This is a genomic window from Pseudarthrobacter sp. RHLT3-21 (genome assembly GCF_059383495.1).
Genome location: NZ_JBWZCI010000002.1, coordinates 57672 through 114434 on the forward strand (window position 1 = coordinate 57672; position 56763 = coordinate 114434).

At 65.0% G+C, this 56763-nt stretch carries 52 protein-coding genes, 1 tRNA gene and 2 pseudogenes (2 of these 55 running past the window's edge); 25 read left to right on the forward strand and 30 right to left on the reverse strand.

Annotated elements, in window-relative coordinates:
- On the reverse strand, positions 1-98 hold the beginning of the coding sequence (locus tag AC50YA_RS02970) for a ZIP family metal transporter (RefSeq protein ID WP_494980885.1). 658 nt of this gene lie to the left of the window's left edge; only the first 98 of its 756 coding nucleotides appear in the window; its start codon is at positions 96-98; the stop codon falls past the left edge of the window.
- Positions 99-239: 141 nt separating this feature from the next.
- On the opposite strand from AC50YA_RS02970, the gene AC50YA_RS02975 reads away from it, so the two are divergent.
- Positions 240-860 (forward strand): L-threonylcarbamoyladenylate synthase, encoded by a 621-nt coding sequence (locus AC50YA_RS02975; RefSeq protein WP_494980886.1) that lies wholly within the window; start codon positions 240-242, stop codon positions 858-860.
- Positions 861-876: 16 nt separating this feature from the next.
- On the opposite strand, the gene ligD is transcribed toward AC50YA_RS02975, so the two are convergent.
- Positions 877-1899: a non-homologous end-joining DNA ligase gene (gene ligD / locus AC50YA_RS02980; protein WP_494980887.1), complete on the reverse strand. Its 1023-nt coding sequence runs from the start codon at positions 1897-1899 to the stop codon at positions 877-879.
- Positions 1900-1978: 79 nt separating this feature from the next.
- On the opposite strand from ligD, the gene AC50YA_RS02985 reads away from it, so the two are divergent.
- Positions 1979-2656 carry an alpha/beta hydrolase family protein gene (locus AC50YA_RS02985; protein WP_494980888.1) on the forward strand — a complete coding sequence of 226 codons (678 nt, stop codon included), beginning with the start codon at positions 1979-1981 and terminating at the stop codon, positions 2654-2656.
- A gap of 46 nt (positions 2657-2702) precedes the next feature.
- Here the strand turns inward: AC50YA_RS02985 and AC50YA_RS02990 are convergent, their stop codons facing one another.
- Together AC50YA_RS02990 and hrpB are read right to left on the reverse strand one after the other, a co-directional pair.
- Entirely contained in the window at positions 2703-2855 is a 153-nt protein-coding gene (locus AC50YA_RS02990; protein WP_494980889.1) for a hypothetical protein, read from the reverse strand.
- A gap of 170 nt (positions 2856-3025) precedes the next feature.
- Positions 3026-5791, reverse strand: coding sequence for an ATP-dependent helicase HrpB (gene hrpB / locus AC50YA_RS02995; protein WP_494980890.1), 2766 nt, complete (start codon positions 5789-5791; stop codon positions 3026-3028).
- 95 nt (positions 5792-5886) lie between these two features.
- Between hrpB and AC50YA_RS03000 the strand changes: the two genes are divergently transcribed.
- Positions 5887-6147, forward strand: coding sequence for a hypothetical protein (locus AC50YA_RS03000; RefSeq protein WP_494980891.1), 261 nt, complete (start codon positions 5887-5889; stop codon positions 6145-6147).
- Between the two features lie 111 nt (positions 6148-6258).
- On the opposite strand, the gene ggt is transcribed toward AC50YA_RS03000, so the two are convergent.
- From ggt to AC50YA_RS03015, 3 genes are all read right to left on the reverse strand, one after another.
- Positions 6259-8106 carry a gamma-glutamyltransferase gene (ggt, locus tag AC50YA_RS03005; RefSeq protein WP_494980892.1) on the reverse strand — a complete coding sequence of 616 codons (1848 nt, stop codon included), beginning with the start codon at positions 8104-8106 and terminating at the stop codon, positions 6259-6261.
- Positions 8107-8210: 104 nt separating this feature from the next.
- The gene (locus tag AC50YA_RS03010) at positions 8211-9497 is read right to left on the reverse strand and encodes an MFS transporter (RefSeq protein WP_494980893.1); all 1287 of its coding nucleotides are present in this window, start codon (positions 9495-9497) and stop codon (positions 8211-8213) included.
- 10 nt (positions 9498-9507) lie between these two features.
- A complete protein-coding gene (locus AC50YA_RS03015) occupies positions 9508-11667 on the reverse strand; it encodes an elongation factor G-like protein EF-G2 (protein WP_494980894.1) in 2160 nt (719 codons plus the stop codon).
- 164 nt (positions 11668-11831) lie between these two features.
- Between AC50YA_RS03015 and AC50YA_RS03020 the strand changes: the two genes are divergently transcribed.
- Both AC50YA_RS03020 and AC50YA_RS03025 read left to right on the forward strand, forming a co-directional pair.
- The gene (locus AC50YA_RS03020) at positions 11832-12413 is read left to right on the forward strand and encodes a hypothetical protein (protein WP_494980895.1); all 582 of its coding nucleotides are present in this window, start codon (positions 11832-11834) and stop codon (positions 12411-12413) included.
- A gap of 155 nt (positions 12414-12568) precedes the next feature.
- Positions 12569-14178, forward strand: a pseudogene (locus AC50YA_RS03025) (HNH endonuclease signature motif containing protein).
- Between the two features lie 66 nt (positions 14179-14244).
- On the opposite strand, the gene AC50YA_RS03030 reads toward AC50YA_RS03025, so the two are convergent.
- Positions 14245-15180 carry a 5'-3' exonuclease gene (locus tag AC50YA_RS03030; protein ID WP_494980896.1) on the reverse strand — a complete coding sequence of 312 codons (936 nt, stop codon included), beginning with the start codon at positions 15178-15180 and terminating at the stop codon, positions 14245-14247.
- Positions 15181-15551: 371 nt separating this feature from the next.
- Here AC50YA_RS03030 and AC50YA_RS03035 point away from each other — a divergent pair, with 371 nt between their 5' ends.
- A complete protein-coding gene (locus tag AC50YA_RS03035; RefSeq protein ID WP_494980897.1) occupies positions 15552-16136 on the forward strand; it encodes a histidine phosphatase family protein in 585 nt (194 codons plus the stop codon).
- Between the two features lie 5 nt (positions 16137-16141).
- On the opposite strand, the gene AC50YA_RS03040 is transcribed toward AC50YA_RS03035, so the two are convergent.
- Positions 16142-16411 carry a putative quinol monooxygenase gene (locus tag AC50YA_RS03040; protein WP_494980898.1) on the reverse strand — a complete coding sequence of 90 codons (270 nt, stop codon included), beginning with the start codon at positions 16409-16411 and terminating at the stop codon, positions 16142-16144.
- Between the two features lie 176 nt (positions 16412-16587).
- On the opposite strand from AC50YA_RS03040, the gene AC50YA_RS03045 reads away from it, so the two are divergent.
- Genes AC50YA_RS03045 through AC50YA_RS03070 form a run of 6 tightly spaced genes read left to right on the forward strand, consistent with a single transcriptional unit; the run spans position 16588 to position 23090 of the window.
- Positions 16588-18111, forward strand: a complete 1524-nt coding sequence (locus AC50YA_RS03045; protein WP_494980899.1) for a fumarylacetoacetate hydrolase family protein — start codon at positions 16588-16590, stop codon at positions 18109-18111.
- The gene (locus tag AC50YA_RS03050; RefSeq protein WP_494980900.1) at positions 18104-18811 is read left to right on the forward strand and encodes a GntR family transcriptional regulator; all 708 of its coding nucleotides are present in this window, start codon (positions 18104-18106) and stop codon (positions 18809-18811) included. Before AC50YA_RS03045 ends, AC50YA_RS03050 begins: the two co-directional genes overlap by 8 nt.
- Before the next feature lie 59 nt (positions 18812-18870).
- The gene (gene hpaE / locus AC50YA_RS03055) at positions 18871-20385 is read left to right on the forward strand and encodes a 5-carboxymethyl-2-hydroxymuconate semialdehyde dehydrogenase (protein ID WP_494980901.1); all 1515 of its coding nucleotides are present in this window, start codon (positions 18871-18873) and stop codon (positions 20383-20385) included.
- A gap of 37 nt (positions 20386-20422) precedes the next feature.
- Positions 20423-21508, forward strand: coding sequence for a 3,4-dihydroxyphenylacetate 2,3-dioxygenase (hpaD, locus tag AC50YA_RS03060; RefSeq protein ID WP_494980902.1), 1086 nt, complete (start codon positions 20423-20425; stop codon positions 21506-21508).
- Between the two features lie 2 nt (positions 21509-21510).
- Positions 21511-22296: a 2-oxo-hept-4-ene-1,7-dioate hydratase gene (gene hpaH, locus AC50YA_RS03065; protein ID WP_494980903.1), complete on the forward strand. Its 786-nt coding sequence runs from the start codon at positions 21511-21513 to the stop codon at positions 22294-22296.
- Complete coding sequence (locus AC50YA_RS03070; protein WP_494980904.1) at positions 22281-23090, forward strand: HpcH/HpaI aldolase family protein; 810 nt, start codon at positions 22281-22283, stop codon at positions 23088-23090. The genes hpaH and AC50YA_RS03070 overlap by 16 nt, the downstream gene beginning before the upstream one ends.
- Positions 23091-23186: 96 nt before the next feature.
- Here the strand turns inward: AC50YA_RS03070 and AC50YA_RS03075 are convergent, their stop codons facing one another.
- Together AC50YA_RS03075 and AC50YA_RS03080 are read right to left on the reverse strand one after the other, a co-directional pair.
- Complete coding sequence (locus AC50YA_RS03075; RefSeq protein WP_494980905.1) at positions 23187-23675, reverse strand: dihydrofolate reductase family protein; 489 nt, start codon at positions 23673-23675, stop codon at positions 23187-23189.
- 217 nt (positions 23676-23892) lie between these two features.
- Positions 23893-24477 (reverse strand): adenylate kinase, encoded by a 585-nt coding sequence (locus tag AC50YA_RS03080; RefSeq protein WP_494981088.1) that lies wholly within the window; start codon positions 24475-24477, stop codon positions 23893-23895.
- Positions 24478-24822: 345 nt separating this feature from the next.
- On the opposite strand from AC50YA_RS03080, the gene AC50YA_RS03085 reads away from it, so the two are divergent.
- Entirely contained in the window at positions 24823-25041 is a 219-nt protein-coding gene (locus tag AC50YA_RS03085; RefSeq protein WP_494980906.1) for a three-helix bundle dimerization domain-containing protein, read from the forward strand.
- Positions 25042-25754: 713 nt separating this feature from the next.
- Here AC50YA_RS03085 and AC50YA_RS03090 read toward each other — a convergent pair.
- The 3 genes from AC50YA_RS03090 to AC50YA_RS03100 are packed head-to-tail and all read right to left on the reverse strand — an operon-like array spanning position 25755 to position 27906.
- A complete protein-coding gene (locus AC50YA_RS03090) occupies positions 25755-26192 on the reverse strand; it encodes a hypothetical protein (protein WP_494980907.1) in 438 nt (145 codons plus the stop codon).
- A complete protein-coding gene (locus AC50YA_RS03095; protein ID WP_494980908.1) occupies positions 26123-26839 on the reverse strand; it encodes a class I SAM-dependent methyltransferase in 717 nt (238 codons plus the stop codon). Before AC50YA_RS03095 ends, AC50YA_RS03090 begins: the two co-directional genes overlap by 70 nt.
- Complete coding sequence (locus AC50YA_RS03100; protein ID WP_494980909.1) at positions 26836-27906, reverse strand: NAD(P)/FAD-dependent oxidoreductase; 1071 nt, start codon at positions 27904-27906, stop codon at positions 26836-26838. The genes AC50YA_RS03095 and AC50YA_RS03100 overlap by 4 nt, the downstream gene beginning before the upstream one ends.
- A gap of 123 nt (positions 27907-28029) precedes the next feature.
- Here AC50YA_RS03100 and AC50YA_RS03105 point away from each other — a divergent pair, with 123 nt between their 5' ends.
- Complete coding sequence (locus AC50YA_RS03105) at positions 28030-28614, forward strand: helix-turn-helix domain-containing protein (RefSeq protein ID WP_494980910.1); 585 nt, start codon at positions 28030-28032, stop codon at positions 28612-28614.
- Positions 28615-29997: 1383 nt separating this feature from the next.
- Here AC50YA_RS03105 and AC50YA_RS03110 read toward each other — a convergent pair.
- The 5 genes from AC50YA_RS03110 to AC50YA_RS03130 all read right to left on the reverse strand — a co-directional run bounded on the left by AC50YA_RS03110 (position 29998) and on the right by AC50YA_RS03130 (position 33595).
- Positions 29998-30303 carry a helix-turn-helix domain-containing protein gene (locus AC50YA_RS03110; protein WP_494980911.1) on the reverse strand — a complete coding sequence of 102 codons (306 nt, stop codon included), beginning with the start codon at positions 30301-30303 and terminating at the stop codon, positions 29998-30000.
- Positions 30303-30656, reverse strand: coding sequence for a type II toxin-antitoxin system RelE/ParE family toxin (locus AC50YA_RS03115; protein ID WP_494980912.1), 354 nt, complete (start codon positions 30654-30656; stop codon positions 30303-30305). The genes AC50YA_RS03110 and AC50YA_RS03115 overlap by 1 nt, the downstream gene beginning before the upstream one ends.
- A 175-nt stretch (positions 30657-30831) precedes the next feature.
- Positions 30832-31038, reverse strand: coding sequence for a hypothetical protein (locus tag AC50YA_RS03120; RefSeq protein ID WP_494980913.1), 207 nt, complete (start codon positions 31036-31038; stop codon positions 30832-30834).
- 137 nt (positions 31039-31175) lie between these two features.
- Positions 31176-32108 (reverse strand): DEAD/DEAH box helicase, encoded by a 933-nt coding sequence (locus AC50YA_RS03125; RefSeq protein ID WP_494980914.1) that lies wholly within the window; start codon positions 32106-32108, stop codon positions 31176-31178.
- Positions 32000-33595 carry a TOTE conflict system archaeo-eukaryotic primase domain-containing protein gene (locus AC50YA_RS03130; RefSeq protein WP_494980915.1) on the reverse strand — a complete coding sequence of 532 codons (1596 nt, stop codon included), beginning with the start codon at positions 33593-33595 and terminating at the stop codon, positions 32000-32002. The genes AC50YA_RS03125 and AC50YA_RS03130 overlap by 109 nt, the downstream gene beginning before the upstream one ends.
- A gap of 218 nt (positions 33596-33813) precedes the next feature.
- Between AC50YA_RS03130 and AC50YA_RS03135 the strand changes: the two genes are divergently transcribed.
- The 3 genes from AC50YA_RS03135 to AC50YA_RS03145 all read left to right on the forward strand — a co-directional run bounded on the left by AC50YA_RS03135 (position 33814) and on the right by AC50YA_RS03145 (position 35013).
- Positions 33814-34311, forward strand: a complete 498-nt coding sequence (locus AC50YA_RS03135; protein WP_494980916.1) for a hypothetical protein — start codon at positions 33814-33816, stop codon at positions 34309-34311.
- Positions 34290-34544, forward strand: coding sequence for a nucleotidyl transferase AbiEii/AbiGii toxin family protein (locus AC50YA_RS03140; RefSeq protein ID WP_494980917.1), 255 nt, complete (start codon positions 34290-34292; stop codon positions 34542-34544). The genes AC50YA_RS03135 and AC50YA_RS03140 overlap by 22 nt, the downstream gene beginning before the upstream one ends.
- A gap of 256 nt (positions 34545-34800) precedes the next feature.
- On the forward strand, positions 34801-35013 hold the full coding sequence (locus tag AC50YA_RS03145) for a hypothetical protein (protein WP_494980918.1): 213 nt from the start codon (positions 34801-34803) through the stop codon (positions 35011-35013).
- Between the two features lie 560 nt (positions 35014-35573).
- On the opposite strand, the gene AC50YA_RS03150 is transcribed toward AC50YA_RS03145, so the two are convergent.
- Complete coding sequence (locus tag AC50YA_RS03150) at positions 35574-36812, reverse strand: IS30 family transposase (RefSeq protein WP_494981089.1); 1239 nt, start codon at positions 36810-36812, stop codon at positions 35574-35576.
- Positions 36813-37969: 1157 nt separating this feature from the next.
- Here AC50YA_RS03150 and AC50YA_RS03155 point away from each other — a divergent pair.
- From AC50YA_RS03155 to AC50YA_RS03165, 3 genes are read left to right on the forward strand one after another with little or no spacing between them, the layout of a single operon-like run.
- Entirely contained in the window at positions 37970-38230 is a 261-nt protein-coding gene (locus AC50YA_RS03155; protein WP_494980919.1) for a helix-turn-helix transcriptional regulator, read from the forward strand.
- 54 nt (positions 38231-38284) lie between these two features.
- Positions 38285-38590 (forward strand): hypothetical protein, encoded by a 306-nt coding sequence (locus AC50YA_RS03160; protein WP_494980920.1) that lies wholly within the window; start codon positions 38285-38287, stop codon positions 38588-38590.
- Positions 38587-39195: a DUF6036 family nucleotidyltransferase gene (locus tag AC50YA_RS03165; RefSeq protein ID WP_494980921.1), complete on the forward strand. Its 609-nt coding sequence runs from the start codon at positions 38587-38589 to the stop codon at positions 39193-39195. The genes AC50YA_RS03160 and AC50YA_RS03165 overlap by 4 nt, the downstream gene beginning before the upstream one ends.
- A gap of 108 nt (positions 39196-39303) precedes the next feature.
- Here the strand turns inward: AC50YA_RS03165 and AC50YA_RS03170 are convergent, their stop codons facing one another.
- Both AC50YA_RS03170 and AC50YA_RS03175 read right to left on the reverse strand, forming a co-directional pair.
- Complete coding sequence (locus AC50YA_RS03170) at positions 39304-39699, reverse strand: carboxypeptidase-like regulatory domain-containing protein (protein ID WP_494980922.1); 396 nt, start codon at positions 39697-39699, stop codon at positions 39304-39306.
- 239 nt (positions 39700-39938) lie between these two features.
- Positions 39939-41039 carry a DNA polymerase IV gene (locus AC50YA_RS03175; protein ID WP_494980923.1) on the reverse strand — a complete coding sequence of 367 codons (1101 nt, stop codon included), beginning with the start codon at positions 41037-41039 and terminating at the stop codon, positions 39939-39941.
- 540 nt (positions 41040-41579) lie between these two features.
- Here AC50YA_RS03175 and AC50YA_RS03180 point away from each other — a divergent pair.
- Positions 41580-42392: an MBL fold metallo-hydrolase gene (locus AC50YA_RS03180; protein WP_494980924.1), complete on the forward strand. Its 813-nt coding sequence runs from the start codon at positions 41580-41582 to the stop codon at positions 42390-42392.
- 725 nt (positions 42393-43117) lie between these two features.
- Here AC50YA_RS03180 and AC50YA_RS03185 read toward each other — a convergent pair.
- Positions 43118-43330 carry a hypothetical protein gene (locus AC50YA_RS03185; protein WP_494980925.1) on the reverse strand — a complete coding sequence of 71 codons (213 nt, stop codon included), beginning with the start codon at positions 43328-43330 and terminating at the stop codon, positions 43118-43120.
- 213 nt (positions 43331-43543) lie between these two features.
- Between AC50YA_RS03185 and AC50YA_RS03190 the strand changes: the two genes are divergently transcribed.
- The 3 genes and pseudogenes from AC50YA_RS03190 to AC50YA_RS03200 form a co-directional block, all read left to right on the forward strand.
- On the forward strand, positions 43544-43975 hold the full coding sequence (locus AC50YA_RS03190; RefSeq protein ID WP_494980926.1) for a DUF309 domain-containing protein: 432 nt from the start codon (positions 43544-43546) through the stop codon (positions 43973-43975).
- A 173-nt stretch (positions 43976-44148) separates the two neighbouring features.
- Positions 44149-44967: a DUF1206 domain-containing protein gene (locus AC50YA_RS03195; protein WP_494980927.1), complete on the forward strand. Its 819-nt coding sequence runs from the start codon at positions 44149-44151 to the stop codon at positions 44965-44967.
- Positions 44968-45084: 117 nt separating this feature from the next.
- Positions 45085-45243: pseudogene (locus AC50YA_RS03200) on the forward strand (hypothetical protein); the annotation flags it as partial.
- Positions 45244-45900: 657 nt separating this feature from the next.
- Here the strand turns inward: AC50YA_RS03200 and AC50YA_RS03205 are convergent.
- Positions 45901-45982 (reverse strand) — tRNA-Leu (locus AC50YA_RS03205).
- Positions 45983-46186: 204 nt separating this feature from the next.
- Here AC50YA_RS03205 and AC50YA_RS03210 point away from each other — a divergent pair.
- Positions 46187-46792, forward strand: coding sequence for an ANTAR domain-containing response regulator (locus AC50YA_RS03210; RefSeq protein WP_056345656.1), 606 nt, complete (start codon positions 46187-46189; stop codon positions 46790-46792).
- A 62-nt stretch (positions 46793-46854) separates the two neighbouring features.
- Here AC50YA_RS03210 and pyk read toward each other — a convergent pair whose 3' ends face one another.
- From pyk to trpB, 6 genes are all read right to left on the reverse strand, one after another.
- Positions 46855-48339 carry a pyruvate kinase gene (pyk, locus tag AC50YA_RS03215; RefSeq protein ID WP_494980928.1) on the reverse strand — a complete coding sequence of 495 codons (1485 nt, stop codon included), beginning with the start codon at positions 48337-48339 and terminating at the stop codon, positions 46855-46857.
- Positions 48340-48410: 71 nt separating this feature from the next.
- Entirely contained in the window at positions 48411-49868 is a 1458-nt protein-coding gene (locus tag AC50YA_RS03220) for a glutamate synthase subunit beta (RefSeq protein WP_494980929.1), read from the reverse strand.
- Positions 49861-54474, reverse strand: a complete 4614-nt coding sequence (gene gltB, locus AC50YA_RS03225) for a glutamate synthase large subunit (protein WP_494980930.1) — start codon at positions 54472-54474, stop codon at positions 49861-49863. Before gltB ends, AC50YA_RS03220 begins: the two co-directional genes overlap by 8 nt.
- 264 nt (positions 54475-54738) lie before the next feature.
- Positions 54739-55893 (reverse strand): prolipoprotein diacylglyceryl transferase, encoded by a 1155-nt coding sequence (gene lgt, locus AC50YA_RS03230; protein WP_494980931.1) that lies wholly within the window; start codon positions 55891-55893, stop codon positions 54739-54741.
- Positions 55894-55898: 5 nt separating this feature from the next.
- A complete protein-coding gene (gene trpA / locus AC50YA_RS03235; protein WP_494980932.1) occupies positions 55899-56705 on the reverse strand; it encodes a tryptophan synthase subunit alpha in 807 nt (268 codons plus the stop codon).
- On the reverse strand, positions 56705-56763 hold the 3' portion of the coding sequence (gene trpB / locus AC50YA_RS03240; RefSeq protein WP_494980933.1) for a tryptophan synthase subunit beta. 1348 nt of this gene lie beyond the right edge of the window; only the last 59 of its 1407 coding nucleotides appear in the window; its start codon lies beyond the right edge, outside the window — the gene reads right to left on this strand; its stop codon occupies positions 56705-56707. Before trpB ends, trpA begins: the two co-directional genes overlap by 1 nt.

Here is a 56763-nt window from a genome sequence, read left to right on the forward strand (position 1 = left end):
TTGGACGGAATCGCCCACTTCCACGACGCGGCCGCCCCCAGCACCAGGGCGGCACCGGCCACGGTTCCCCACATCAACGCCTGAAGCCACACCGGCATGCTGCCACCTTTCGTTCGCCTGACCAGGACTCACCCGACTGACTGAACCTCTACGCCCTGAACCTATACGCCATCGGCGTTGTACGCACGGCGCCGTGCCTGTCTACATTCCGGGACGGCAATTGTCGTAGGCTCAGGAGCATGGCCAGATACTTTGATGTTCACCCCCAGGATCCCCAGCCCCGCGCCATCACGCAGGCCGTGAAGATCGTGCTCGACGGCGGGCTGATCGCCTATCCCACGGACTCCTGCTACGCCCTCGGGGCCCAGCTGGGCAACAAGGATGCGCTGGACCGGATCCGGAATATCCGCAAGCTCGACGACAAGCACCACTTCACGCTGGTGTGCAAGGACTTCGCCCAGCTGGGCCAGTTCGTGAACATCGGCAACGATGTCTTCCGCGCCATTAAGGCCGTCACGCCCGGAAGCTACACGTTTATCCTGCCTGCCACCAAGGAAGTTCCGCGCAGGCTGCTGCACCCGAAGAAAAAGACCGTGGGCGTGCGGATCCCGGACAACCGGGTGGTCCAGGCACTGCTGGGCGAGCTTGGCGAGCCGCTGCTCTCCAGCACTTTGCTGCTCCCCGATGAGGAAGACCCGCTGACCCAGGGCTGGGAAATCAAGGAACGCCTCGACCACGTGGTGGACGCCGTCATCGATTCCGGCGACTGCGGGTCAGAGCCCACCACGGTGATCGACTACTCCAGCGGAGTGGCCGAGGTGGTCCGGCGCGGCACCGGGGACCCGTCCCGGTTCGAGTAGGCCGGCTCGAACGGACTCAGTCCGGCTTGCGGGCCCGGCTCGGCTGAACCCGCGGGGGCTCACCGGGCATCTTCGGGTAGTCCGGAGGGAAGGGCAGCTCGCCGAGGCCGGCTTTCAGGTCCCGCTCCCACCAGCCCAACAGCACGTCGATAGTGCCCGGCTGCGCCGTCATGTCGGCCCAGGGATCGCCCACGGTACTGAGGCGCTCCGGGACCGTCAGGATGGTGAAGTTCTTGGGATCCGCGCTGCCCAGTTCGTCCCAGGTGATGGGGCAGGAGACAGGCGCATGGGCCAGCGCGCGGGGGCTGTACGCGCCGGCGATGGTGCGGTCCCGGTTGGCCTGGTTGAAGTCCAGGAACACCTTCACGCCCCGTTCCTCCTTCCACCAGGCCGTGGTCACCTTCTCCGGCATCCGCCGCTCAAGCTCGCGGGCCGCGGCGATCACGGCGTGGCGGACGTCCAGGAATTCGTAGGTGGGTTCGATGGGCGCATAGACGTGCAGGCCGCGGTTCCCCGATGTCTTGATGAACGTGTCCAGCCCGGCCTCCGCCAGCACGTCCTTCAGCGCCAGGGCAGCCGGGACGGCGTCGTCGAAGTCTGTTCCCGGCTGGGGGTCAAGATCGATGCGCAGCTGGTCCGGGTTATCGGTGTTTTCCGCATTGGAGGGCCACGGATGGAAGACCACCGTATTCATCTGGACCGCCCACACGGCCGCGGCGGGTTCGTCAAGGACCAGCATGGGGTGCGAGCGTGCGCTCGGAAAGACCACTTTCACCGACCGGATGAAGTCCGGGGTTCCCTTGGGCGGGTTCTTGGAGAAGAACTGGTCCCCCTCGACGCTTTCCGAGAACCGCTGCAGCGCCACCGGCCGGTCACCGTTCGCGGCAATGAACGCTTCCCCCACATCCACCATGTAGCGTGCGAGGTCCAGCTTGGTCAGTCCCAGCTCCGGCCAGAGCACCCTGCTGGGGCTGGAAACACGCATCTCGCGCTCGCCGTGCGGTCCCGGGACAGTGAGTGTGGTCTGTTCGCTCGCCATGGGGACAACCTACCCTGCACGGTCCGCCGCGTCAGCACCCCGGTGCGCCTGGCTGCCGGCGATCCGGCATCATGGACCTATGGCCGTAGCTGAATCCCCTGTCACCATCCCCGTCGGCGGCCTCGAGGTCTCCGGCGTTTACGCCCGCCCGGACAGCCCCTTCGCGACGCTGGTGGTGGCGCACGGGGCCGGAGCGGGCATGGAGCACCCCTTCCTGAGCGGGTTCACCCGGGCGTTGAACGACGACGGCGTCGCCACCTTGCGCTTCAACTTCCCCTACCGCGAGGCCGGCCGGAAATTCCCGGACCGGCCGCCGGCAGCCATCGCCGCCTGGCGCGCCGCCATGGATGAGGCCACGCGGCGAGGGGCGGAGCACGGTGATACCGGACCCGTGTGGGCCGCCGGCAAATCGTTCGGCGGCCGGATGGCGTCCATGGCCGTTGCCGAGGGAATGGATACTGCCGGACTCGTCTACCTCGGCTATCCCCTGCACCCGCCCGGCAAACCGGAAAAACTCCGCGACGAGCACCTCTACGGGCTCACGCTGCCCATGCTGTTCCTGCAGGGCACCCGCGACACCTTCGCCACGCCGGATCTGCTGGAGGGTGTGGTGTCGCGGATCGGCCCCGCTGCCGTGCTGGAGTGGATCGACGGCGGTGACCACTCCTTTGCCGTGGCCGGAAAGAAGCGCGACGCTGCTGAGATCGGAGCGTCGTTGGCGCCGAAGGTGGCGGAGTTCATGCGAAGCCGCGGCTGACCGGTCCGGCCAGACTAGGCGTCCGTCAGGCCAGGCGTCCGTCAGGCTACGCAGCGTCCTCGTGCCACCAGCCTTCCCAGGCGGTGGAGGTCAGCCGTCCGGTGGGGAAATCGGTCTTCCCGATCCCGCCGTTGTGCGGGCGGATGCCCTCTCCGCGGCCGGCGTCAAACAGGAGGTTCAGGCTACTCAAAAGCAACATTATTGTGTCCTTCGTGTGGTGGTCCGGACCACGTGTCCAAGTAGGAACGAGCCTAACTGCGCCATGTTTCAGCGCGTCGACGCAACGTTTCGGCCACGTATCGGACATCTCACCTGTGCAACCAACGAGTCACTGGACACGGCGAAAGAAGGCCCCAGGACGGGCCGTCGCTACATGCGGGCTTTGGTCCGCGCAGTCGGCAACGCCGTCCAGGGATCCTCCGGCCAGGGATGCCTGGGGTAACGGCCCCGCATCTCGGACCGCACCTGCGCGTACGGCCCGGACCAGAACGACGCCAGGTCATCCGTCACAGCGAGCGGCCGCCTCGCGGGTGACAGCAGGTGGAAGAGCACCGGTACCCTGCCGTCCACCAGCCGCGGCGTCTCAGCCCAGCCAAAGCACTCCTGGAGCTTGACCGCAACAACCGGCCGGCCGGCGTCGTCCGCACCTGCCTGCCCGGTTCCTGCCTGGTCCGGCACGGCACCACCTGACCCGGCACCATCTGACCAGGCTTTGTCCGAAACGTCGGGGTAGTCGATCCGCACCATCGATCCGCTCGGCACTTTCAGCGCCTCCGGTGCCAGCTCCGCCAGGCGAACCGCCTCGGGCCAGGGCAGCAGCCGCCGCAAGGGGTCGGTGAGGTCGATGCTGCTGGTGGCGGCGCCGCCGGCCAGCGCCTCGAGTTCCGGTCCCAGCCAGGAGTCCAGCCGCGCCAGCAGGGACGGTTCCGAAACATCGGGCCACGGCTCACCCAGTTCGCGGCGCAGCAAGGCGAGGCGGCGGCGTAACGTGTCAGCCGCCGTCGACCATCCGATGGTCGCCAGTCCCTCCTTGGCGAGGGCGCGGGCCACGGCGGCACGGCCCTCCTCGGCGGAGGGGCGGACGGGGGTGGAGGACAGGCTAATGGCACCCAGCCGGCGTTCCCGCCTGGCCTTCACCCGGCCCTGGCTGAACTGCGCTTCCACCGTGTCGGTCAGGAGCTGCCCGGCGGCCGCCTCGGCGGTATCGGCGCTCAGCGGCGCGGCGGACCGGATCACCGCGCCGGTACCGGCGGCGTCCCGGCCGGCGGCACGGGAAACTTCCGCCACGGCCAGCCACTCCTGCCCGGTCAGCGGACTGCCGGCCGGTAACCCTGCGCGAGTGCCGGACGACAGCAGGTACCGCGCCGGACCATCGCCCGGGACGCGCCGGGCCACGCGGTCCGGGAATGCCAGGGCTACGACGACGCCCACCGCCTCCGCTGCAGTCACCGGCGCGGTACTGACCAGGGAGGCGATGGCGGACGGGCCGACGGCGGCGCCTTCCTTTCGCGCGATCGTTTCCAGCCGGCGGACGTCCTCCGCCCAGCGCCGGGCGGCGGGGTCCTTTCCGGTGCGCAGTGCGGTCAGCAGCCGCGTGAGGTCAGCTCCCGGGGCCCGCTGGTCCCCCGCCACGAGTGCCACTGCTTCCGCTGCGGCGCGGTGACCTACGGCCGCTGCGCCGTCGAGCAGGGCGCGGGCCAGCCGGGGATCGGACGGGACCCTGGCCAGTGTCCGCCCCAGCTTGGTGGCGTGCCCGTCGCGGGCCACGGCTCCGAGTTCGCGCAGGACTTCAATAGCTTCGCCCATGGCTGCCGCGGGAGGTGCATCCGGAAGAGCCAGCCCGGCGCCGCCCGGTGATCCCCAGCAGGCCAGGACCAGCGCAGCACCGGTCAGGTCCGCGACCGCGATCTCCGGCGTCACATGCGCCGGCGCGGCACCATAGGTCCTCTGGTCGTAGCAGCGCACCACCCGGCCCGGACCCTGCCGCGCGGCCCGGCCGGCGCGCTGCTCCGCTGAGGCCCGGGAGCAGGAAACAGTTACCAGTCCGGACATGCCGCGGCTGGCATCGCGGCGGGGTTCGCGGGTCAGCCCGGAGTCGATGACCAGACGCACACCGGGGACGGTCAGGGAAGATTCGGCCAGGTCCGTGGACACGATGATCCGTGCAGGGCCGCCCGGCCGGCGCCCGGAGACGGCCTGGTCCTGCTCGGCTGGGCTGACCTGGCCGTGGAGTTCCAGCACGTCGGTCCCTGGCGCCGCCCGGCCGCGGAGCCGGGCCGCCACATAGGAGACTTCCCAGGCTCCCGGGACAAAGACCAGCGCATCGGTGCCGGCGTCCTGCGCCACCGCGGCGGTGTGGGCCTGCGCGGCAGTATCTGCCACGTGGTCCAGGAATCCGTGTGTCACCCCACGGTCGTCCATCCGCGGCAAAGCGGCGGGCACCCACTCCACCGCCAGGGGATAAAGGGCTGAGGGGCAGTCGACGACGGGAGCCGGCCCGCCGTCGTCGTCCGCGGTCTCTGAATTCGCGGCCGCGCCCCCGATCAGGGTGGCGAAGCGGGGCGCATCCAGCGTGGCGGACATGGCCACCAGGGTGAGGTCGCCGCGCAGCTGGCGCACTTCGGTGAGCATGCCCAGCAGCAGGTCGGTTTCGAGGCCGCGTTCGTGGACCTCGTCCAGGATGACGGCGCCGATGCTCTCCAGGCCGGGATGGTCGAGCAGGCGCCGCAGCAGGATCCCCGGCGTGACAAACTCCACCAGGGTGGCGGGCCCGGCCTGACGTTCACCGCGGACGGTGTACCCCACGCGGTCTCCGATCCGGCTGCCGTCCAGTGCGGCCAACCGGCGGGCGGCTGCGCGGGCGGCCACCCGCCGGGGCTGGGTGACCACCACGCGCCGCGGCGCCTTGGTGTGTCCCGTCAGGTTCGCGAGCAGCGGCGGGACAAGCGTTGTTTTGCCGGTGCCGGGCGGCGCCTGCACCACAGCCGTACCCGCCGCACCGCCGGCGCGCAGCACGGAGGACAACTCCCCGAGTGATTCAGCAAAGGCCAGACCGATGCCGATGGCCGCCAGATCAAAGGTGCCGGCGGCAGAGGTGCCAGGACGGGCGGCGGCGGAGTTGGTTCGCGATGTCACCCGTCCATTGTCGCCGCAATCCCGCACGGGCGTCAGCGCAGGTCCGGTGGGATAGGTCAGACTGGAGGTCATCGACCACGAAAGCAGGATCTCCCTTGATCAACCTCCAGCAGGATTCCGAAGGCTTCATCCGCATGAAGCGGCACTTCCCGGCCAGCGCCGCCGTGACTGTCACGTTCAGCGACGGTTCCCAGGAGGTCTTCTCCGGCGGCAGGCTCAACGAGATCTACGATGACGCCCTGGCGGTGTTCCGTGCCCGGAACCAGCTGGATGCCAAGGGCTTTTCCCGTGGTCCGCAGAAAAAAGTGCAGACCACCATTGAGTTTGTGGCCGTCCGTCCCGGAATGGGCCAGTAACCCGGCCCGCCGCCCACCCACCGCCGCCGCCCCGTGCGGCTCGCGGTTTGCGGTTTGCGGTTTGCGGTTTGCGGTTCGGGGCGGGGCGGGGCGGCACCCCGGCACACGGACTCACCGCGACGGCTGGACCACCATCGCCGAACCGCCGCCGCGGCGCAGGGGTTCGGCAACGGCGGTCATGCTCTTGCCGGGCCCAAACTCGATGGCTGTCGCCGCACCAATTTCGGCTGCCGACGTGAAGGCGTCCCCGGCGGGTACCAACTTGTGACCGTATGGTGCCAACGCGTCTCCATATGCCTTGATGAAGTCCGGCTCGGCCGTGACATTGGCGGTGTTGCGCTGGGATGCACGCGGTGCCGCCAGCGAGTCCAGAATGTTCATTTCCAGGTCCACCCTGTTGAAGATGGTCTGCAGGACGGTAGTGATAATGGTTGATCCGCCGGGGGAACCGAGCGCCAGGAACGGCTTTTCGTCCTTGAGGATGATGGTGGGCGACATCGAGGACCGTGGGCGTTTGCCGGGCTCGATCCGGTTCGGGTCTGTGGCGACATAGACCGTGGAGAAGTCGGTGAGCTCGTTGTTGAGCAGGAACCCGCGGCCGGGCACCACCATGCCGGAACCGCCGGTCTGCTCGATCGTGAGGGTGTATTCCACCACGTTGCCCCACTTGTCAGCGACAGTCAGGTTGGTCGTGGAGATGTTTTCGGTGTCCTTCTCGTCTGCGGCTGCCGCAGGTGTAACCGGGCACACGCCGTCGTACTCTGACACGTTCCCGGCCGGTACCGGCTTGGTTGCCGCCGTCCCGGGGTCAACGGCGCACGCCCGCTCCTTGCCAAACTGCGGATCGGTGAGGGCCTCGGTGGGGACGTCGACGAATGCCGGGTCGCCCACGTACTTGGCACGGTCCGCGAAAGCGAGTGCGCTGGCCTCGAGGTAGTGGTGCAACGCGTCCGGCGTGTTCATCTCACGGAGGTTGAATGGCGCCAGGATATTCAGCGCCTCGCCGACGGTCGTGCCACCGCTGCTGGATGGCGCCATGCCGTAGACGTCGTAGCCGCGGTACTCCACATGCGTGGGCTCCTGGTCCAGAGTCCGGTATGCGGCGAGATCCGCCGTCGTCAGGTAGCCGGCCGGAACAGGCAGCCTTGTTGTGTCGCTCTTGGGCGGTGACTGGACGGTGGCGGCGATCTCCGCTGCGAGCGGGCCGCCGTAGAAAGCGTCTGTTCCCTGCTTGGTGAGGAGCCGGTACGTCTTGGCGAGGTCCTGGTTGTGGAAAATACTGCCGACGGCGGGAGCGTCACCGCCGGGTAGGAAGAGACTCGCCGAGGCGGGGAAGGCCGAGAACCGGACCTTGTTATCGAGCGTCTGCTGGCGGAACGTTTCATCCACCACGAAGCCACGGTTGGCCACCTTGATGGCGGGCTTGAGGGCTTCGCCAAGGTCCAGCGTTCCCCACCGTTCCAAGGCCCGTTCCCACGTGGCCGGTGTTCCGGGGACGCCTACGGAGACGCCACTGGTGACCAATTCGGGGGTAAACCGGTATGGACTGCCGGCCGGGTTCGCAGGCGTGATGGTGGCGGGGTCGATGAACGCGTCCGTCGGCATCGTTGCCGGGGCCGTTTCGCGGCCGTCGATGGTTCCCACTTTGCCGGTCTTCGCGTCGTAGAACACGAAGTACCCGCCGCCGCCGATGCCGGCGCTGTAGGGCTCGGTCACACCCAGGGTCGCGGCCGCGGCGACGGCGGCATCCGCGGCGTTGCCGCCGTCGCGCAGGACCTCGATCGCCGCAGCGGACGCCTCCGGGTCAACGGTGCTCACCGCCCCGCCGTAGCCGGTGGCTGTCGGGGCTTTATCGGTCGCGCGGGGGTCTGCGAACGCGGGACTGGTCACCGCCCCACTCGTAACGCTCAAGGCCAGGACAGCCGTCACAGCCGCCAATCGACGTCGCACACTAGCCATGATCGCTCCCAAGTCAGGGTGTTGCGCAGGGTGGGTTTGCGCCACGATACTCCGCCGGGTTGGGACTCTCAAGGCTCAAATTCTTTTGTGCCGGGGCCACAGCCTCAGGCCGATGCGCCGGTTTCGGTAGTTGCTGTGTCGGTGGTTGCTGTGTCGGTGGTTGCTGTGTCGGCCGGCGAGCGCCGCCGGCGGCTCGCCAGCAGGAACGGCACGGCGAACAGTTCGATCACACCGCTGATGGCGAGCGAGAGGGGGTAGCCGTACACATCCGCTGCCCGGCCCATGAGCGGCTGCACCACAATGCCGCCGCTGGATCCCATCAGTGAATCGAAGCTGAGCACCGTTGCCCGCTGCTTTGAGGCGATCATGTCGTTCAGGTAGGCCTGCCGTACCGGAGTGCCCGCTGCTGAGACCAGGGCCCAGAGGACCAGCAGCAGCAGCGCCACCCAAAACACGCGCGTAATGCCGAGCGCCACCAGGATCAGTGCGCCCATGCTGCTGCTCACCACCAGGACCGTGGTGCGTTTGCGGACCAGGCGCCGGACCATCGGCGCCAGCCAGCCGCCCACCACCTGCGCCCCGGCCACAATGCCCGCGGCGAGTCCGGCCACCGAGTAGGCGTGCGGGTCGCCGAAGAGCTCCAGCAGGTAGGGCTGCAGCGCGTAGAACACATAGATCCCGACGCCGGCGCTGAACGGTGCGGCCAGCATGATGTACCGCACGGGCGGGTTTTTCAGGCCGTTGTCGATGGAGGCGGACAGCACTGCCCGGGTCGCCTCCAGCGGATGGGGAGAACGTTCCGGTGTGAAACCAACATCGTGCATCAGCCAAAAGGCCACCCCGAACATCGCCAGGAGCACGCCTACGCGCAACAGGAACGGCACGCCGAGGTCAGTGGCCTGGGCGATCACGCCGCCGGCCGTCGAGCCCACGAGCATCGCGACGCCGGCGACCATCTGCGCCCGTCCGAACACCGCCTCCAAAGCACCGTCGTAGCCGGAGAAGTGCAACGCGTCCACCAGCCAGGCCTCCACGGCGCCGGAGAAGAACGTAAAGCCCAGGCCCAGCAGGACCGACACCACCGCCCAGGCCCAGAAGGGCGCGGACAACTGCCAGAGCAGGTAGTACAGGTAGGTGGAGGCAGCCAGGGTCACCGTGCCGAGCAGGAATGAGACCCGGCGTCCCCAACCGTCTGCGATGACCCCGGTGGGCACTTCGAACAGGACCATGCCGGCCGTGAAGAAGGCGTTGGCCGCGAAGGCTTCCAGGTTGCTCAGCCCGGCATCCAGGAGAAAGAGCGTATTGATTCCCCAGATGAATGAGGCCGCCAGGGTATTGCCCAGGGTCAGGGTGAGGTAGATGCGCTGGATCTTCCGCGCGGCGGGGTTCATGACGCGGCGTTCATGAGCTGCCGGGCACCGGGTCGTGCCGGAGGTAGCGGCGCCGGAACCGGCCGGTCCCGGCAGTCAGCGCCCGCAGCTCCACGGCGTACTTCAGCAGTTCCTGGTCAGGGACTTCCGCGCTGATTTCGGTCAGTTCACTACCGGAGGTGGCCGTACCGGTGAGCCTGCCACGGCGTGCTGAGAGGTCACTCATCACGGCACCTACGTGTGCCTCGGACACGGTGATACTGACCGAGGAAACGGGCTCGAGCAGCTGGATGCGACCGGCCGCGGCGGCCTCCCGGAGCGCCAGGGCCCCTGCCGCCTGGAAGGCGGCGTCTGACGAGTCAACGCTGTGGGCCTTGCCGCCCACCAGTGTGACGCGCAGGTCCACCACGGGGAACCCGGCAGCCAAGCCTTTCTGCATCTGCGAGCGCACGCCTTTCTCGACGGAGGAGATGAACGTACCGGGGATCACCCCGCCTACCGTTTTGTCGACGAATTCGAAGCCGCCGTCTCGGTCCAGCGGCTCCACATCGATGTCGCAGACGGCATACTGCCCGTGTCCGCCGGACTGTTTGACGTGCCGGCCGTGGCCTGTGGCCGGGGCGGCGAACGTTTCCCGCAGCGGCGTCACCACGCCAACGGTGTGCAGCTTTACGCCCTGGTCGCGCAGCCTGTCCAGCACCACCTCGGCATGGGCCTCCCCCATGCACCACAGGATCAGCTGGTGTGTTTCCGCATTCCGCTCCACACGCAGCGTGGGATCGCCGGCGGCCACTTTGGCCATGCTCCGGGCCAGCGCGTCCTCGTCACTGCGCGAGTCCGCCTCGACGGCCACCGGCATCAGCGGCTCCGGCATCTCCCAGGTGGCCAGCAGCAGCGGCTGGTCCTTGGCCGAGATGGTGTCCCCGGTTTCGGCGCTTCCCAGTTTCGCCAGCGCACAGATGTCACCGGCCACAGCGTGCGCTACCGGACGCAGGTTGGCGCCCAACGGGGAATACAGGTGGGTGACGCGCTCGTCAGTGTCATGGTCCTGATGACCGCGGTCCGCGAGCCCGTGCCCGCCGACATGCACCGGCGTGTCCGCGCGCAAGGTGCCGGAAAAAACGCGCGTCAGGCAGACCCTGCCAAGGAACGGATCAATGGTAGTGCGGACCACTTCCGCTGCCAGCGGCCCGTCCGGGTCACAGGCCAAGGCCGCCGCAGGACCGCCCGCCAGGTCAGTCACCGCCGGGAGGCCGCCCTCCACCGGCGACGGGAAGCCCCTGGTCAGGACTTCCATCAGTTCCGCGGTGCCGAGCCCGGTGACAGCCGAGGTGGGCAGGACCGGGAAGAAGGAACCACGGGCGACGGCGGTTTCCAGGTCCGCGATGAGGACATCGGTATCGATGTCCTCACCACCCAGATAGCGGTCCATCAGAGTCTCGTCCTCGCTTTCGGCGATGATCCCTTCAATGAGCCTGCCCCGGGCGGTTTCAGACTCCGCGCGCTCGCCGGGGTCAGCATCCCGGGAACCGGCGTACGCCTCCCCGGCGGAGTAGTCCGAGACCGTGCCCGTCAACAATCCGAGCAGCCCGCTGGTTTCGCCGCCGGCCCGAACCGGGACGTACAGCGGCAGCACCGCGTCGCCGAACGCCTGCTGGCAGGCGGCCAGGACGCCGTCGTAATCTGCCCGGGGGTGGTCGATGCGGGAGATGACCACGGCCCGCGGCGTGCCGAGGCGTTCGCATTCGCCCCAGAGCGCCGTAGTGGTGGCATCGATGCCGTCCACGGCGGAGACAACAAAGAGGGCGGAGTCCGCAGCCCGCAGCCCCGCCCGAAGTTCGCCGATAAAGTCCGGATACCCTGGCGTATCCAGCAGGTTCACCTTAATGCCGTTGATAAGCAGCGGAACCAGGGAAAGCGTGACCGACCGCTGCTGCCGCACTGCTGACGCGTCGGAGTCACTGACGGTGGTGCCCTCCGCGATGGATCCTTTGCGTGAAATCATGCCGTGGGCGGCCAGCAATGCTTCGATCAGCAGGGTCTTCCCGGCGCCCGAATGCCCCACGAGCGCCACATTGCGCACCTGCTTCGAATCCGCTGCCGCGATGCCGTTGGAAGCGTCAGCCCGGCGCACTTCCGGCCCTCCACGCCCCGGTGTCCGCGCTGTGTCCTTTGCGCTTTTCACTGACATGGGAACCTCCTGGCGTCTTTGCCATGCACCGGGCCGAATCGTCTTCTCTGATTCGACACCCTGGCGGGCGCAAGGGCAAGAGCAACCACCGGGACGAGGCGGCCACTGCGGTGGATAATTGCAGCCAGAGCCCAAAAGGTCCGTGCCACTGTGAGGAGGTCCGTGTGCAGCCGCTGCCGCGCATCACCGTGGAGGTTCCGGTCCTGGCGGTGGGATCAGCCCCCTCTGACTACGAGGCCCTGGGCAGCTATGTCAACGCCCTGCGCAGGGCGCAGGGGCTGCACCTGACGCTGCTGCATATCGGCATCCTGGCGGATTTTGGGCAGGACGTCGCGAACTGGACCAAAGGGATCACCTCGGCCGGTGACGCCGTCCGGCACACAACGGCCTGGTTGCAGGGCCTGCCCGTACTGGACGGGTTCACGGGAACGTCGGAACAACTGATCGTGCTGGGTGGCGGAGGCATCTCCGGACTCGAAGTGGACGTGCCCCGCCGCGTGCGCGACTTCCAGGTGTCTCTGGTGCAGGGCCTGCATGATCTGCTGGACCGGCTCCTCGTGGACAATGCGGACGACTTCATCCTCAGCTCACCGGCGCTGGGCTACCGGTACCCGCACTGGGTGCCCCATGTCGCCGTCGGCCTTCCACTGCCGCGGGAACGCGGACCGCGGACCATTACCCCGCTGACCGTCGCCTTTGGCCCGTCGCGCATCAGGAACGCTCGCTTCCTCATGGCAACTGACTGAGCAACCAGCGCGTCAGAGCGCGGCGCCCTTCCAGGCACGCCACAGCATGGCATATCGGCCCCCAGCCGGCGGGGCGGCCGAAAAGCTTCCCCGATGCTTTTCTCGGAACAGGCCCGGGGACCTTAAATGTCAGTGCCTCGCAAGATGATGTGAGTATGAAAGGGACAACAGCGGTGGAGGCGTTCGAGGCCATCAAGGCTTCTGTCGCTGCGCTTGCCGTGGTGATCCCCGGCGCAGGTTCCACGGGTCAAGGGGATCCGGATCCGCTGCGGCATCAGTTGGACGGCTGGCTGGACACGCTCGCGGAGGCGGCCCGGCTGCAAGCTGCTACGGCTGCCCTGGTAGTCCATGCGGCCGCCGGTTTCACTGACACTACGCAGGCGATGGCCTCCCCGAACGCGCTGCCGCTGGACCGCAGGGCACAGGAAATGGCTGTGGTCTCCGAGGTAGCGTGCGTCCTGACGGTCAGCGAACGGGCTGCCGGGGCCTTGCTGGCCGAGTCCCACGAACTGACAACCTGTTTGCCTTTGACGCTGGCCGCCCTGCAGGACGGGAACATTTCGTGGCAGCACGCCCGGGCCATGGTCGACGAAACCGCCAACCTGAACCCAGCTGGCGCCGCCGCGCTGGAAGCCCACTTCCTGGACCCCGACGCACCCAACCCGGCGCGGGGCTGCCCCGCCGGGGAGCTGGTCCCGTCCCGGTTCCGGCACAAAGCCCGGACCTGGCGCGAACGCCACCACCCGGACAACATCGAAAACGCCACACCAAAAGCGCACAGGACCGCCGGCTGGAGTTCGCCCCGGACCGGGACGGCATGGCCTGGCTCTCGGCCTACCTCCCAGCCGACCAGGCGGCGGGGATCTGGGACCGCACCACCACCGCAGCCCGGGCAATGCAGGGCCCCGCAGAGGCGCGAACACTCACCCAACTCCGCGCCGACAACGCCGCGGCCTGGCTCCTGGGCGGTACCGCACAAGACGTGCCGTCCCCGTCCGCGCAGGTCCTCGTGACCGTGCCGGTGTTCGCCCTCATGGGCCTCACCGACGAACCCGCCATGCTCGACGGATACGGGCCCATCGCGGCATCCGTCGCCAGCCGGCTCATGGCCGAAAGTTCCACGTCGTTCCACCGGGTCTTGACTGATCCCCGCGATGGGGCACCGCTGGAGATAGGACGCACCAGCTACCGCATCCCCGTCGGCATGCGGCAATGGCTGCGGATGCGGGACGGGAAATGCCCGTTCCCCGGCTGCACTAACCAGTCCCTGGACAACGAAGCCGACCACCTTCTCGCCTGGGCCGACGGCGGCACCACCGGGATCACGAACCTCGGGCAGCCATGCCCCAAACATCACCGGCTGAAACACACCACTGCCTGGACACCCACCGGGGCGAGCACTGACAAGCCACCCGGCTGGATTTCACCAACAGGCCGCCACTACGCCAGCGAACAACAGGACTGGGAACCACCCGACTGGCCACCCCAAATCAAGAGCCAACTCAGGCACCGGGAACTTGGCCCCGCCGTGCCCGAAGACATCCTGTCCGGCGAACCGCCGCCTGAGAATCTGCGACCGGTGGATCCTTTGCCGGAGTGGGTCTGGCTGCAGTGGCCGCTCGACGATCCGGATCCGTTCCCGCCTGACGGGCTGGAACTATATCCCGGCGCGGTTTTGCCTCAAGATCCCCTTCCGGCTTGGATCCGGCAACAGGCACCTGTCGACGAACCATGGCCGGAGTGGGGCGTCTTTCAGATGGTCTAGCTCCTCCGATACTTCGACTGCCGCGTCCGGACCGGACATCCCAGTCGGTGTGGGCAGCAATCCCCGTTACTGCCGGTCAAGCGCGTCCAGCAGCCGTTTGACCGAGCCGCCAAGGTTCCATTCGACCGCCAGGCGCTCCAGTTCGGCGCGCGATGCGCCGACGACGGGGTGCAGCTGCGCTCCCGCTTCCTCGAGGGTGGGAAGCTTCAGGTCGCGCACGATTTTCACGACGGTGGGCGCGACCCTCAGGTAGTCGGCGGCAGCGGCGAGCTTGGACCGCACGGAGGCGGACACCCCGCCTCCTCCGTCAGCGGCTGCAGCGAGCAAGTCGTCCAGCGTGCCGTACTCGCCCAGGAGCGACGCTGCCGTCTTCTCGCCGATGCCGGCCACGCCTGGCAGCCCGTCGGAGGCGTCACCGCGAAGGGTCGCGTAATCCGCATACTGCTCCGGGAGCACGCGGTACTTCCCGACAACGACGGCGTCCGTCACGACTTCGAGGTTCCTCATGCCCCGCGCGGTGTAGATCACCCGCACCTGACGCTCGTCGTTGACTGTCTGGAAGAGATCACGGTCGCCGGTGACCACATCGACGGGGAGGTCTGCGTGGCTGGCGTAGGTGCCAACGACATCATCGGCCTCGTGTTCAGCAGCCCCGACAATGGCGATGCCGGCGAGCCCGAGGACGCGGCGGATCATTGGAAGCTGCGCTTCGAGAGCGTCCGGGACCACCTCAACGTCGGGGGCATCCGCCACCACTTCGGCGACCCGGTGCGACTTGTAGGTCGGAATCAGGTCCACGCGCCACTGCGGACGCCAGTCGTCGTCCCAGCAGGCAATCAGGTGAGTTGCCCCGTAGTCCGTGGTGAGACGGGCGATCATGTCCAGTAGGCCGCGGACGGCGTTCACCGGCGCTCCGTCGGTGCGGCGGATCGTGTCCGGCAAGCCATAAAAAGCGCGAAAGTACAGGGACGCAGTATCAAGCAGCATCAGGCGGTGTGGCATACCTGATCCTGACACGGAAGCAGTTGCCGGGCCATCAGCATTTCGCAGCGACATTTCCCAGCGACAGAACGCTCCCGTGGGGTTAGGATGCCTACAACGGTTCAAGCAGCGGGACCAAAACATCTGTGTTTGAGAGGTTTCGACCGTGGCCAAAGATGCACCCGTCCGGACCGCGCCGCGCATGCCTGTCAAACAGGCTTCTGACCGGCAGACCCCCCCACATCATCACGACGACGACCGGAATGGCCCCGCCGCAGCGGCTGACCGGAAAGCTGCTCCCAACACCTATGGCTTCGACCCGGAGCACTGGCCGGACCCCTGAGCCCTGACGGCTGCCCGGACCGTGCCCGCCGTCAGGGAGAATAGACAGCATGACCCTTACGACCTTCGCCCTCATCCGCCATGGCCAGACAGACTGGAATGCGCAGCGTCGGCTCCAGGGAGCCACTGACATTCCGCTGAACGACGTCGGCCGTGGCCAGGCGCGCGACGCCGTCGATGTCCTCTCAGATTACGGGTGGGATGCGATCGTGTCCTCGCCGCTCAGCCGTGCCGCGGAAACGGCCACCGTGATCGCGGACGGGCTGGGGCTGAGTGTCGGCCGGCATATCCCGGCGCTCGCCGAACGCAGCTTCGGACCGGCCGAGGGACTGCAGGCCGGCCCCGAACTGGAGGCCCTGCGCATTCCCGGCGGTTTCCGGGGTGCCGAAAGTGAGGATGACGCCGCCGCGCGTGGGTTGGGGGCGCTGGAAGCACTGGCCGATGAATTCCGTGGCCGCCGCGTCCTGGTGGTCGCCCACGGCACTCTCCTCCGGGTGAGCCTCAACCGCGCCATCGGCCGCACCCTGCACAGGATCGATAACGCCGTGCTGAACCTGGCCCACCATCATGCCGCCGAGGGCTGGCACCTCGAATACTTCAACGGTGAGCGCGTAATGGCTGCAGCCCAGGGCTGATGGACCTAGGCGTCCGCCGTGACGTCGAACGTTTGGATGGTCCTGCGCGCCAGCCGAGGGATGATCTGCGCAGCACCGATCCTCTCGATGTGCTCATATTCACGGTGGGCGGCAAAACCAGCCGCATCCGTGTAGCGCTCGAGGATCACGATCTGCGCGGGGTCCTCCACGCCCTGGAAGAACTCGTAGGAAATGTTGGCCTCCTCCGTGCGGGTGGCTGCGGCCATCTCGCCCAGCAGGCCCAGGACCGTTCCCGTTTCTTCGCACGTTTCCACAGGCGAAGGACTGGTGCCGGAAACGTACCCGACGGGGACACACTCCAGGCCCGCACCGTAAAGGTTCTACCGGCACGGGTCGGCACAGTCTTTGCAACGGACACACCCATTGACGCCGCAAGAGTTATCTGGAATATTGCTTCGTATATGATTTCGTACTCGATGAGGAGTAATTCTTGGAACAGGTCACCGACCACACCCTGGCCGCGGCCCGCAAGGTCATCGCGGTGCACATCAACTACCCCAGCCGGGCAGCCCAGCGTGGCCGCACGCCGGAGCAGCCTTCCTACTTCCTGAAGCCACCGTCCTCCCTGGCGTCCGGTTGGGCAGAATCCCCTTCCGTTGTGGAGCGTCCGGCCGGCTGTGAACTCCTCGGTTTTGAGGGCGAGATCGCCCTGATCATCGGCCAGCCCGCCCGGCGGGTCGGGCTGGAGGACGCCTGGAGCCACGTCGAATGGGTGACCGCGAGCAACGACCTCGGCGTCTACGATCTCCGCTACGCAGACAAAGGTTCCAACCTCCGGTCCAAAGGCGGCGACGGCTTCACCCCGATCGGCCCCGGGTTGATCCCCGCAGACGCCGTAGACCCCGCCAAACTGCGGATCCGCGCCTGGCACAACAGCGAACTCGTCCAGGACGACACCACCGGGGACCTGCTCTTCCCGTTCGCCCGCCTCGTCGCCGATCTCTCCCAGCTCCTGACGCTCGAGGAGGGCGACATCATCCTGACCGGCACCCCGGCCGGCGCCTCCGTGGCCAAGCCGGGCGACGTCGTCGAGGTTGAAGTGAGCACGACGACGGCAGCCACCGGCGGCGCTGAACTCACCACCGGACGGCTGGTCACCCGGGTGGCGGAAGGCACGACGGCGTTCGCTGACTTTGGTGCCCGCCCGAAGACCGATGACCTGCAGCGGGAGGAGGCGTACGGTTCGCGGGCAGCGGCGGGTTTGGCGCCCCTGGAGGGTGGCGCGGTGGCGGGCACCGCCGTCGGGCATGCCCTGTCCCCGGAGCTGAAAGCGAAGCTGGAAAGCGTCTGCACCGCCACGCTCTCGTCCCAGCTGCGCAAGCGCGGCCTGAACAACGTCAGCATCGACGGCCTCACCTCCACGCGCCCGGAGAAGCGGATCGTGGGGCTGGCCCGCACGCTGCGCTACGTCCCCAACCGCGAGGACCTCTTCAAGACCCATGGCGGCGGGTTCAACGCCCAGAAGAAGGCCATCGATTCCGTGAACGAGGGCGAGATCCTGGTCATGGAAGCCCGCGGCGAGAAAGGCACCGGCACTATCGGTGACATCCTGGCCCTGCGCGCCCAGGTCCGGGGCGCTGCGGCCATCATCACCGACGGCGGCGTCCGGGACTTCTCCGCGGTGGCCGCGATGGACATGCCCACCTACTACGCCAACCCGCACCCCGCTGTCCTGGGGCGCCGGCATATCCCGTGGGACACGGACATCACCATCGCCTGCGGGGGCACCACCGTGCAGCCCGGGGACATCATCGTGGCGGACTCTGACGGCATCCTGGTGATCCCGCCGGCACTCGCCGAAGAGCTCGCGGACGATTCCATCATCCAGGAGCGCGAGGAAACGTTCATCGCGGAAATGGTGGCACAGGGCCACAGCGTGGAGGGCCTTTACCCGCTGAATGCCCAGTGGCGCGCCAAGTACGACGCATGGGAAGCAGGGACCGCAAATGACTGAATCGGCCACCGCCGCAGGCGTCCAGGCCGCAACCGGGCCAGCGGCCAGCAAGTCCGAACAGGCTTACGCGGCCGTCAAAGCCCGGATCGTGGACGGGACCTACTCCCCCGGCTACCGGCTGGTCCTGGCCGCCATCGCCAAGGATCTGGGCGTCAGCGTGGTCCCGGTCCGTGAAGCGATCCGCCGCCTCGAGGCCGAAGGGCTGGTGACGTTCGAGCGGAACGTCGGCGCCACGGTCTCCGGGATTGACCCCACCGAGTACCTCTACACCATGCAGACCCTGAGCATCGTCGAAGGCGCCGCCACCGCATTGTCCGCGCCGCTGATCGGCGGGGCAGACATTGCCCGGGCACGCGCCGTGAACGAGGAAATGCGCGACTGCCTCCAGCACTTCGATCCCGTCCGCTTCACGCACCTGAACCAGGACTTCCACAGCATCCTCTTTGAGCACTGCCCCAACCCGCACATCCTGGACCTGGTCCACCGGGGCTGGAACCGGCTCGCGTCGCTACGGTCTTCGACGTTCCGGTTCGTTCCCGGCCGTGCCCACGAATCGGTGGACGAGCACGAAGCGCTGCTGCGGCTCATCGAGGCCGGCGCCGGCGCAGAAGAGATTGAAATGTCCGCCCGCCGGCACCGCGCCGCCACCCTTGAGGCCTACCTCGCCCAAAGCAACGCGGGGTCACTTAGCGCCCATTAATGGCCCCCCGCATGGGCCGTAAGTGACCCCGCGTTGCACTATCAGTTAGGAAGACAACAATGACGTTCACTGCCGCAGAAACCAGCACCCAGTACGTGCCGCAGGACCTGCCCACCCACATCCAGCACTACATCAACGGCCAGTTTGTTGACTCCGTGGGCGGTAAGACCTTCGATGTCCTGGACCCTGTCTCCAACCGGAATTACGCCACCGCTGCGGCCGGCCAGAAGGAAGACATCGATCTCGCCGTCGCCGCTGCCCGCGAAGCCTTCGTTAACGGTCCGTGGCCCAGGATAAAGCCCCGCGAACGTGCCCGCGTCCTGAACAGGATTGCCGACGCGGTGGAAGCCCAGGAAGAGCGCCTCGCCGAGCTCGAGACTTTCGATACCGGCCTGCCCATCACCCAGGCCAAGGGCCAGGCGTTGCGCGCGGCCGAGAACTTCCGCTTCTTCGCGGACCTGATCGTGGCCCAGTTCGACGACGCCATGAAGGTCCCCGGCGCCCAGATCAACTACGTGAACCGCAAGCCGATCGGCGTCGCCGGCCTCATCACCCCGTGGAACACTCCATTCATGCTGGAGTCCTGGAAGCTCGCCCCCGCGCTGGCCACCGGCAACACCGTGGTCCTGAAGCCCGCCGAATTCACCCCGCTGTCCGCCTCGCTCTGGGCACAGATCTTCAAGGACGCCGGCCTCCCGGACGGTGTCTTCAACCTGGTCAACGGCCTCGGCGAGGAAGCCGGCGACGCCCTGGTCAAGCACCCGGACGTCCCGCTGATCTCCTTCACCGGCGAGACCACCACCGGCCAGACCATCTTCCGCAACGCCGCCGCCAACCTCAAGGGCCTGTCCATGGAACTCGGCGGCAAATCCCCCTGCGTGGTGTTCGCCGACGCCGACCTGGACGCCGCGATCGATTCAGCGCTGTTCGGAGTTTTTTCCCTCAACGGCGAACGCTGCACGGCCGGCTCCCGGATCCTGGTGGAACGCGCCATCTACGACGAGTTCTGCGAAAAGTACGCCGCCCGGGCCAAGAAGATCGTGGTCGGGGACCCGCACGATCCCAAGACCGAAGTGGGTGCCCTGGTCCACCCGGAGCACTACGCGAAGGTGGCCTCTTACGTGGAGATCGGCAAGTCCGAGGGCCGGCTCCTCGCCGGCGGCGGCCGCCCCGGCCACCTCCCCGAAGGCAACTACATCGCACCCACAGTGTTCGCCGACGTCGCGCCCGACGCGCGGATTTTCCAGGAGGAGATCTTCGGGCCGGTCGTAGCGATCACGCCGTTCGAGACCGACGCCGAAGCCCTCGCCCTGGCGAACAACACCCGCTACGGGCTCGCCGCCTACATCTGGACCCAGAACCTCACCCGCGCCCACAACTTCTCCCAGAACGTCGAAGCCGGCATGGTCTGGCTCAACAGCCACAACGTCCGCGACCTCCGCACCCCGTTCGGCGGCGTCAAAGCCTCCGGCCTCGGCCACGAGGGCGGATACCGCTCCATCGACTTCTACACCGACCAGCAAGCCGTGCACATCACCCTCGGCACCGTCCACACCCCCAAATTCGGCGCCTAAGCGCCGCCCCGCCCATTCTCAAGGAAGAGAGAACCTCATGACTGATTTTGTACGCACCCCCTCCGTCCCGGCTCCGGACATCGTCCGCTGCGCCTACATGGAGATTGTGGTCACCGACCTCGCCAAGTCCCGCGCGTTCTACGTCGACGTCCTCGGCCTGCACGTGACCGAGGAAGACGAAAACAACATCTACCTGCGCTCCTTCGAGGAGTTCATCCACCACAACCTGGTGCTGCGCAAGGGACCCACCGCCGCCGTCGCCGCCTTTGCCTACCGGGTGAAGTCCCCCGCCGAAGTGGACGCCGCCGAGGCCTACTACAAGGAACTGGGCTGCCGCACCGAACGCCGCAAGGAAGGCTTCACCAAAGGCGTGGGCGATTCCGTCCGCGTGGAGGACCCGCTGGGCTTCCCTTACGAGTTCTTCTACGACGTGGAGCACGTGGAGCGCCTCACGCAGCGCTATGACCTCTACTCCGCCGGCGAACTGGTCCGCCTGGACCACTTCAACCAGGTCACCCCGGACGTCCCCAAGGGCCGTAAGTACCTCGAGGACCTCGGCTTCCGCGTCTCCGAGGACATCCAGGACTCCGACGGCGTCACCTATGCCGTCTGGATGCACCGCAAGCAGACCGTGCACGACACCGCCCTGACCGGCGGCAACGGCCCGCGCATGCACCACATCGCATTCGCCACCCACGAGAAGCACAACATCATCCAGATCTGCGACAAAATGGGCGCCCTGCGCATCAGCGACCGCATCGAACGCGGTCCCGGCCGGCACGGTGTGTCCAACGCGTTCTACCTCTACATCCTGGACCCCGACGGCCACCGCATCGAGATCTACACCCAGGACTACTACACCGGCGACCCCGACAACCCCGTAGTCACCTGGGACGTCCACGATAACCAGCGCCGCGACTGGTGGGGCAACGCCGTCGTCCCGTCCTGGTACACCGAGGCCTCCCTGGTCCTGGACCTTGACGGCAACCCGCAGCCCGTCATCGTCCGTGAGGAAAAGAGCGAAATGGCGGTCACCGTGGGCGCCGACGGCTTCTCCTACACCCGCAAGAACGGGGCCCCCGAAGGAGACCGGACGGGCTTCAAGCTCGGGGCGCAGCTCTAGCCATGCTGGACGCGAAGACAATTGAGGCCATCGCCGACGAGCTCCTGGAAGCTGCCCGGACCCGCACCCCTGTCCCCCGCCTCACGGCCCGCTACCCGGAGATGACGGTGGAGGACTCCTATGCGGTGCAGCAGCTGTGGCGGCGGCGCAACGAGGACGCCGGCCGCAAACTGGTGGGCCGCAAGATCGGCCTCACCTCCAAGGCCATGCAGGCCGCCACCGGCATCACCGAGCCGGACTACGGCGCCATCTTCGATGACATGGTGCTCGGAACCGGCTGCTCGGTGGAGTGGGACCAGTACACCCATCCCCGGGTGGAGGTGGAGCTCGCGTTCGTGCTGAAGAAGGACCTGGCCGGACCCGGTTGCACCATCTTCGATGTCCTGGCCGCCACGGACTACGTGGTGCCGGCCCTGGAGATCCTGGACTCGCGGATCGAAATGGAGGGCCGGACCATCGTGGACACCATCGCAGACAATGCTGCGATGGGCGCCATGGTGATCGGCGGCAACCCCGTAAAACCCGACGCCGTGGACCTCCGCTGGGTCTCGGCAATCCTCTACAAGAACCAGACCGTGGAGGAAACCGGTGTGGCTGCAGGCGTCCTGGACCACCCCGCCAACGGGGTGCACTGGCTCGCCAACAAAATCGCCGCCCACGGCGACGGGATGAAGTCCGGGGACATCATCCTCGCCGGTTCCTTCACCCGCCCACTGTGGGTGTACAAGGGCGACACCGTCCACGCCGACTACGGACCATTGGGGGCCATCACATGCCGCTTCGAGTAGAACCGGACACAACGTTCCGCGACGCACTTGCCGCGGCCGACCGCCCCCTGGCGGGAATGTGGGTCTGCTCCGGCAGCCCGCTGATCGCCGAGCTCTGCGCCGGATCCGGCCTGGACTGGCTCCTGATCGACGCCGAACACAGCCCCAACGGCCTCGAATCCATCCTCGCCCAGCTCCAGGCGATCAACGGCTACCCGGTCCAGGCCATGGTCCGGCCCCCAGTCAACGACACCGTGCTGATCAAGCAGTACCTGGACCTCGGAGTGCAGAACCTGCTGATTCCCATGGTGAACTCGGCCGCCGAAGCCCAGGCCGCCGTCGCCGCCATCCGGTACCCGCCGCACGGCGTCCGCGGCGTAGGTTCCGCCCTGGCCCGGGCCTCACGCTGGAACCGTGTCCCGGACTACCTCGCCCGGGCGTCGGAAACCGTCAGTGTCACGGTGCAGATCGAATCAACGGCGGCAGTTGAGGCCGTCGAGGACATCCTGGCCGTGGACGGTGTGGACGCCATCTTCCTCGGACCCTCCGACCTCGCCGCCTCGATGGGGCTGCTGGGACAGCAGGAACACCCCAAGGTGCGCGCCGCCGTCGAACACGGCCTTGCCGCCGCACAGGCAGCAGGGAAACCGGCCGGCGTGAACGCGTTCAACCCAGCCACCGCCCGCGGCTACCTGGCTGCCGGCGCGGCCTTTGTCCTGGTGGGCGCCGACGTCGCCATCCTGGCCCGCGGCTCGGAGGCACTCGCCGCCGGGTTCACAAAGCCCTCCGAAGGCGAAACCCCCGCCAGCTACTGACGCCGCTCCCGGTGGCTGACCCTGTCGCCCGGTGGTTGAGCCTGTGGAAACTCCGGATCTCGACAAACTCGTTCACAGGGAACCCCAAGAGTTGACTCAGGTGGGGCCGGCGCCCGGCGGACCGCTGAGTACGGTGGGGATGTACTCGAGCATCTGGAGCCGACCGTCGAAGGTCCTGCTGTTCACCATTTCGAGCGAGACGTCCGGATAGCCGTCGTAGATCCGCCCCCTCCCGGTGCTGCCCGTAATCACCGGGAAGACGACCAGCCGGAACCTGTCCACGAGGCCGGCGGTCAGCAGCGACCGGCAGAGACTGAGGCTACCCAGGGTGCTCAAGGTCCCGGTCCTGGTCCGTTTCATCTCCGTCACCGCCTGGACCGCGTCGCCGGTGACCAGCTCCGAGTTCGGCCAAGTCAGGGGCGTCTGGAGGGTGGAGGAGTAGACGACCTTGGGCACGGCGGAAAGGCCGGTCAGGCTGGCCCCCTCGTCCTTGGAGCATCCCGAGCCCTCGGCATACCCGTCCAGGGAAATGATCAGGTCGACCAACAGGAACGCTGATGACGCTTTTGCAGTTGTCTCGCCCATGGCCGTCTCCTCGATTGATCGACGTCGGCACCACGCTGGACAAGTGCCCCATCGGCGCCCGCGCCGGCAATGCTAGCCCTGGAGCACCAGGACGTTCAAGGGGGCCGCGTTGAATCAGGAAAGGGCCACCACCGACATCCGTTGCCTCCCTCTTAAACACCAAACGGCGGGAGGACGACGGCGGGCGGAACCGCCGTCGTCATCCCGCCGTTGCGGGCTACAGTCCGCGAACGGGCACGCTCAGCAGGTCGCCTATGCTGCCCAGGACCCTGTCCGTGACGTCCCCGATCCCGCCCAACCCGTCCACCTTGGTGAGGATCCCGCGGCCTGCGTACTTGGCCACCACGGCCTCCGTCTGCTGGTGGTACAGGTCCAGCCGGTGACGGATGACGCTTTCGTTGTCGTCGCTCCGGCCAGTTTCCCTGGCCCGGCCCAGGAGGCGCGAGACGAGTTCCTCGTCGTCCGCGGTCAATTGCAGGACCACGCCGAGCTTCTGTTCGCCTGCAGCGAGGATTCCGTCGAGGTAGTCCACCTGCGCAACGGTGCGAGGGTAGCCGTCCAGCAGAAAACCCTCTTTGGCATCGTCCTGGCTGAGGCGGTTCCGCACCATCTCATTCGTGACGCTGTCCGGCACGAAGTCTCCGTTATCCATGTACTTCCGGGCCTCGACACCGAGCGGTGTCCCGCCTTTGACGTTGGCGCGGAAAATGTCGCCGGTTGAGATCGCCACGACGCCGAGGCGTTCCGAGATCCGTTCCGCCTGCGTTCCCTTGCCGGATCCGGGCGGACCAATAATCAGCATTCTCGTCATTCAATACCCCTTTGCTGGCTTTATGGACGTCGTCGTCCTGGCCCGATGCTACTGATCCGGAGGTTGCGGCCGGGCTGCATCGGCGCCTGACAGCAGAGTACGACGTCGGAGTATCCCCGCCGCCGTACTCTGGCCTTTGTGCTGTTACCGGTGGTGCTGGTGCAGTGAGCGGCATTCAAAGGGTGCGGTTCTTCGTTGTGCTGACAAACAATCCGAGGCTCTCGCCGGCCCTGAGCCATCGGACGGAGGACACGACCGACAATGGGGTGCTGACGCTTCCACGCACCCTAACGAAAGTGATGGACGCCACAGCCCACCTGGCCTCAAACTATTGGGATGGAAGATACGGAGAAGCATGACACCATCACCAAAGTCACCGATCGGCTCGCTGCACGCTATCCCGACGCACCGCGGCCCCTGGTCGTCCAGGTCGTAACAGAAGAATACGAAACACTGGATGCCAGCCGGATCCGGACCTACATCCCGACCCTTGTCGAACACGGAGCCAAGAACAAACTGAACCGCGAGTTCTCTCACCAGACCACGGAAATCTGACGTCCCCCAAACCACGTCGGAGTTCGTCAGGGAATCCTGTTAACTTCTACTCGACTCTGCGCTTCGCCCGGCGTAGCCGAGCACGCTCGGGGTGCGGTGCCGATATTCCTCGGCCAGGTAGCGGCGTTCGCCGCCCTGCCGGGCCTAGCCGAAACCTGAGCTTTCGCCAGTGACACCGGACAGCCTGGTCCCCACTTTTGAACGCCGCGTCCTTCGCAGCGGACGTGCCCGCCCGGGCAGACCGCTTTCATGGCCGACTCGCAGGTCCCTTGGGGCGTCGACGCCCTCAAAGGAGCCGTCACCCAACCTGCCTGGCGGACCTTACCCTGCTGGTACCTGATCGCCACCGAAGACCGGATGATCCCACCGCCGCACAACACGCCATGTCGGAACGAGCCGGGTCAACCGTGTCCGAGGTCGCCGCAAGCCACTCCGTGTACGATTCACAACCCCACGCCGTCGCTTCAATAATCAAGGAGGCGGCAGCGCGCCGCTAGGAACGCCGGTCAGGGAAGTTGGCTTGCAAACTCATCCAGAATCACCGTGACCCGATCGCCGGCCACCGAAGCCGGTCACTCTTGACTGAGTGCGGCTGGCTGTGGCGACAAAAAGTCTGTGCGGTTGACCGAACTCCCTGCGAGCGGCACGCCTCTAGATCCGGTGGAGGTCAAGCTTCTGGACTTTGCAGCTCCAGGATGGCAGGTCCGCTGGCACTACTTTTCGCTTGTGGTTGCCTCTATCGATTGCCGATGGAAGTTGGTGTGCCAGACGTCCGTCTCGCCGGTGCTGTCGGTGACGATGAATTCGTGCCACCGATCGAACGCGGAGCAGGGATGAGAGATGCCGAATTCGACAATATCGGTGACGTCTATTCCCGTGGCCCCGGTCAGGACGGCATGGTGGTCGAAGAGCTTTTCGATGACGCCCGTCGCGTCCGGCTTTCTGGTGCCTTCCGCGGTCCGAACGGACAACAGTGTTGGCAGGCCGGCGTCGTAAGGCAGTTCCCGTTTACCCGCACCAGCAATGACCATCCCGTCCTCCGGGGCGGACAGCACCACCGCCCGGACTGTGAGAGCAGGAATCAGCCCTGGAACGGGGCTGACCTGAGCGTAGGTGCCGTGGTCGTGCGTGACGTAGCAGCCCGAGCGCAACAGCCGGACCGTGCCCGGTACGTCGGAGTCGGTGGGAAGGAATTCGATAACGCGGTCGGGGAACGCAGAACCGCCCATGGAGAAGACAGGGGCCGGCGTCTCGTATAAGTCCGCCACGGCGAGGAAACGTTCCACCCCTCGGCCGCTGCAGCGGCGTGGCAGCGTTGCTCCAGCAGGAAGCGGGGCAGAGCGGCAAGCTCAACGACGACCAGGACCCCACCCGGCGACAGTGCCCGGCGGACCTCCGACAGGAGCCGGGCGGGGTTGGCGACGTGGTGTAGCGAGGATGATGCCCACACCAGGTCAACCGGCGCCTCGGCCTTTGGATCCGGCGTGATCAAGGAGCCGGCAAGCGCAGGGAAGCCGTCGTCGAGGTCGGCCTCGATCACGGCGAAGCCCTGTTCGCGAAGCAGCTCAAGCATCTGCGGGTCGTTGTCGACGCAGGTCACCGCGGCGGCGGGGTACCGATCGCGCAGCAGCCGGCTACCTGCGCCGCTGCCGGCGCCGAGGTCAACGACACTGTGTGCAGCTGACACCCCGGTTAAGTCCAGGACGGCTGCGAGGTGGTCGCCGAACACCTCGGCGTCGAGGTCGAGGACGCGGTGCTGGTCATGGCTGCCAGGGTGCTGGTGGGGCTGGTGGTTCATGCTGATTCCCTTTCTACTGTGGCCGCAGGGCCCATGTCGGTGGTTTTCTGCCCATCATCAAGGCCATGGCGCCGGTGGCCCTGCACGGTGTTGGAGACGGCTGCTTCCGAGGCGGCCGAGAAGGGGCCGAAGTGCCCCTCAACGGCCCATCGGGTTTCCTCTTCGATGAGGTCGGCGTTGATCTTTGCGCCGGTCATGACACCCTCGGCCGCCGCGGTGATCACCTGAGCGGTTAAGTTGGAGACATTGCCTGCCGCATACACGCCGCTGACGACCGTCGCACCCATAGCGTCGGTCTCGATGAACCGTCCGGCCCCCGACGGATGCACCTGGGGATTTAACCCGAGGGATTCCAGAAGCGCGGATCTGGCCTCCATCCGTGTTCCGACAGCCAGGGCCTGCATGTCGAACGAGGGACCCTGGCGGAGCGTGAGCCCGGTGAGGACACCATCGAGGGCATCAACAGAAGCCACGGGGCCGTCAACGACTGTCACGGACCGGGCGGCGAGCTTGTCCCACTCCTCGTCGGTGGGTTCCACGGTGTCGTTGAGGAAAAGGGTGATATCCCGGGACCACTGCCTGAACAACAGTGCCTGATGGACGGACAGCGGGCCTGCGCCCAGCACTCCAATCCGTTGCCCGCGGATTTCCCAGCCGTGGCAGTAGGGGCAGTGAACAATGCCCTTTCCCCATTGCTCCCGTAGCCCGTCGATGGGAGGCAGTTCGTCCGTCAAGCCGGTGGTGACGAGGAGGCGCCTGCCGGAGACCCTGCGGGCATCTTCGAGAATCACTTCGAATCCATCGGGGGTTCGCCGTGCCGAAACGGCTTCGCCGTCAATGACCGTTCCTCCGTAAGAGAGCACTTCGCTGCGTCCGATAGACAGGAGTTCCCCGGGGTTCATACCGTCCCTGGAAAGATAACCGTGGACACCCGCCGCGGCTGCGTTGCGTGGAGTTCCGGAATCGATGACCAGCACCGAGCGCAGCGCCCGGCCCAGCGTCGTGGCCGCGCTGAGTCCCGCCGCCCCGCCGCCAACAACTACAACGTCATACCGTGTGGTGTCCATACTGATTTGTCCTTCGTCGCGTCACTGATCGTTCGCCGCCAGCGTCCTCGGGCGGTTACACCAGCTTCCATCGCATGAACGAGTTTTGACAAACAGTATTGCCGTTATGGCAAACTGTGGGGTATGACAAATGACCTAGACGATGTTCTCGGGGCGGTCGGCCCCCGGCTTCGTGCACTCCGAACGGAACGGACCCTCACCCTAGGAGAAGTGTCCTCCGCATCCGGAGTATCGGTCAGCACCCTATCCCGCCTTGAATCCGGCCAACGCAGGCCAAACCTCGAAATCCTGCTGCCCCTGGCGAGGTTGTACGGTGTTCCCCTCGATGATCTGGTCGGCGCCCCGCCCACCGGGGATCCGAGAATTCACCTCCGGCCCATCACCCATGGCGGCATGACGGCTGTTCCGCTCACGCGCCGCCCGGGTGGCTTACAGGCCTTCAAGATGGTACTCGCCGGTGATACCCGCGGGGCAGAGCCCGACGCGCGCGTTCACGAAGGCTACGAATGGCTTTACATCCTCAACGGACGACTGCGTCTGGTGCTGGGCGACAAGGACTTTGAACTTCGCCCTGGCGAAGCCGCGGAATTCGACACCCACACACCGCACTGGTTCGCCAGCGCCGACGGCAGACCCGTCGAGTTCATCAGTCTGTTTGGACAGCAGGGCGAGCGGATGCACGTACGAGCGCGGCCCAAGCCCTCTTAGCCGAAGAAGTCCGAGGGGTTCAGTCCTTGATACCTGCCCGGCAAACGTCGGCGAATCGATCGATGACCCTGCCGACTCGGTGGACCGCCGACTCTTCAACGTCCTCGGTATGACTGCAGAACTTGAAGCGGGCCTTTGTTATCCGATTGAGAACACTCGAAGGCATGGCAATTGCGAATAGCAAAAGGCAAGTTCCGTGCAAACCAACCCGATCTCAGACCCGCCAGGACGCGGCACCTCCGCGTCGTTCACGCGGCCTGCGCACACACCCAAAACGAGTCGGCAGAACTGTTCGACGTTTCCCGTGCCACCGTTTACCGGGAGTTCCAACCCGCGCCTACCGCCTGACGAGGTGCGTAGCAATCATTCTCGCGCCAACTTCAAGGAGACATCGCCGACGGCTACACGAACCACGAGATCAAATGCCGCATCGGTGCTGAAGTCATGGCGATGGGCGTTAATCAAGAGCATCAGAGTCCATGCGGTGCGTTGTTACAGTCGATCAGCGGGTGGACCCGGGCCACCGATTGTGCCTTCATCGCTAATTGCGGATGGGCTTCCACGCCCATGACCATTGCTGTACTTTCGCTGCTAACTGACAGGCGCCACGACGTCCTCCAGCATCAACCTGTCGAAAAAACGGACCTCGCCAGTTGCCTCGAAGAACACCGGAACAACTGATGTACTCGGGTCCTTGGACGTTTCGTAGATGTCAGGTCCGCTTCCATGCTTCCGGGCAATTGTTCCAACCTGCTCTGTACCGCGAACCCGGACGGTTCGATATTTGTAGCTCATCTTGACCCCTTCGTCGGCTAGGGCAACCCTACTCCTGAGAAGTATTCGCACGACCCATACGAGCAGCCGAGACCCCGGTGTCGCCAACCCCAAGAGTCTGCCCCCTGTTCACGAGACTCCTCGTGAACCTGGCGCACGATATCGGTCAACGCTCGATGCAGCCCTCCTTGAGGACTAATCCTGAACGATGACGATAGCCGATCGAAGTCCCGAACTATCCTGCAGCTCCAAAGAAGGCCGGCCGAAACCACGGAACTTTGGTCAGGCACCTTTCCGGTGGGCGAACAGGACGGCCACCAACCAAGAGGCCCGCGAAGGGCGCCACAAGTGAACAGTTTGTGCACAGTCAGAGGCCCACAAGCCCCTGAACAGGGAAGACGCGTGCCCGAGGTGGGACTCGAACGGGACTCCAGCCCTTGCAAACACTGGGAAGTCCCGAATACATCGCCAATCCGGCCCAGTCCGGAACCAGTACGGCCCGATCCGAGGCCCAGGGTGTGCACATTGTGCACACCCCTTTTTCCCACCTTTTAGACCTCGCTGTACGGGCAAGACGGCTGCCGTCGCGGATCGCTCCGCGTCGCTTCGTCAGGCGATCTGGATTCGTTCGTCGCCGAGTTCAACCTCGACACGAAGCCGGCCGCCGAGCGCCTCGACGTATTTCCGCAAAGTATCGACCTGGGCACGATCAATGTCACCGTGCTCGATGCGGGACACCCTGTTCTGGCTGACATGCAGGCGCCCAGCCAGCTCGACCTGCGTCAGCTCAGAGGCCTCGCGGAGCTCCCGAAGCCGGTAGGCCCGGACCTCATCGACCATGCGCTTCTTGTGGGCATTCACAGCTGCCCGGTCACCCGGACGCTTGGCCAGTAGTTCCTCTATGGACTTCGCCACTATGCCCCTCCTTTCAGAATCCTCAGATGATCATCGAACAGGTCATCAGCAACCGGAATGTTCGTCTTGTACCACTTGCTCCAGTTGCCCGTCTTGTCCCCCGCGACAAGCAAGATCGCCCGCCGCTCCGGATCAAAGGCAAACAGGATTCGCAGATCCGACCGCCCGCTCGATCCCGGCCGCAGCTCCTTCATGTTCTTATGCCGTGAACGAACCACTGTGTCGACCAATGGACGACCAAGTTGAGGTCCGCGCTCGGCGAGAAGCTCTAATGCAGCAACAATCTGTTCATAAGAGTCTTGGTCAAGACCTAACAGCCACGGCTCAACTAGTCCCACGTCAACATTCCACATCGAGTCCATCATACAACTCAGGCGTTCTACAACTCAAGTACTATATTGCGTGCGGCCACTTGTTGGACGTGCAGGAGGGACGAGCCGTCACACCCATGACGGTTGTGGCCAGGCAGTGCGTCGCAGAGAAGAAGACCTGGCAAGGCGATGATGTCGTCGTATTCGAGGCGAGAACTCAGGCATCCTCAAGGCGCTTCAGCAGCCCGGCGTCGTGGCTCATAACGAAGTCCAGGCCCGCGCTGATTTCTTGCCTGTGCCGGTGACGCTGGACGTCCGAACCGGCAACTTGACCAAGAAGCGCCGACTTGGAGGTGCGCGCCTTGGCAGCAGGCTCACCCGGACGGCGGTCACCGTCTTCTGAAACACTCAGGTTCATGTCCATGTTCGATGATACTAAGCGGTATCAGGTAGTTCACTGGCGTGAGACGTATCCGGCTGCCCGAGGGTGACCTCTCGAGAATACGGTTCCGAAGTGTTATGGCAACGCAGACACCGCCGCCTACGGTCCTGGGGACGATGTCATCTACTTTTGAGCTTGCGCGGATCGGGGAACCCGAGCGAGACGTACCCTGGCGCCCGTTTGTTCAGGGATGCTGCCAGTACGGGTGTCGATTCGTCGTAGTAGTCGTGAACAGTCGCCACAGTTTTCCCCGGGTATGGCCGGATTACCCGGCCGACGTACTGGACCAATCTGCCTTTGAACGACGCAGGCGATGCAAGGAACAGGGTATCCAGTTTGGGGCAGTCAAAGCCTTCTCCAATGTATGAGCCGGTGCCCAAGACCAGCAGAGGCTGCGCATCATCGGTGGTGGCAAGAAGCTCGACGGCGGCCTGTCGTTCCTTGGCTTTCATCGCTCCAGTGAAAGCCACCGGCTTCGGACCAGCCGCCTCGAACCGGGACCTCAGGGACTCAAGATGGGCTTTCCACGTAGTCAGTACAAGGATTCGGGAGTTCTGTTCGTAAGCTTCAATGACGTCGTCGTAAATTTGCTTTAGGCGTTCCTCATTGGCGATCAAGTCCTTGTGGATGGCAGAGATCCCGCCCGGTTCGCTGGGGTCTGCGGCGCCGTCGTACGCGTATGAGGTCCGGTGCAGTTCCAAAGTCAGCGTCGGTTCGGCAATCTCGCGTGCATGCGTTGGCAGCTGCTGCGGAACAGCTAGGGAAATCGTGTGTGAGATTTGGCCGAGCTGGTGGTAGATCAGCGAGTCCAACTTGTCCCGCCGGTACGGTGTGGCCGTCAGCCCCAGCCAGTACCGGGCATGGATCTGGTTCATGACGTGGGTGAACGCTGCCGCCGGGACGTGGTGACATTCGTCCACGATGACGAAACCGTAGCCGGCGGTCAGCTCGGCAACATTTTCCCGCCGTGCCAGCGTAGGCAAAAGCGCGACATCGACCCGACCCGTCGTCTTGGCACGGCCACCTCCGATTTGGCCGCACTGCTCGTCCAAGAACTCACGGATGCGGCTGCGCCATTGCTCCGCCAAGGCTTGCGGTCAACCAGAATGAGCGTTGAGACGCCACGAAGTGCCATCGCAGCACACGCCATAACGGTCTTTCCGGTACCGGGCGGGGCCACCAGGACTCCGCGCTCGGCGGCAGTGGCGGCGTCCACGGCATCTTGTTGTTCCGCCCGCAGGCGGGCCGAGCACTCGAAGCTGTGGGCAGTGCCTTCCGACCGTTGATCATCAATGCGCAGCGAGCTGCCAGTCGATTCGACCAGTTGCTTCAAGAAGGGCAACAACCCACGCGGCAGGATGAGATCGCCGTCAAGCGTTTCGTCGTAGTTGCGCAGGTATCGGAGAATATTCCAGGTGGATCGCCTCTGGCGTTGGCGTTCATAGAACTCAGGGTTCGGCATGGAAGCGGCGTGCTTGACGGCTGAGATCATGGCTGGTCCAAGGTCTGCTGCCTTGATAGTAAGGCGTGATGCGAATGCGACTCGGACGATCAGAGCGGGGCGTGGAACGATCTTGGACGATAGCGGCAGTTCGAGCCGGCGAACCTCTTGTCCCAACTTGACGGCAGGCAGCCTTCGGACATGGGTACGAACTTCCCGCTCCGAAAGCCGATCCCGGCTGGACAGGTACGCCCATTGGTCCTCATATGGTTCGAGGGTCGTAGTGTCGAGGAACAACGTAGTGCCGTGCTGGCGGCGCTTGCCGTTCAGCGGCGCAGCAATCAGGTTACCCATGCCTTTGCCCGAATGAACGTCCTGGGCAGGAAAAAGCCTGTCATAGCTGGCCAGACTCATGCTGCCACGCAATGCCATCGCCTCGTGGATGAGACCGGTGCCGAGCTGGCGTGCAACGGACGCCGGTATGGCTGTGCTGAAGAAGATCCACACATGGGCGCCACGTCCTAATTGGGATACTTCCAACGCTGCAGGAATTCCCCGAAAGCGAGCAGCCTTAACGTACGCCAACGCATCCAGCATTGCGGCGCCTCCGTCAAAGTCCGCCGCCACCCACCAACAGGTGTCCTGTTCAGTCAAGGGATAGAGGCCAATGTGCTGCACCCCGCGCAAATGATCCGCAACAACGAACGGAGTGAGCGGCAGGAAATTGGCGCCCGCGATGTTCGCGCCCTTGCGCCAACCACCGGCGACCGCAGGAACCCAGCCGGAGCTACCGTCCCGCGAGTTTTCCCACCGGACTGCGTAGACATCCCTGCGCGCCCTGAACAGGTCCTGGAACAGACGGATTTTCGCTTCCGGAGACGATTCCATGGTTACCGGACCATGGTGCAACACCGCAGGAATTACAGCCTGGGCCAGGTGTGCTGCCTTTGATTCCACTTCCGTGAGTTCCAAGAGTTTCCGCAGCCTGGCATTATCGAGGCGCAATTCGTCGAGCTCACGTCTCAGCGCCCTATCTGCCGCGTCGGAAAGGCCCGGCAACGCATTTTGACCACCAGCTTCAGGAGTGTCTTCAATCACGGTTCCATTGTGGTCGGCATAAGCCACCACGCCGAAACCAGAAGAATGTCATCCAACTAGCACGAAAGTAAGAACCAATCCGAAGCCCAGGGTGTGCACATTGTGCACAGCCGGCTTGGCCTCTCTTGGCAACTCCGAAAAAGCCGCCCCGCGCGGTGTCATGACACCACGTAGACTTGGCTGTGAAGGTCAAACCCTCTGATAGTCAGGAGCGCGCCATGTCGGCAGGGACGCCACGGCACACCATCCGCGTCAGTGATGACCTGTGGAACGAAGCCCACCGCAAAGCAGCTTGGGAAGGTACGTCCGTGTCCGAACTCATCCGCACCCGGCTCCGCGACTATGTCTTGACCCCGGTCGCGCACCGCCACACCATCGCGGACTCCCTCGTGTACCTGGTCCCGGACGTTTTCGAAGACCTTCAAGGCCCCGCCACCGGATCCGTGGAACTCCCGCTCCACCTGGACTGGGGACCAGAAAGAACCTACAACGTGGACGACGACGGCAGCTGCTCAGTTTTGTACCAACTCACCCTTCAAAATTCTGGGTCCATCGAGGAAATCTGCCGCATCGTCCAGGCAGAACGGCTGACCGCCCTGTGGCCGACAATGATCCTGCCCGCACGGTGCAGGCAGCTCTGGGAAACATCCCTCCCCGAACTCCCCGCCTACCACGAAGCGAAAGAGCACCCCTCGTGGACCACTCTCAGCGCGTAGCAGCAAAGCTCGCCCTTACTGTCCTGGCAGATGATGGCTTCATCCTCGCCGGCGGCCAAGCCCTGATTGAACACGGCATCACCCAGCGCCCCTCGGAGGACATCGACCTCTTCGCCCTGCACCGCCGCCACACACCGGCAACCTTCGCCGCATCGGTACAGAAGATGACAGACGCGCTCGAAGACTCCGGATACACAGTCGAGATCACCCGACAGTACGACGAGTTCGCCTAGCGTCACCGTAGGACATGACGAGGAAGCCGTCGTCATCGATCTTGGCCTGGACTGGTGGGAGAACTCACCCGCCATCATCGATATCGGACCGATACTCTCCCTGAAGGACTCGGTAGCATCCAAGCTGCTCGCCGTCTACGGCCGGGGGTACGCCCGCGACTACCTCGACGCCTACTCCATCATCACCAGCAGACGCTTCACACACCAGGAGCTCATCAGGCTCTGCCAACGTCGAGACCCGAACCTGGACCTGCCAATGTTCGCGTCATCCATCGCCAGGCACCGGGCCCTCCCAACCACAGAATTCACCAAATACGGCCTGCCGCCCCGTGAACTCCCCACGCTCAGTTCCACGCTCCTAAGCTTCGCCGAGACAATTCACAAAGCCACCCAAAACCCCAGCGCAGCCCATAACGCCACCGACCTCATCGGGCCGGGAAACGCAGGACCCGGCCCGGAACTGCTCTAGCCATGGCCGATTCCTGCTGCCAGCGCGCGGATGAACCCGGGTGATTCTTCAAGCTGATCCATGCCTGACCTGTCAGGTTTCACCCCGCACCCGGACGGTTGCTGATCGGCCACTCTGCCTTCGGCGTCAAAGACGCCCTGATCAAACGCTTCGCCCCCCAGCCCACCGGACGGCCGCGATCTGGGCAACCATGCCTGGGCCCGCACCCGCTTCGACGTCATCCTCGCATCCGCAGAGGTCTAAAGTTGCCCGAGGGACGGGGTGTGCACATTGTGCACACCCCGTTTAAGCCAGCAGCCGGGTGTGGACACCGTCCACACCCCTTTGGACGGACATTCGGCCCCAACGCATCCCTTCGCGTCGACAGAAAGACGGGAACCGAGGAGAAAAATCCTCAAGAAATTTCCCTCTAGTCATGTCCTCATCACAGCGCCGGGACATGAACAAGTGAAGGCCAACCACGGCCAGTGTCAGAGGGACCCGCGGAGGGTCAAATGTACACACATAAAAAGCAAAACCCCCTCTGAGGCGAATTCCAGGGGTCGATGCAACACCCGAGGTCAGTTGGCTATCAGTAAATCACGAAGTGACTCGGCCGGGGTTTTCCAGCCGAGTGTTTTGCGGGGGCGGGCGTTGAGTTCCTGTGCGACGTGTTCGAGGTCCTCGGGGCCGTAGGAGTTCAGGTCCGTGCCTTTAGGGAAGTACTGGCGCAGCAGCCCGTTGGTGTTCTCGTTGGATCCGCGCTGCCAGGGGCTGGCCGGGTCGCAGAAGTAGACGTCCATGTCGGTGGCGATGCTGAACGCCTTGTGCTTGGCCATTTCGACGCCTTGGTCCCAGGTCAGGGATCCTCGCAAATGCGCTGGCAGGGTCCCCATGGTCATGATCAGTCCGTCACGGACCGATTCGGCGGTGTGGTCCACCGGCAGGTGCACCAGCATCACGTAGCGGGTAGTGCGCTCGACCAGCGTCGCAATGGCCGACTGGTTGTGCGCTCCGGTAATGAGGTCGCCCTCCCAGTGGCCCGGGATCGCGCGGTCCTGGACCTCTGCGGGGCGTTCGGAAATGTTGATCATAGGGTCCCCGAAGCGACTGGTGCGTTCCTCAGGGCTTTTGTGCTTTTTGCGGCGTGTCCTTCCGCTGCGCAGGGCCTCTTTGACCTCGCGTTTGAGTCCGCCGCGGGCTTGGAAGTAGAGGGATTGGTAGATCGTTTCGGGGCTCACGCGCATCTGCTCGTCATCGGGGAATTCCTTGATCAACAGGTTTGAGATCTGCTCCGGGGACCATCGGATGCGCAGCTTTTCCGCCACGTAGTTGCGCAGCTTCCCGGGTTTTGCCAGCTTACTGTCCTTGGGCCGTGCGCGGGCCGTGGTGGCGGTGCGTTGGGCGCCGTAGGGCTGGTAGCCGAGCACCGGGTGGCTGTTGCGTTTGATCTCCCGGCTGATGGTGCCCACCGATCGGCCTAATGCCCTGCCGACTGCCTGCATTGAGGTTCCCTGGGAACGCAGGTCTGCGATCTTCTCCCGCTCAGGCAGGGACAGGTAACGGGCGCTGACGGGCTGCTCCAGGGCCTCCAAAGCCACCGCCCGTGGTGGCAGTGCTGGCACCGGCTCCGGCGGGGCCTCCGGCGCCGCAACAGGGGCAGATGGTTCGGCTAAAGCAGTAATCACTTCCTGTTTATACGGCACTTCCGGGGCTCTGGAGCCAACGGCGCGGTCCTTGGCCGCATCCCGCTCGTTCTCCCACAGGTACCCGCTTTTGCGGCTCGCACCGGCGGTGGCAGCGGCTTCCATCCGGCCGATGCCCGCTTCGCGCAACCGTAGGAATTCGGCGCGTTTCCCCACGCCTGGATGGATTGACCCGATTCCGGCATGACGGGCCCAACTCACGCACTGCGATCTCGCCAGACCGAGCTCCCGGGCGGCCACGCTGACGCTGCCCACACGAGCGAGGACGGCGAAGAACTCGTCCTTCTGCTCTGGGGTGGCAGACTGTTTGGCCACCGGATTTGTGCGGGGTTTGCGGGTGACGGCGCCAGCCTTGTAGGCCCAATGGAAGCATGTTTGGACGTTGATGCCCATGGTCTTGGCCGCGAGGCTCACACTCCCCAACCGGTCCAGCAAGACGAAGAACTTGTCCTTCTCAGCTTGGGGGTATATCTGGCCCGATTTCCTGCCGGAAGGTCCCGCCCAGGCCCGGCAGGTACTGAGGTTGAATCCCAATTCCCGGGCGGCCAGCGGAATGCTTCCCAGACGCTCCAATGCCAAGAAGAAATCCGCCCGATCGGACGACGAGTAGCTCCGATAAGGACGCTTCCGGGCCGGCGTGCCGGACGAAACAGGCTTCTTCCTCTGGGGTGATTTTTCCGTTAAGGAAGAATTATTCATCAATGGTGTTTCCAAGGTGTTGCAACTCCCGGTTTTCAGGGGGTGTTGCAACGATCGCTAGAACTCGCCTGACGAGGGGGAATGCGTGCCCCAGGTGGGACTCGAACTGCATTCCAGCCACTGCAAACACTGGCAAGTCCCGGAAACATCCGGCCCGATCCGACCCCTATGCGACATGATCCGAGGCCCGAAGTGTGGACATTGTCCACACCCCCAAATCTGTCCTTCAAGCTTTCCAACCACCGACCGCACCTCACATGGAAGAGGTGCGGTTCTTCGTTGTGTTCACAAAGAGTCCGAGGCTCCAGCCGGACCTGAGCCATCGGACGGCGGGCACGCCCGCCGGCAACGGCTCCTGCCCACAAAACCCGGCCGGCATCCAATCTCTCCACAGCGACTGCACCTCCCTTCGGCAATCTCATATCCGCTCGGCCGAGACTCACATGACCGATCAGAAACGTCCATGATGCTGGCCCCGTACAAACCGAATGAACGGCAGCTAACCGCCGGACCCCCGCCTCAGAATGCTTATGTCACCATTCGGTGACATAATGGACGGTAGAAGGGATGCCATGTTACCGGAAACAACTATCGAGACCCCCGCCGCTGCGGGTGCCCTTATCCGCGCGCGGCGCACAGCCTACGGGCTGTCTCAGCAGACCCTAGCCGACATGGCCGGCGTGTCACGGAAGTTCCTCATTGATCTGGAAGCAGGCCACGAGCGAGCCGAACTCGGCAAAACCCTGGCCGTCCTGACCGCCCTAGGCCTGTCCCTGGCCGCCACGGATCCCATCCCCCGCGGCAGCGACCACGACCCGGCACGGCGCGACTAGGCGACAACCTTCGCCCGGCTCATCGCCGAACGCGACTTTGAGTTCGCAATCAAAATGCTCGCCGACTACGCCACCGCATCCCTGACCACTGGCAGGCCGCTGCTCCAGCGCAGCCCCCGCCTCAAGGACCCGCACTGGTCAGCGGCCCTCGCCGGCATCACCAACTACACCGCCCACCGCCTCGGCCAACCAGCGCCACCATGGACACGCCGCATCAAACCCCTCAGCGAGGCGTGGATGCCAGCCGAGTCCTTCCGGAGCATCCGGGCACCCATGAAGGAACTCACCCGCGCTGAAACGCCACCGGAACTCGCCGCCCTTAACGTCCTTATCCGCGAACGTAGCCTGGCCACCACATGACCGGCGGAGAACTCACCGCCGCACAAATCCGTGCCCTCCTCCATGAACGCGGCCAGCGTCTGCAGGCAGCCGGCGCCCACGGCGACGTCAAGCTCGTCGGCGGTGCCGCCCTCATCCTCCAGGGCATCGGCCACCGCCCCACCGCAGACATCGACGCCAGCTACGCCCACCCACACACCATCCACGCCGTCGTCGCCGAAATGGCCGCGGACTATGACCTCGCGCCCGACTGGCTCAACACCAACGCGTCAGCCTTCGTCCCCGACAACGCCACCTGGGTCAAACTCGAACAACTCGACGGACTCACCATCCAGGCCGCAGACACCGAAACGCTGGCCATGAAAATCGCCGCCGAACGCGACAAAGACACCCTCGACATCGCCCGGCTCCTTCGCAAGCTCAACATCACCAACGCCAACGACGCCGTCGACCTCGCCTACGGCAAGTACGGGCGCAACACTCCATCGCTCTCGCAGCCGGGCGGGACAACTACCTCATCGTCGTGGACGATGCCCTTGACGCGGCCGCCACCCTCTAGCCCGAAGACTGATCCGCCCCTTTACCGAGCAGTAAGCGTCCAGACACCCTCTCGTGGGCTCTGTTAACAGGCTCCGCAGGCCTACGCTCACCACGCCGCCACAGAAACGAGCGTGCACGTGATCGCTCCTGGCATTGAGTGACGGCGACATCTGCCAGCCCTGCGCGGATCAGGCTTAGCGAATCCCGCTGTCAACAACCAGCATGATGTGAACGGGCAGGTCCGAGATGACCACAAGCTCGGTAGCCGTCGAAGCGTAACCGCCGATGTTGGTCGCTCTGAGCACATAACGACCGTCAGGCAGCGTCAGATGGAAGGCACCGGTGCTATCGGTTTGTGTTGAGCCCCCGACGGCATCCCCGTCCAAGGCCACAACCGCGGCCCCCGATACGGGGCGCGGTGGACACTCCTGACCAATACGTTCGACGGGACAGACCGGGGCGGTCAGGACGAACCCGGTAACAACCCCGGAATGCCCCGTGACCGGACCGCTTGGACTGGTGCACCCGCACAACCACAGGAGTGCGGCTAATAAGGCCCAGACGGAACACTTCACTTCACTCACCAACATTCCAGCACAACATCACGATCCTTGCCCGCCGCTGGCTTACGGCGGCGGTCCGTTGGCCTGGACCGGACAACGTGGCCGACAGGCGGCTCAACAATTGATGCACAACACCGAGTATCCACCCACCGTAGCTGGGCCGGTGTCGCTTCCCGCAGGCTCGTACAACCCGCTCGCCTCAGTTGACGACATCCACTCTTCCGCGAAGCGATTCATCCGCGCTGGTAAGGAAGGGAGCGACGCCGTCACCAACCGCCGCGCGTCGGCGCATGTCCTTTTCGGGCATCGTCGGGCATTGCCATTTCGGCCCGCAGGCCCAGGAGTCGGATCGGACGGCCCGCTTCGATTCCGGCTGCGAGATCCAAGGCCCGCACGAGGATTTCGTTCCGGTCGAATGTCTCGGGAATCTTCCTCGCGTGGGTCTTCGTGAAAAACGGCGCGTACCGGACCTTCAGAGTCAGCCCAACCACGGGCCGTCCCTCCGCCACAACATCCTCAAGGACACGCGCTGTCAGCTCCCTCACAGCGTCGTCCACCTGGGCGGGCTCGGTCAGATCCCGCTGGAAGGTGGTCTCCCGGCTATGCCCGCGGGCAACCCGCGGGGTGTCATCCACAACGCTGGCGCCGTCCCCGCGTCCGAGCTCCGCGTACCAAGGACCCATCCTGGGGCCGAACCCCGGGACCAGGTCTTGGGGGTCGGACGCGGCGAGCCCGGCGACCGTGTTGATCCCGAGTTTGGCCAGCCGGCCCGACACCTTGGTCCCGACGCCCCACAGGTCCTTGGTGGGCCGACTGCCCATGACATCGAGCCAGTTCCCGGCAGTGAGACGGAAGACGCCGGCCGGCTTACCGAAACCGGTGGCGACCTTGGCCCGGACCAAGGTGTCGCCGATGCCCACGCTGCAATGCAGCTGCGTTCGCTCCAGGACAGCGGCCTGCACCTGCCGGGCGTAGGCTTCCGGATTCTCCGTCTCAATGCCTACAAAGGCTTCATCCCAACCCAGCACCTGCACGGTGGCGCCGGGCTGCGCGCGCAGGGTAGCCATCACCGTTTCAGACGCCGCGAGGTAAGCCTCCTGATCGACGGGCAGGATCACAGCGTCAGGCACTTTCCGGGCCGCAATGCGTAAGGGCATTCCGGAACCCACACCGAACGCCCTGGCTTCGTAGGATGCGGTCGACACCACAGCCCGTTCCGTGGGGTCGCCCCGACCGCCCACAATGATCGGCTTGCCCGCAAGCTCCGGCCGCCGGAGCACTTCGACCGCCGCGATGAACTGATCGAGATCGACGTGCAGCACCCACCGGATTCCGCTCACTCCACCAGTCTGCCCTAAACATCCCATGCAAGCACCGGGTCTCCACCGAGCTTGGCCGCCGAGCCTGCGGCCTCCTGACCCTCTTTGAAACCGGCAGCCAACGATGCTGAACTAAGTTCACGCCTGTGAGCCAATCGGCTGTGTAGGCCGCCGAAGCGTCCCACGCGAGGATGACTGTCCCGCCTCAATTGTCCTGAAGCGAGCCGCACCGAAAACTCGGCGTTGCCACAACGTGGATGAGACAGAATGACGGAATGAGGCTTGTTGTCCCTTCCACGAACAAAGTCAGGAACCGGCCACGTTTCTGTCTCACGTTTGCGGAACTTTGCGCCCGGCCCGGGGATACACAATTTCGGCGGCTGAGCTCGCCGACACGCGTAACCCTGCGCGCCGGCCTCACGCCTGTCCGCCCGGCCAAAGAGAACGGCGGCCCGCCAACCCAATTGATACCGCAAGGATCTCTCTTCCTAGGAGACTTTGGCATGCAATAGTCTGGGCACGCCAGCCTGCGGCCGAAGGTGAGGAACGCGGGAAAGCAGGACACAACGCGCTTAGAAGGGACTAACCGTGCTGATCTGCGCAACTTGCGCCGTCGAACGCGATGAACCTACCCCGGGGGTCTGCCCAATCTGCGCCGATGAGCGGCAGTATGTGCCCGAGGATGGACAAAAGTGGCTCACACTGGACGGGCTGGCGCAGCAGGGCCTGCAGACATTGTTGAAGGAGAACGAGCCGGGACTTATCGGGATCAAGACCGAGCCAAAAGTCGGGATCGGCCAGACCGCTCAGCTTGTGGTGACACACGAGGGTTCGCTGCTGTGGGACCCGGTCGGATATGTCGATGACAGTGCTGTGAAGGCAGCGCTCGAGCGAGGCCCGGTCCTAGCAATCGCCGCTAGCCATCCACACATGTTTGGTGTGCAGGTCGAATGGTCGCATCGGCTCGGTGGCGTCCCTGTACTTGTGGCGGACGCAGACCGGCAATGGCTGGGGCGCGTTGATCCGATGATCAAATACTGGTCCGGCAGTCAAACTATCGCCGAAGGGTTGACGCTACACCAGACCGGGGGGCACTTCCCGGGCAGCGCGGTGGTGCACTGGGCTGCAGGAGCGGGCGGCAGAGGAGTTCTGCTGACCGGTGACAGCGTGTATCCGAATCCAGACCGTCGCTCCGTCGCCTTCATGCGCAGCTACCCGAATCATTTGCCGCTATCCGGAGCGGTGGCGTTGCGAATCGCCGCGCAACTGGGAGAGCTCAAATTCGACCGGATCTACGGCAACCTCAACAATGTAATCGCGTCCGGAGCCAAGGCCATTCTGCACGATTCCGCCCAACGGCACGCTGCTTGGGCGCGAGGAGACTTCGACCATTTGACCTGAACCCCCTTTCCCCCTTTAGCGATAGTTGGGATCGAGTAGGGGTTCATCCTCGGTCGACGATTACTCCGAGCATCGCCCACCGTGCGAGCCTACAGCGGCTGTTATGTCTTGTTGATGGCTGAGCGGGCCTCTCACCGGGACGGTCAACCCGCCGGCGCCGCTGGCGGAAGGGACGAGTCCGCTGGCCGAACCGGCCGAACGGTTACGGACGCGATATCCAGGCACGCGGTGTCCTCGTGCCTGAGCTAAGCGACTTTTTTGAACTGTCCCAGGCGGCGTGAACCCGCCGCTGCCCCCGCCATCCCGGGATTCCGCATGTCCCAACAGTGACAACATCATCAACAGTGGGTCGATTCCGTCGCTTTGAAGAATGTCGCGAAGTTCTTGCGTGGCGTCCCGGACGGCGGCGGCACCACCTCGGGGTTGTCCGACCTGACCCGCCGGGAGGCCGCAAAATGTTGCACCGATAGACAATATTCTTCGCGTTGGGCCCCAGCGAACCGCTGAGAGGCGCGGGCAGCGACACGCTGGCACGGCTCGTCAAACACCGGGAAGACTGTCTGACCCACTCGACAGGGCCGCCCCCTTCGCTCCATCCAACCCAAATGCGCAAACCGGGAAGATAGGCCCGTCGGGCGCATTCGGAGCCACACGCCTGAGGCAGCGGCCTCAACCCCAGCATAGCTTCGTACGTCCTGTCGCTGCCCGGCTTGATTCTTGTTGTGTTAGGCGATTAGGGCATGCAGATCGACGGCGAAGAACGCGACGAGCGGCCAGAGAAGTATCGCAGCCAGACCTTCCAAAACATTGCCCGGGATATTCCAGGCCACGAGGTAGCCGTGAGTGCCGGCAACCAGCAGTCCGATGACCAGATAGATCACCCCGATGAGACCTGTTCCGCGTCCGCCCAATCTGCGTCTGCCAAATCCGCGCATCATCGCTTCTCTCCCAATGTGGGGTGGGAGCTAAAGTATATTCCGCGCAGTCGGCTTTGGGTATGGACAGTGGCGACACCTCACGTCTGGTGCATGAACTCGCCGACGAGCCCACGCAGCGGTCGTTAGTGCGGTGACGGATGTTCGAAGGGCCGTGTCTTAGCATTGGGCGTATGAAGGTTGGTAAGGTCCGGGACGCTCAGGGCGGAAACTGCTATGACCGGTGACAGGGACCGGGACGCTTCAAGGCGCCCGCGACAGGCCCGGCCACGTGACGCTCTTGGGCGGCCGCTTCCGTACGGAAGCATTGGCGTCGAACCGGTCTCGGAGAAGCCGCTGCCGCCGGCGCAGACTTTGGTCTCGGCCCGGAGCCTGGTGGAAGCTGGCCGGCCCTTCGCCGCCCATGAGGTACTCGAGGCCCGCTGGAAAGCTGGGCCAGCCGAAGAACGCAACCTTTGGCAAGGTCTCGCCCAAATCTGCGTCGGGCTCACCCACGCCGCCCGGGGTAACAGCGTTGGCGCGCTCCGGCTTTTCGAGCGCGGCGCGGCCCGACTCGAGGAGTACGGTTCCGGCGAAGGGCCGACCTACGGGCTCGACTTGTCCGCCGTTGTGAATTGCGCACGCGATCGGATGCACACCGGCCCCTGAGCTGGCGACCAACACCCTCGCGGCAGGCCTGTGCGCGCTCCCTGCCTGACCCGTCTCCGGTCCAGTTCGTCGTCGCCGGCTCAGACCGGGCCTGTTTGAGCGTGGGCTCCCGTGAGAAAATAGGCGTGTTGCACACCGCCGCATTTGCGCGCGCTGGCGCTGAGGATCGGGAAATGACGAAAGAGCTGAAGGACACCGCGAACGCGGTCGAGGAGTCGTCGAATTCCAGGGCTCTTGTGATCGCCGCCAGGGCGGGTTTTGTCGTCAGCGGCGTGTTGCACGTTCTGACCGGGTCAGTCGCCATCCAGGTGGCCTCCGGCAAGGCGGGACAGGCGGACCAGGGTGGTGCCGTCGCCCAACTCGCCGGCCAGCCCGGCGGGTTGCTGCTGCTGTGGACCGGATTCGCCGCCTGTGTGGCTCTGGCGCTCTGGCAAACCGGTAACGCCGTGTTCGCCTACGGTCAGCTGGAAGCCAAGAAGAAGGTGGGGAAGAAACTTTCCGCCGCAGGCAAGGCGGTAGTGTTCGCCGTCATCCCGCTGACGTTCGCTGCCTCAGCAAGCGGAAACAGCAAGAACAGCGGACAATCCACCAGCGATTTCACGGTCTCAATCATGAAAGCACCCGGGGGTGCGTTCCTGCTGATCGCCATCGGAGCCGCGGTCGCCGTCGTCGGCATTATCTTCGTGGTCCTCGGATGCAAAGCATCGTTCAGGAAGGATCTGCGGCTGCCGTCCTCGGGCACCGGCCGGTCCGTTGTGACGGGGCTGGGTGTGGTCGGCTACGTAGCTGAGGGCATCGCACTGTTTCTGGTGGGATTGCTGGTCATCATTGCCACCGTTAACGCCCACCCTCAGGAGTCCACCGGCCTGGATGGCGGATTGAAGGCCCTGCGCGAGCAGCCATACGGGGTATATATGCTGACCGCCGTCGGCGCCGGTCTGATCTGTTACGGCCTTTACCTGATGGTAAAGGCCAAAGTCGCGCGGATGTAAGCCGCCCGCCGCCGCAGCCGGCTGCTGCTCCACTGACTTGGGGGGACGGCCGGCCCGGCCGGGAGCCGCCAGGAGCGCGTCGGCAGGCGAAGGGGCAGCGCAGCGGGAAGGTCAGCAGACCTCACCGGTGCCGATCTGCGCGAAGCGGACTTGATCCGTGCCGATCGTTCGGAAGCCTCTGCTCACACCCCGCTCCAGATCCATGGTCCGCAGACGATTCCACGACAAAACGGCCCCACGCTCATCTGGTCATGTCGAAAACTGTGTACCCGGTGATGATCAGGTATGAGTGATCACCCACAGCAAGAACGGCAACGCAAAAAAGGCCCCCGTCCCGCACAAACCGCCCGCTGTGGACGCCTCTGGCGCAGTCCACGCAATCTATGGCGGGCGTCCCGCCTAAGCATTCGGGTAGGCGGCCCGGACGTGACGCATAACAAGAAGGGCCGAAGAACCGACCCGAAAGTCATGTCACACAGAACTCGTGCCTGCATGAACTCGTGACAGCAAAAGCAGGCAAGGACGAAGCCACCCACGAGAAGCGGCATCACCCGTACACGGGTGTGGACAATGTACACACCACCTTTGGACGGACAAACGGCGCCAACCTCTCCCCCAGGCTCACAGGAAGGATCGAATCGAGACGAAAAATATCCAAGAAACTTCGCTCAGGTCATGTCAACACCACAACCCACGCCATGAATAGGTACAAGACAAACCACGCCCACCACAAGTAGTGAGAAAGGAGACCCGAATGACCCCACATCCCAGCAGGCGGAGGACCCACCAGCCACGACCCTGAGCCCGCCACCCACAAAACTTCATAGGCCGCCGCGGCGCCAGGCCAAGCCGAGGAACAGCGTCAGAGGGACCCTTACAGGGTCAATGTCCACACGTTAAAGCAAAAGACCCCTCTGACGAGGGGTCATGCTGTGCCCGAGGTGGGACTCGAACCCACACACCTTTCGATACCGCATTTTGAGTGCGGCGCGTCTGCCAATTCCGCCACTCGGGCGCGGAATACGTTGTGCAAACCGGTACGCCCACAGCTGATTGTGAGCAACGCGATCGCTTCACGTACGCGGAATTACTCTACATGCAGATAGGCTGAATTCCAGAATCGCGCCGCTGACGCCGCAAAAGACCATGCAGATCACAGTACGGCCGCGGGCGCACCTAAGATGGTGATGTTTCCGCCGTACCTTTCCAAGGAGATCCCGTGACTGAACAAACGGAGTCAAAGCCCACGTCCCAGCCGGCGCGCCGCGTCATTGTGGCCGAGGATGAAACCCTCATCCGGCTCGACATCATCGAGATCCTGCGCGGCGAAGGCTATGACGTGGTGGGCGAAGCAGACAACGGCGAGAAGGCCGTGCAGCTCGCCGAGGAACTCAAGCCGGACCTCGTCCTGATGGACGTCAAGATGCCCATCATGGATGGCATCACCGCAGCCGAGAAGATCGTCAAGGCCCGCATCGCCCCCGTAGTCCTTTTGACGGCTTTCAGCCAGAAGGAACTCGTGGAGCGCGCCCGCGACGCCGGCGCCATGGCCTACGTGGTCAAGCCCTTCACCCCGGCCGACCTCATCCCGGCCCTGGAAATTGCGCTCTCCCGCCATGAGGAAATCAAGGCCCTTGAAAGCGAAGTGTCGGACCTGCAGGAGCAGTTCGCCACCCGCAAGCTCGTCGAGCGCGCCAAGAGCCTGCTGACCACCAAGATGGGCCTGACGGAGCCGGAAGCATTCCGCTGGATCCAGAAGACCTCCATGGATCGCCGCCTCAGCATGCGCGAGGTTGCCGAGACCATCATCAACCAGGTCAACTAAGCCACTAAGCACTTAAAAGGAAGGACCCCTGCCAGCTGGCAGGGGTCCTTCCTTTTAGGTTGCTATGCCGTCGGCCAGGGGCCGAGCTTCTCCCTGGGAGCACCTTCGCCGGCGTCGCCCAGGCTGCCGGCGTCTGCAAAGTCGCCCACCCTGTGCGCCTTCAGCGAGTTGGTGGAACCGGCCTTTCCGGGAGGGGACCCGGCGGCAATGATGACCAGGTCACCGTCTTCGACGAGTTTCATTTCGAGCAGGCTGCGGTCAACCTGTGCGGTCATCTCGTCGGTGTGGCCCACCATGGGGACCAGCACCGGCTGGATGCCCCAGGTCAGTGCCAGCTGGTTCCACACGTGCTCCACCGGAGTGAAAGCGAACACCGGCCGGATGGGACGCAGGCGTGACAGGCGGCGCGCCGAGTCACCGGACTGGGTGAAAGTACAGATGTACTTTGCTTCCAGCTGGTCGGCGATTTCGACGGCGGCACGGGTGATGGCGCCGCCACGGGTCTTGGGCTTGGTGCCCAGCGGCGGAACGCGTTCCAGGCCGTGGACCTCGGTGGATTCAATGATCCTGGCCATGACCTTGACGGTTTCGATCGGGTATTTGCCCACGCTGGTCTCGCCGGAGAGCATAACGGCGTCTGCACCGTCGAGCACGGCGTTGGCGCAGTCGGAGGCCTCTGCACGGGTGGGGCGCGGGTTGTCGATCATGGATTCGAGGACCTGCGTGGCCACGATGACCGGCTTCGCCCAGCGGCGAGCCAGTTCAATGGCGCGCTTCTGCACGATCGGCACTTCCTCCAGCGGAAGTTCCACACCGAGGTCGCCACGGGCCACCATGATGGCGTCGAAGGCGTCGATGATCTCGTGGAGCTGCTCCACTGCCTGCGGCTTTTCGATCTTGGCGATGACCGGCACACGTCGGCCTTCTTCGTCCATGATCTCGTGCACACGGGTGATGTCGGAGGCGTCACGCACGAACGACAAGGCAACCAGGTCTACGCCGCGGCGCATGGCCCAGCGGAGATCGTCCTCGTCCTTTTCGCTCAGCGCCGGGACGTTGACCGCAACGCCGGGTAGGTTGATGCCCTTGTTGTTGGACACCATCCCGCCGACGGTTACCACGGTAACCACCTTGACGTCGTCGACCTCGATCGCCCGCAGGGCCACCTTGCCGTCGTCGATCAGGAGGGCATCCCCCACGTTGACGTCCTCGGTGAGGCTCTTCAGCGTGGTGGAGCAGATCTCCTTGGTGCCCGGAACGTCTTCGGTGGTGATCGTGAAGACGTCACCCTCGGCCAGGGCGTGGGGGCCGTCCACAAAGCGCCCAAGACGGATCTTGGGGCCCTGCAGGTCAGCCATGATTGCCACAGGCTTGCTCAGCTGGGCTGCTGCCTTGCGGACATTCCCGTAGGTGTTGTCGTGCACGGCGTAGTCACCGTGACTCATGTTCATCCGGGCAACATCCACACCGGCTTCCAACACCGCGAGCGTGTTCTCGAAGCTGGCAATTGCCGGGCCGAAAGTGGCCACAATCTTAGCGCGTCTCATATACCTACCCTAGTAGTGTCCTGCATTGGTTAAGTTGTTGTGGAGGTTAATCCGCGGCGAACTGACAGGTGTCAGAGAACCGTGATGGCCCGGTCCGTCGGAGCCACCGGCGCCGGCAGGATGGTGCTGCCCATAAGGAACTTGTCCACGGCGGCGGCACAGGCCCGGCCTTCAGCGATGGCCCACACAATGAGCGACTGCCCGCGTCCGGCGTCACCGGCTACGAAGATACCCTCCGTGTTGGTCATGTAGTACCCGTCGCGGGTCACGTTGCCGCGCCCGTCGAATTCGGCGCTGACCTGCTCGGTGATGCCCGCAGGCTCGGCTCCGGTGAAGCCCAGCGACAGGAAGACCAGGTCCGCCGGGATGATCCGCTCCGTGCCGGCCTTGGGAAGCCGCTTGCCGTCCACAAATTCCGTTTCGGCGACCTTGACGCCTGTGAGCTTCCCGTTCTCGCCGACAAACTCCACGGTGGAGGCGAGGTACGTTCGTTCGCCGCCTTCTTCGTGGGCGCTTGCCATTTCGAACAGGGTGGGGAATGTGGGCCAGGGCTGGTGCCCGGCGCGTTCGGCCGGCGGCTGCTTGCCGATGGCCAGGGTGGTCACCGATGCGGCTCCATGGCGGTGCGCGGTGCCGAGGCAGTCAGCACCGGTGTCGCCGCCGCCCAGGATCACCACGTGCTTGCCCTTGGCGTGGATCTGGTTCTCCACTGTCTCCCCCGCGACAACACGGTTGGCCGGCACCAGGTAATCCATAGCGAAGTGCACGCCGTCGAAATCGCGGCCCGGGATGGGCAGATCCCGCGGGACGGTGGCGCCGGTGGCAACCACCACGGCGTCGTAGCGGCGTCGCAGCTGCTCCCACGTCACGTCGGTGCCCACAGCGACGCCGGTGCGGAAGCGGGTGCCTTCCGCCTTCATCTGCTCGACGCGGCGGTCCACCTGCTCCTTCTCCATCTTGAAGTCGGGGATGCCGTAGCGGAGGAGGCCGCCGATCTTGTCGTCACGTTCGTACACCGCGACGGTGTGGCCCACCCGGGTCAGCTGCTGCGCCACGGCAAGGCCGGCAGGGCCGGAGCCGACGACGGCAACGGTCTTTCCGGTCAGGCGCGTCGGGGGCAGCGGGTTGACCCAGCCGTTTTCGAACGCTTCGTCGATGATGGAGACTTCAACCTGCTTGATGGTGACCGCGGGCTGGTTGATCCCCAGCACGCAGGACGCCTCACAGGGCGCCGGGCAAAGCCGGCCTGTCCACTCCGGGAAGTTGTTGGTGGCGTGCAGCCGCTCAATCGCTTCCTCGCCCTTGTCCCGCCAGGCGAGGTCGTTCCACTCCGGAATGAGGTTGCCCAGCGGGCAGCCCTGGTGGCAGAACGGCACGCCGCAGTCCATGCAGCGGCCGGCCTGGGCCTTCAGGACACCCTTTTCCTGGGCCTCGTAGACTTCCTTCCAGTCCATGATGCGGACGGGAACGGGGCGGCGCGGCTGGGTTTCACGCTGGCGTACTTTAAGAAATCCGCGTGGATCAGCCACCGGTTACCTCCAGGATTCGAGCCCATACTTCTTCGCCATCGGGGTCAAGGCCCTCTTCGATGGCGTCCAGACGGGTTTGCAGGACTGCCGCGTAATCGCGCGGCAGCACTTTGGTAATGCGGGCAGCAGTGTCGTCGAAGTTCTCCAGCAACCGTGCAGCGTGGAGTGATTCCGTTTCCTCGACATGCTTGACCAGCAGACCGTGGACAATGTCACGGTCTTCGGCGTCGAGTTCAACGAGCTGGAGTTCGCCGGACTGCAGGGCGTCCTTGTTGACCTGCGTGGTCTGCAGGTCAAGCACATATGCCGTGCCGCCGGACATGCCGGCGCCGAAGTTGCGTCCGGTGCGGCCGATGATCAGCGTCTGCCCGCCGGTCATGTACTCGCAGCCGTGGTCGCCGATGCCTTCAACAACTGCGGTGGCTCCGGAGTTGCGGACCATGAAACGTTCGCCCACCTGGCCGCGCAGGAACATCTCGCCGCTGGTGGCGCCGTAGCCGATCACGTTGCCGGCAATGACGTTGCTTTCGGCTTTGAATACGTTGGTGCGGTCCGGCCGGACGATGATCCGTCCGCCGGAAAGGCCCTTACCCACGTAGTCGTTCGAGTCACCGAAGAGGCGCAGTGTGATGCCGGCAGGAAGGAAAGCGCCCAGCGACTGTCCCGCGGTACCGGTCAGGGTGATATCGATGGTGTCCGGCGCCAGCACGTCCGTGCTGAACGTCTTGGTCACCGTGTGGCCCAGCATGGTACCCACCGAGCGGTCCGTGTTGATGACGTCCACCGCGATCTTCACCGGCGTCCGGTCAGTCAGGGCCTCAGTGGCCATGGTGATCAGCCGCTGGTCAAAGTGCTTGTCCAGCTCGTGGTTCTGCGAGGTCATGTTGCGCAGTGGGGCGTCGTCGTCGAATTCGAGTCCGTGCAGGATCGGGTCCAGGTCCAGGCCGTCGGCCTTCCAGTGGTTGATCGCTTCGCGGGCGTCCAGCACCTCGGCGTGGCCGATCGCCTCTTCGATGCTCCGGAACCCGAGTTCCGCGAGGATCTCGCGGACTTCCTCGGCCAGGAATTCGAAGAAGTTGACCACAAATTCGGGCTTGCCGGTGAAGCGGGCCCGCAGTTCGGGGTTCTGCGTTGCGACGCCCACCGGGCAGGTGTCCAGGTGGCAGACGCGCATCATGATGCAGCCTTCCACCACCAGCGGAGCGGTGGCGAAACCGAACTCCTCGCCGCCGAGCAGCGCGGCGATGACAACGTCGCGGCCGGTCTTAAGCTGGCCGTCCACCTGGACCACCACGCGGTCGCGCAGGCCGTTAAGCATCAACGTCTGCTGCGTCTCGGCGAGTCCGAGTTCCCACGGCACACCCGCGTGCTTGAGCGAGTTCAGCGGGGACGCGCCGGTGCCGCCGTCGTGGCCGGAGACCAGTACGACGTCGGCCTTCGCTTTGGTGACACCCGACGCCACAGTGCCGATCCCCACTTCGGAGACGAGCTTGACGTGCACACGGGCCGACGGGTTGGCGCGCTTCGCATCGTAGATGAGCTGGGCGAGGTCCTCGATGGAGTAGATGTCGTGGTGCGGCGGCGGCGAAATCAGGCCGACGCCGGGCGTCGAGTGGCGCGTCCGGGCAACCCAGGGGTATACCTTCTGCGCCATCAGCTGGCCGCCTTCGCCGGGCTTGGCACCCTGGGCCATCTTGATCTGGATGTCATCAGCGTTGGTCAGGTACAGGCTGGTGACGCCGAACCGGCCCGATGCGATCTGCTTGACGGCAGAGCGGCGCTTCGGGTCCAGCAGGCGGTCCACGTCCTCGCCGCCTTCGCCGGTGTTGGACTTGCCGCCCAACTGGTTCATGGCGATCGCGAGGGTCTCGTGGGCTTCCTTCGAGATGGACCCGTAGCTCATGGCGCCGGTGGAGAAGCGCTTCACAACGCTGGAGACGGGCTCCACTTCCTCCAACGGAACAGCAGGTCGGTCGTTCTTGAACTTGAGCAGCCCGCGCAGGGTCATCAGGTTCTCGGACTGGTCATCCACGCCCTTGGTGTACGCCTTGAAAATGTCATAGCGGCGCTCACGCGTGGCGTGCTGGAGCCGGAAGACGGTCTCCGGGTTGAACAGGTGCGGCTCACCGTCGCGGCGCCACTGGTACTCGCCGCCGCCCAGAAGCGGGCGGTGCGGCATTTCGATGCCGCCCTCAGGGTAGGCCATCTGGTGCCGCGCCGAAACTTCGGCGGCGATGACGTCCAGGCCCACGCCGCCCAGCTGGGAATGCGTGCCGGCGAAGAACTCGTCCACCAGTTCCTGTCCGAGGCCCAGGGCCTCGAACGTCTGCGCGCCGGTGTAGGAGGCAACGGTGGAGATGCCCATCTTGGACATGATCTTCAGGACGCCCTTGCCGAGGCCCTTGATCAGGTTGTAGACGCCGTCCTGCGGCGAGACCCCAACAACGTCACCGGCGGTGATGAGCTGCTCCACGGACTCCATTGCCAGGTACGGGTTCACGGCAGAGGCACCGTAGCCGATCAGGACAGCCACGTGGTGCGTCTCGCGGACGTCGCCGGCCTCGACCACCAGGGCGGTCTTGGTGCGGTTGGCGCTGCGCAGCAGGTGGTGGTGCACGGCACTGACCAGGAGCAGGGAAGGAATCGGGGCCCACTGTGCGTTCGAGTCACGGTCGGACAGCACAACATACTGCACGCCGCGGTTGATCGCGCCGGACACCTGTTCGCAGATCTCGGTGAGCCGGGCACACAGCGCGTTCTCGCCGCCCTCGGGGCGGTACAGGCCGCGGACCTTCATGGCCACGCGGTCGCCGTCGGGAGTTTCGATGTTGGCGATCTTGGCGAGCTGGTCGTTGTTGATCACCGGGAACGGCAGGGAAACCTGAGGCTGGCGGACCTGTTTGGTGTCCAGCAGGTTGCCGTTCGGGCCGATGGCGCAGGTCAACGACGTGACCAGTTCTTCACGGATGGCGTCCAGCGGCGGGTTGGTGACCTGCGCGAAGGACTGCACAAAGTAGTCGAACAGCAGCCGGGGACGCTTGGACAGCACTGCGATCGGGGTGTCCGAACCCATGGCACCCAGCGGCTCGGCGCCGGTGCGGGCCATCGGACCAAGCAGGATCTTCAGCTCTTCGGTGGTGTAGCCGAAGGTCCGCTGGCGGATGTTGACAGACGCGGCTGTGTGGACCACGTGCTCGCGCTCGGGGAGGTCCTTGAGGTCAATGAGGTTGTCCTTGACCCACTCGGCCCAAGGATTCGCAGCAGCGACCTCGGCCTTGACCTCTTCGTCGTCGATGATGCGGCCGGCGTCGGTGTCCACGAGGAACATCTTGCCCGGGGAAACCCGGCCCTTCTTGACCACCTTGGAAGGTTCGACGTCGATCACGCCCACCTCGGACGCGAAGATGATCAGCCCGTCTTCGGTGATCCAGTAACGTCCCGGACGCAGGCCGTTGCGGTCCAGGGTGGCGCCGACGAGGTTGCCGTCCGTGAAGGAGACTGCGGCGGGGCCGTCCCACGGTTCCATGAGCAGGGAGTGGTATTCGTAGAACGCACGCCGTGCCGGATCCATGGTGGCGTGGTTTTCCCAGGCCTCGGGGATCATCATCATGATCGAGTGTGCGATGGGGCGGCCGGAAAGCCAGAGCAGCTCGGCGACTTCGTCGAAGGACGCGGAGTCTGACGCACCAGGGGTGCAGATGGGGTACAGCTCTTCCGGGGAGTCACCCAGCAGCGGGTTGGCGAGCTGGGACTGGCGGGCGCGCATCCAGTTCCGGTTGCCCTTGACGGTGTTGATTTCACCGTTGTGGGCGATGGTGCGGAACGGCTGGGCCAGCGGCCAGGAGGGGAACGTGTTGGTGGAGAAGCGCGAGTGGACGATCGCCAGCTTGGTCTTGAATCGCTTGTCCGAGAGATCAGGGTAGAACGGCTCAAGCTGCGCCGTGGTGAGCATGCCCTTGTAGACAATGGTGCGCGAGGAAAGCGACGGGAAGTACACGCCGAACTTGTTCTGGGCGCGCTTGCGGATCCGCCAGGCGCGTGAGTCCAGCTCGTTGCGGTCCAGTACTTCGCCGGTTGCCGAGGCAAGGAAGGGTTGTGAGAAGTAGGGCATGCAGGCGCGTGCCATGGCGCCCACGAGGTCTGCGACGATGGGCACTTCGCGCCAACCGAGCACGGTCAGGCCTTCATCGGCGGCAAGGCCTTCAATGCCGGCCTTGGCTGCGCCGGCTTCGCGCTGCTCTGCAGGGAGGAAGGCGGTACCGGCAATGAACTGGCCCGGTGCGGGGAGTTCGAACTCTGTGACGGCGCGGAAGAACTCGTCCGGGATCTGCATAAGCAGGCCGGCACCGTCACCGGTTCCCTCGTCGGCACCCACAGCGCCACGGTGCTCCAGGTTGCGGAGCGCAGTCAGCGCGGCGTCGACAATGTCGTAGCCGGGCTCGCCGCGGAGCGTAGCGATGATCGCCAGGCCACAGGCGTCTTTTTCGTTCTCTGGGTTGTATAGGCCCCGGGCCTCGGGTAGCGCGGCGAAGCGCTTAAACGGCGACATGGCAGCCACCGGCTGGTCCGGTTCGGACCAGCTGGGAGTGTGAAGAGTTTGGCTCATGGGGAGACGTCCTTCCTCCTGATCGTGCGTATGGAAGGGACACCGTTGGCCCCACTCGTCAGCGCCACTGTGATGGGCACAACAAAGTGTTATTTACTGGAAATTGTAGGCCAGCGGGGCCTGCTGAACTAACAGTTACGCAGGCCACTGACCCGGGCTTGACCGGCCAGCTGGTCTCTGCTGACCGGTTGGGCCCTGTTGCCACGACGCTGTGGTGTTTGGGCGCTCCGAGTGGTGACTCTGCTACCCTGCCGTGCTGGCGTCCTACTTGCTCGTGCCTGCTTCCGGCGCGGATTCCGTTGCCTTGTGGCCGGAACTTCCGGCTACCGGCTGCTCAGGAACGGACTTGTTGCCGTCCCGGAACGCCGGTTCCTCTTCCGTTTGGGTGGAAGGGTGCCCGGAACCATTTTCATTATCAGGGAGATTATCACGCGATTCACTATCTGAGACAACAGAATCCGTATCGCGGACAGCCGGGACATCCGCCTCGGCATCGTCCACGGCATCGTCTGCTGCCGGTGCGCGGCCCGGCAGGAATGGTGTGTCCGGTTCCGGGCGGCCCTTCAATCCCAGGAGGACGAACACAATGAGTGCTGCCACAAAGACAAAAATACTGGTCCAGACGTTGAGCCTGGTGGTGATGCCGAAGAGGTTGATCTGTTCGGCGTCGTCGATCCGCATCGCCTCGATCCAGACCCGGCCCAGGGTGTAATACATGGCGTAGAGCCAGAAGAGCCGGGCACGCCGGAAGTGGAATCGGCGGTCCAATGCGAGCAGGATGAGCACACCGGCGATGTTCCAGAGCGACTCATACAGGAAGGTGGGGTGGAAGAGCGTATCCACCGGCATGCCGGCCGGGAAATTGGGATTGTCCGCATCGATCTGCAGGCCCCACGGCAGGGTGGTGGGGCCGCCGAAGAGTTCCTGGTTGAAGTAGTTGCCCCACCTGCCAACGGCCTGGGCCAGCAGCAGTCCGGGCGCAGCGGCGTCCAGGAAAGCGGTGAGTTTCACGCCGGACCGGCGGCAGCCGATCCAGGCGCCCAGGACGCCCAGAACCACGGCACCCCAGATTCCCAGTCCGCCCCGCTGGATCTGCGGGATGAGCCACAGGTCCCCGGTCCCGTCGAAGCCGGGCCCGAAGTAAGCGTCCGGAGACGAAACCACGTGGTACAGGCGGCCGCCGATGATGCCGAACGGAATCGCCCAGATGACGATGTCCCAGACACTGCCTTCGGGCGCACCTCGGCGGGCCCACCTGACGGACGTGAGCCACAGGCCGGCGATGATCCCGGCGAGGATGCACAGGGCGTAGGCGTGGATCCGCAGAGTTCCCCACGGCAGCGGGATGTCGAAGCCGGACCAGTCCGGGCTGGGGATGCTGGCCGGCACCAGGGCGGCGGCCTGAAGGAGGATCTGCATGGCGGTTAGGCTTCTTCCCTGACGAGTCCGGCGCTCAGGTCCCGGGTGAGGTCTGCGACGGCGGGGACTCCCCCGTCACGGATGGCGGCAACCAGCGCCGTGCCCACGATGACACCGTCTGCGTACGCAGCGATCTCACGGACGTGGCTGGCGTTAGACACACCGAGTCCCACGCAGACGCGTTCGGCGCCGGCGGCATGCGTGTCGGCAACGAGCTTCTCCGCGCTGCTGCTGACAGCCTGGCGGGTACCCGTCACACCCATGATGGAGACGGCGTACACAAAGCCTCTGCTTGCCTTGACCGTCATGGCCAGGCGCTCCGGGGTGGAGGACGGCGCCACGAGGAACACGCGGTCCAGACCGTACTTGTCCGAGGCGGCGAACCATTCCGATGCTTCGTCCGGGATGAGGTCAGGCGTGATGAGCCCTGCTCCCCCGGCCTCGGCCAGCCGGCGGGAGAACTCGTCCACACCCATCCGGACCACGGGGTTCCAGTAGGTCATCACCAGCACGGCGACGTCTGTGGCTGCCGTGATGCCGGCGACAACGTCAAAGACGCTCTCGACGCGGAATCCGTTGGCGATGGCCTCGGTGGTGGCGGCCTGGATGACAGGGCCGTCCATGACCGGATCCGAGTAGGGTATGCCGATTTCGATCAGGTCGGCACCGTTCTTTGCCATGGCAATGCCGGCGTCAATGGTGGCCTGGACGTCCGGGTACCCCGCAGGCAGGTAGCACACGAGCGCTGAGCGCCCGGCGTCCCGTGCACGGTCGATGGCGGCGGCGGACTTGCTGGCCGTCTGTTCAATCATCAGTTCTGGTCCTCGTTGTTGTCCGCGGCGCTGCTGGCAGGAGCGGCTGTGGCGGGAA

Coding starts and splice junctions, on each gene's coding strand:
- AC50YA_RS02975 (WP_494980886.1), top strand. CDS start 240: ATGGCCAGATACTTTGATGTTCACCCCCAGGATCCCCAGCCCCGCGCC.
- ligD (WP_494980887.1), bottom strand. CDS start 1,899: ATGGCGAGCGAACAGACCACACTCACTGTCCCGGGACCGCACGGCGAG.
- AC50YA_RS02985 (WP_494980888.1), top strand. CDS start 1,979: ATGGCCGTAGCTGAATCCCCTGTCACCATCCCCGTCGGCGGCCTCGAG.
- AC50YA_RS02990 (WP_494980889.1), bottom strand. CDS start 2,855: ATGTTGCTTTTGAGTAGCCTGAACCTCCTGTTTGACGCCGGCCGCGGA.
- ggt (WP_494980892.1), bottom strand. CDS start 8,106: ATGGCTAGTGTGCGACGTCGATTGGCGGCTGTGACGGCTGTCCTGGCC.
- AC50YA_RS03010 (WP_494980893.1), bottom strand. CDS start 9,497: ATGAACCCCGCCGCGCGGAAGATCCAGCGCATCTACCTCACCCTGACC.
- AC50YA_RS03015 (WP_494980894.1), bottom strand. CDS start 11,667: ATGTCAGTGAAAAGCGCAAAGGACACAGCGCGGACACCGGGGCGTGGA.
- AC50YA_RS03030 (WP_494980896.1), bottom strand. CDS start 15,180: ATGCCACACCGCCTGATGCTGCTTGATACTGCGTCCCTGTACTTTCGC.
- AC50YA_RS03035 (WP_494980897.1), top strand. CDS start 15,552: ATGACCCTTACGACCTTCGCCCTCATCCGCCATGGCCAGACAGACTGG.
- AC50YA_RS03050 (WP_494980900.1), top strand. CDS start 18,104: ATGACTGAATCGGCCACCGCCGCAGGCGTCCAGGCCGCAACCGGGCCA.
- hpaE (WP_494980901.1), top strand. CDS start 18,871: ATGACGTTCACTGCCGCAGAAACCAGCACCCAGTACGTGCCGCAGGAC.
- hpaD (WP_494980902.1), top strand. CDS start 20,423: ATGACTGATTTTGTACGCACCCCCTCCGTCCCGGCTCCGGACATCGTC.
- hpaH (WP_494980903.1), top strand. CDS start 21,511: ATGCTGGACGCGAAGACAATTGAGGCCATCGCCGACGAGCTCCTGGAA.
- AC50YA_RS03070 (WP_494980904.1), top strand. CDS start 22,281: ATGCCGCTTCGAGTAGAACCGGACACAACGTTCCGCGACGCACTTGCC.
- AC50YA_RS03075 (WP_494980905.1), bottom strand. CDS start 23,675: ATGGGCGAGACAACTGCAAAAGCGTCATCAGCGTTCCTGTTGGTCGAC.
- AC50YA_RS03080 (WP_494981088.1), bottom strand. CDS start 24,477: ATGCTGATTATTGGTCCGCCCGGATCCGGCAAGGGAACGCAGGCGGAA.
- AC50YA_RS03085 (WP_494980906.1), top strand. CDS start 24,823: ATGGAAGATACGGAGAAGCATGACACCATCACCAAAGTCACCGATCGG.
- AC50YA_RS03095 (WP_494980908.1), bottom strand. CDS start 26,839: ATGAACCACCAGCCCCACCAGCACCCTGGCAGCCATGACCAGCACCGC.
- AC50YA_RS03100 (WP_494980909.1), bottom strand. CDS start 27,906: ATGGACACCACACGGTATGACGTTGTAGTTGTTGGCGGCGGGGCGGCG.
- AC50YA_RS03105 (WP_494980910.1), top strand. CDS start 28,030: ATGACAAATGACCTAGACGATGTTCTCGGGGCGGTCGGCCCCCGGCTT.
- AC50YA_RS03115 (WP_494980912.1), bottom strand. CDS start 30,656: ATGTGGAATGTTGACGTGGGACTAGTTGAGCCGTGGCTGTTAGGTCTT.
- AC50YA_RS03120 (WP_494980913.1), bottom strand. CDS start 31,038: ATGGACATGAACCTGAGTGTTTCAGAAGACGGTGACCGCCGTCCGGGT.
- AC50YA_RS03135 (WP_494980916.1), top strand. CDS start 33,814: ATGTCGGCAGGGACGCCACGGCACACCATCCGCGTCAGTGATGACCTG.
- AC50YA_RS03145 (WP_494980918.1), top strand. CDS start 34,801: ATGTTCGCGTCATCCATCGCCAGGCACCGGGCCCTCCCAACCACAGAA.
- AC50YA_RS03155 (WP_494980919.1), top strand. CDS start 37,970: ATGTTACCGGAAACAACTATCGAGACCCCCGCCGCTGCGGGTGCCCTT.
- AC50YA_RS03160 (WP_494980920.1), top strand. CDS start 38,285: ATGCTCGCCGACTACGCCACCGCATCCCTGACCACTGGCAGGCCGCTG.
- AC50YA_RS03165 (WP_494980921.1), top strand. CDS start 38,587: ATGACCGGCGGAGAACTCACCGCCGCACAAATCCGTGCCCTCCTCCAT.
- AC50YA_RS03170 (WP_494980922.1), bottom strand. CDS start 39,699: ATGTTGGTGAGTGAAGTGAAGTGTTCCGTCTGGGCCTTATTAGCCGCA.
- AC50YA_RS03175 (WP_494980923.1), bottom strand. CDS start 41,039: ATGGGATGTTTAGGGCAGACTGGTGGAGTGAGCGGAATCCGGTGGGTG.
- AC50YA_RS03185 (WP_494980925.1), bottom strand. CDS start 43,330: ATGATGCGCGGATTTGGCAGACGCAGATTGGGCGGACGCGGAACAGGT.
- AC50YA_RS03190 (WP_494980926.1), top strand. CDS start 43,544: ATGACCGGTGACAGGGACCGGGACGCTTCAAGGCGCCCGCGACAGGCC.
- AC50YA_RS03195 (WP_494980927.1), top strand. CDS start 44,149: ATGACGAAAGAGCTGAAGGACACCGCGAACGCGGTCGAGGAGTCGTCG.
- pyk (WP_494980928.1), bottom strand. CDS start 48,339: ATGAGACGCGCTAAGATTGTGGCCACTTTCGGCCCGGCAATTGCCAGC.
- gltB (WP_494980930.1), bottom strand. CDS start 54,474: ATGAGCCAAACTCTTCACACTCCCAGCTGGTCCGAACCGGACCAGCCG.
- lgt (WP_494980931.1), bottom strand. CDS start 55,893: ATGCAGATCCTCCTTCAGGCCGCCGCCCTGGTGCCGGCCAGCATCCCC.
- trpA (WP_494980932.1), bottom strand. CDS start 56,705: ATGATTGAACAGACGGCCAGCAAGTCCGCCGCCGCCATCGACCGTGCA.